Source organism: Anaerorhabdus sp., from assembly GCF_036657415.1.
GTDB lineage: Bacteria > Bacillota_I > Bacilli_A > Erysipelotrichales > Erysipelotrichaceae > Anaerorhabdus.
This window is the reverse complement of sequence record NZ_JAVXGL010000007.1, coordinates 1-45399: the sequence shown is the minus strand read 5'-3', so window position 1 is coordinate 45399 and position 45399 is coordinate 1. Positions and strand designations below refer to the sequence as shown.

The 45399-nt window shown below is 32.4% G+C and carries 44 protein-coding genes, 1 tRNA gene and 1 other annotated feature; of the genes, 38 read left to right on the top strand and 7 right to left on the bottom strand.

Annotated features, from left to right (window positions below; translation table 11 throughout):
- Both RSB60_RS02080 and RSB60_RS02075 read right to left on the bottom strand, forming a co-directional pair.
- Positions 1–388, bottom strand: a 388-nt coding sequence (locus tag RSB60_RS02080) for an aromatic acid exporter family protein (RefSeq protein WP_332614249.1), incomplete at its 3' end; no start/stop codon positions are given.
- 17 nt (positions 389–405) lie between these two features.
- Positions 406–909: a YbhB/YbcL family Raf kinase inhibitor-like protein gene (locus tag RSB60_RS02075; protein WP_332614246.1), complete on the bottom strand. Its 504-nt coding sequence runs from the start codon at positions 907–909 to the stop codon at positions 406–408.
- 213 nt (positions 910–1122) lie between these two features.
- Between RSB60_RS02075 and RSB60_RS02070 the strand changes: the two genes are divergently transcribed.
- The 3 genes from RSB60_RS02070 to RSB60_RS02060 all read left to right on the top strand — a co-directional run bounded on the left by RSB60_RS02070 (position 1123) and on the right by RSB60_RS02060 (position 9296).
- On the top strand, positions 1123–7134 hold the full coding sequence (locus tag RSB60_RS02070) for an MBG domain-containing protein (protein WP_332614244.1): 6012 nt from the start codon (positions 1123–1125) through the stop codon (positions 7132–7134).
- Between the two features lie 182 nt (positions 7135–7316).
- Positions 7317–8822 (top strand): catalase, encoded by a 1506-nt coding sequence (locus RSB60_RS02065; RefSeq protein ID WP_323381101.1) that lies wholly within the window; start codon positions 7317–7319, stop codon positions 8820–8822.
- Between the two features lie 87 nt (positions 8823–8909).
- Positions 8910–9296 carry a Fur family transcriptional regulator gene (locus RSB60_RS02060; protein ID WP_332516408.1) on the top strand — a complete coding sequence of 129 codons (387 nt, stop codon included), beginning with the start codon at positions 8910–8912 and terminating at the stop codon, positions 9294–9296.
- A gap of 30 nt (positions 9297–9326) precedes the next feature.
- Here RSB60_RS02060 and RSB60_RS02055 read toward each other — a convergent pair whose 3' ends face one another.
- Positions 9327–10145: a MurR/RpiR family transcriptional regulator gene (locus RSB60_RS02055; RefSeq protein ID WP_323381103.1), complete on the bottom strand. Its 819-nt coding sequence runs from the start codon at positions 10143–10145 to the stop codon at positions 9327–9329.
- Between the two features lie 180 nt (positions 10146–10325).
- On the opposite strand from RSB60_RS02055, the gene RSB60_RS02050 reads away from it, so the two are divergent.
- From RSB60_RS02050 to RSB60_RS01960, 19 genes are all read left to right on the top strand, one after another.
- On the top strand, positions 10326–11795 hold the full coding sequence (locus tag RSB60_RS02050) for a glycoside hydrolase family 1 protein (RefSeq protein ID WP_332491842.1): 1470 nt from the start codon (positions 10326–10328) through the stop codon (positions 11793–11795).
- Positions 11796–11826: 31 nt separating this feature from the next.
- The gene (locus RSB60_RS02045) at positions 11827–13215 is read left to right on the top strand and encodes a PTS transporter subunit EIIC (protein ID WP_323381105.1); all 1389 of its coding nucleotides are present in this window, start codon (positions 11827–11829) and stop codon (positions 13213–13215) included.
- A 93-nt stretch (positions 13216–13308) separates the two neighbouring features.
- On the top strand, positions 13309–13806 hold the full coding sequence (locus RSB60_RS02040; protein WP_323381106.1) for a PTS sugar transporter subunit IIA: 498 nt from the start codon (positions 13309–13311) through the stop codon (positions 13804–13806).
- A gap of 138 nt (positions 13807–13944) precedes the next feature.
- Positions 13945–14604 carry a glucosaminidase domain-containing protein gene (locus RSB60_RS02035; protein ID WP_332614239.1) on the top strand — a complete coding sequence of 220 codons (660 nt, stop codon included), beginning with the start codon at positions 13945–13947 and terminating at the stop codon, positions 14602–14604.
- Positions 14605–14733: 129 nt separating this feature from the next.
- A tRNA-Gly gene (locus RSB60_RS02030) sits at positions 14734–14807 on the top strand.
- 269 nt (positions 14808–15076) lie between these two features.
- The gene (locus tag RSB60_RS02025; RefSeq protein ID WP_323381108.1) at positions 15077–15604 is read left to right on the top strand and encodes a hypothetical protein; all 528 of its coding nucleotides are present in this window, start codon (positions 15077–15079) and stop codon (positions 15602–15604) included.
- 44 nt (positions 15605–15648) lie between these two features.
- Positions 15649–16551, top strand: coding sequence for a transglutaminase-like domain-containing protein (locus RSB60_RS02020; RefSeq protein ID WP_332475831.1), 903 nt, complete (start codon positions 15649–15651; stop codon positions 16549–16551).
- Positions 16552–16564: 13 nt separating this feature from the next.
- Entirely contained in the window at positions 16565–17596 is a 1032-nt protein-coding gene (locus RSB60_RS02015) for a type II secretion system F family protein (protein ID WP_323381110.1), read from the top strand.
- 68 nt (positions 17597–17664) lie between these two features.
- Positions 17665–17898, top strand: coding sequence for a hypothetical protein (locus tag RSB60_RS02010; RefSeq protein ID WP_323381111.1), 234 nt, complete (start codon positions 17665–17667; stop codon positions 17896–17898).
- A 5-nt stretch (positions 17899–17903) separates the two neighbouring features.
- A complete protein-coding gene (locus RSB60_RS02005) occupies positions 17904–18347 on the top strand; it encodes a DUF4860 domain-containing protein (protein WP_323381112.1) in 444 nt (147 codons plus the stop codon).
- 3 nt (positions 18348–18350) lie between these two features.
- Positions 18351–18725, top strand: coding sequence for a hypothetical protein (locus RSB60_RS02000; RefSeq protein WP_332614236.1), 375 nt, complete (start codon positions 18351–18353; stop codon positions 18723–18725).
- 2 nt (positions 18726–18727) lie between these two features.
- On the top strand, positions 18728–19165 hold the full coding sequence (locus RSB60_RS01995) for a hypothetical protein (RefSeq protein ID WP_323381114.1): 438 nt from the start codon (positions 18728–18730) through the stop codon (positions 19163–19165).
- A gap of 10 nt (positions 19166–19175) precedes the next feature.
- A complete protein-coding gene (locus RSB60_RS01990; protein WP_323381115.1) occupies positions 19176–20240 on the top strand; it encodes a type IV pilus twitching motility protein PilT in 1065 nt (354 codons plus the stop codon).
- Positions 20240–21421 carry an AfsR/SARP family transcriptional regulator gene (locus tag RSB60_RS01985; RefSeq protein WP_323381116.1) on the top strand — a complete coding sequence of 394 codons (1182 nt, stop codon included), beginning with the start codon at positions 20240–20242 and terminating at the stop codon, positions 21419–21421. Before RSB60_RS01990 ends, RSB60_RS01985 begins: the two co-directional genes overlap by 1 nt.
- A 91-nt stretch (positions 21422–21512) precedes the next feature.
- Positions 21513–22799, top strand: a complete 1287-nt coding sequence (locus tag RSB60_RS01980) for a patatin-like phospholipase family protein (protein ID WP_323381117.1) — start codon at positions 21513–21515, stop codon at positions 22797–22799.
- Complete coding sequence (locus RSB60_RS01975) at positions 22796–23308, top strand: deoxyuridine 5'-triphosphate nucleotidohydrolase (protein WP_323381118.1); 513 nt, start codon at positions 22796–22798, stop codon at positions 23306–23308. The genes RSB60_RS01980 and RSB60_RS01975 overlap by 4 nt, the downstream gene beginning before the upstream one ends.
- Positions 23309–23313: 5 nt before the next feature.
- On the top strand, positions 23314–24624 hold the full coding sequence (locus RSB60_RS01970) for a M18 family aminopeptidase (RefSeq protein ID WP_332614232.1): 1311 nt from the start codon (positions 23314–23316) through the stop codon (positions 24622–24624).
- 2 nt (positions 24625–24626) lie between these two features.
- Positions 24627–25487 carry a methionyl aminopeptidase gene (locus tag RSB60_RS01965; protein ID WP_323381120.1) on the top strand — a complete coding sequence of 287 codons (861 nt, stop codon included), beginning with the start codon at positions 24627–24629 and terminating at the stop codon, positions 25485–25487.
- Between the two features lie 10 nt (positions 25488–25497).
- Positions 25498–26013: a nitroreductase family protein gene (locus RSB60_RS01960; protein ID WP_332614230.1), complete on the top strand. Its 516-nt coding sequence runs from the start codon at positions 25498–25500 to the stop codon at positions 26011–26013.
- On the opposite strand, the gene RSB60_RS01955 is transcribed toward RSB60_RS01960, so the two are convergent.
- Together RSB60_RS01955 and RSB60_RS01950 are read right to left on the bottom strand one after the other, a co-directional pair.
- Positions 26006–26308, bottom strand: a complete 303-nt coding sequence (locus RSB60_RS01955) for an AzlD domain-containing protein (protein WP_323381122.1) — start codon at positions 26306–26308, stop codon at positions 26006–26008. The genes RSB60_RS01960 and RSB60_RS01955 overlap by 8 nt on opposite strands.
- A complete protein-coding gene (locus tag RSB60_RS01950; protein ID WP_323381123.1) occupies positions 26301–27002 on the bottom strand; it encodes an AzlC family ABC transporter permease in 702 nt (233 codons plus the stop codon). Before RSB60_RS01950 ends, RSB60_RS01955 begins: the two co-directional genes overlap by 8 nt.
- A 119-nt stretch (positions 27003–27121) precedes the next feature.
- Between RSB60_RS01950 and RSB60_RS01945 the strand changes: the two genes are divergently transcribed.
- The 6 genes from RSB60_RS01945 to RSB60_RS01920 all read left to right on the top strand — a co-directional run bounded on the left by RSB60_RS01945 (position 27122) and on the right by RSB60_RS01920 (position 34604).
- The gene (locus tag RSB60_RS01945) at positions 27122–28753 is read left to right on the top strand and encodes a putative manganese-dependent inorganic diphosphatase (RefSeq protein ID WP_323381124.1); all 1632 of its coding nucleotides are present in this window, start codon (positions 27122–27124) and stop codon (positions 28751–28753) included.
- 172 nt (positions 28754–28925) lie between these two features.
- Complete coding sequence (locus tag RSB60_RS01940) at positions 28926–30560, top strand: peptide ABC transporter substrate-binding protein (protein WP_323381125.1); 1635 nt, start codon at positions 28926–28928, stop codon at positions 30558–30560.
- 60 nt (positions 30561–30620) lie between these two features.
- A complete protein-coding gene (locus RSB60_RS01935; RefSeq protein ID WP_323381126.1) occupies positions 30621–31556 on the top strand; it encodes an ABC transporter permease in 936 nt (311 codons plus the stop codon).
- 1 nt (position 31557) lies between these two features.
- Positions 31558–32574, top strand: a complete 1017-nt coding sequence (gene opp3C, locus RSB60_RS01930) for an oligopeptide ABC transporter permease (protein ID WP_323381127.1) — start codon at positions 31558–31560, stop codon at positions 32572–32574.
- 13 nt (positions 32575–32587) lie between these two features.
- On the top strand, positions 32588–33682 hold the full coding sequence (locus tag RSB60_RS01925; RefSeq protein WP_332475834.1) for an ABC transporter ATP-binding protein: 1095 nt from the start codon (positions 32588–32590) through the stop codon (positions 33680–33682).
- Entirely contained in the window at positions 33675–34604 is a 930-nt protein-coding gene (locus RSB60_RS01920) for an ABC transporter ATP-binding protein (RefSeq protein ID WP_323381129.1), read from the top strand. Before RSB60_RS01925 ends, RSB60_RS01920 begins: the two co-directional genes overlap by 8 nt.
- A 29-nt stretch (positions 34605–34633) precedes the next feature.
- On the opposite strand, the gene RSB60_RS01915 is transcribed toward RSB60_RS01920, so the two are convergent.
- Positions 34634–35053 (bottom strand): GNAT family N-acetyltransferase, encoded by a 420-nt coding sequence (locus RSB60_RS01915; protein WP_323381130.1) that lies wholly within the window; start codon positions 35051–35053, stop codon positions 34634–34636.
- A 64-nt stretch (positions 35054–35117) separates the two neighbouring features.
- On the opposite strand from RSB60_RS01915, the gene RSB60_RS01910 reads away from it, so the two are divergent.
- The 10 genes from RSB60_RS01910 (at position 35118) to RSB60_RS01865 (ending at position 44670) form a co-directional block, all read left to right on the top strand.
- The gene (locus RSB60_RS01910) at positions 35118–35549 is read left to right on the top strand and encodes a hypothetical protein (protein WP_323381131.1); all 432 of its coding nucleotides are present in this window, start codon (positions 35118–35120) and stop codon (positions 35547–35549) included.
- Between the two features lies 1 nt (position 35550).
- On the top strand, positions 35551–35988 hold the full coding sequence (locus tag RSB60_RS01905; RefSeq protein ID WP_323381132.1) for an ASCH domain-containing protein: 438 nt from the start codon (positions 35551–35553) through the stop codon (positions 35986–35988).
- 30 nt (positions 35989–36018) lie between these two features.
- Complete coding sequence (locus tag RSB60_RS01900; protein WP_332614225.1) at positions 36019–37290, top strand: EAL domain-containing protein; 1272 nt, start codon at positions 36019–36021, stop codon at positions 37288–37290.
- Positions 37291–37349: 59 nt separating this feature from the next.
- Positions 37350–37583 (top strand) — a binding site (T-box leader).
- 77 nt (positions 37584–37660) lie between these two features.
- Positions 37661–38416, top strand: a complete 756-nt coding sequence (locus RSB60_RS01895) for an amino acid ABC transporter substrate-binding protein (protein WP_332614223.1) — start codon at positions 37661–37663, stop codon at positions 38414–38416.
- Entirely contained in the window at positions 38413–39054 is a 642-nt protein-coding gene (locus RSB60_RS01890; protein WP_323381135.1) for an amino acid ABC transporter permease, read from the top strand. The genes RSB60_RS01895 and RSB60_RS01890 overlap by 4 nt, the downstream gene beginning before the upstream one ends.
- Positions 39055–39058: 4 nt before the next feature.
- The gene (locus RSB60_RS01885; RefSeq protein ID WP_332491826.1) at positions 39059–39664 is read left to right on the top strand and encodes an amino acid ABC transporter ATP-binding protein; all 606 of its coding nucleotides are present in this window, start codon (positions 39059–39061) and stop codon (positions 39662–39664) included.
- 196 nt (positions 39665–39860) lie between these two features.
- On the top strand, positions 39861–41441 hold the full coding sequence (locus RSB60_RS01880) for a PTS transporter subunit EIIC (RefSeq protein ID WP_323381137.1): 1581 nt from the start codon (positions 39861–39863) through the stop codon (positions 41439–41441).
- Positions 41434–41898, top strand: coding sequence for a PTS sugar transporter subunit IIA (locus tag RSB60_RS01875; protein ID WP_323381138.1), 465 nt, complete (start codon positions 41434–41436; stop codon positions 41896–41898). Before RSB60_RS01880 ends, RSB60_RS01875 begins: the two co-directional genes overlap by 8 nt.
- A 103-nt stretch (positions 41899–42001) precedes the next feature.
- On the top strand, positions 42002–43264 hold the full coding sequence (locus RSB60_RS01870; protein WP_332614220.1) for a M20 family metallo-hydrolase: 1263 nt from the start codon (positions 42002–42004) through the stop codon (positions 43262–43264).
- A gap of 17 nt (positions 43265–43281) precedes the next feature.
- The gene (locus tag RSB60_RS01865; RefSeq protein WP_332614218.1) at positions 43282–44670 is read left to right on the top strand and encodes a M24 family metallopeptidase; all 1389 of its coding nucleotides are present in this window, start codon (positions 43282–43284) and stop codon (positions 44668–44670) included.
- A gap of 34 nt (positions 44671–44704) precedes the next feature.
- Here RSB60_RS01865 and RSB60_RS01860 read toward each other — a convergent pair.
- The coding region (locus RSB60_RS01860) for a MurR/RpiR family transcriptional regulator (protein ID WP_332614216.1) at positions 44705–45399 on the bottom strand (695 nt) is incomplete at its 5' end.

The window sequence follows — 45399 nt, the reverse complement described above, 5'->3', positions numbered from 1 at the left end:
CAATTGCGAAGTTGATAGGTTTTGAATCTAAATTATGATTAACAGTTACGCTTAAAAAGACAACGCACATAAGAAAAGTACCATCTTCTTGTTTTATCATTCTTGAGAGTTGAATAATAGGTATCAATAGTAAGGATAATAATGAATAGCGCAAGAAGTTATATTGAATAGATGGAATTAATCGTTCGATATATAAATAAATAACGCCAATAATTGCACCAATAATTGTAGCGATTTCTCTTTTCTTACCTTCTTTATAACTATCACTCGTTGTTTTTTGGATGCATAAGATAGCAGCAATAGCACTATAAAATGGTATTCCATCAATTCGTAATTCGCCAATCATAAAACATATAAATACTGATATAACAGTTTTCCATGTTCGCAAACCTATTTTCATGATGATTAATTTTTATAGATACCTTTCAATGTTGCGGTATCTAGGATATGGCCATTCATGGCATGATGTAATTCATTTAAATAGAAACCATTTTGTAAATCTAGTTCAATGTCTAATGCATAGACATGAAGTTCATATAAGTGTGGTTGATCGGGTGGCATCATTCCACCATAATAACTAGCAGCCTCTTTTGATATTTGACCACCTTGAATACTCGTCCAACTGTTAGTTCCTTGGATAAATTCTTTTGTTGAAATACTTTCATTTGATTGTACTTCATCTTTTTTTATGTTTGCGGCTAACCAATGAATCCATACAAATCCACCCGATACGGGATAAGCATCTTTGTCTTCTAATACAATGGCATAAGATTTTGTATTCTTAGGAGCTCCTTCGATTTTGAAAGGTAATGAATAAGACGGGATGCCATATTCATTTACTTGAGTGCCTCTAACTCCATATTCATCATTTATTATGCCTTCAATAATTCCTGTGCTTGTTATTTTCATTTTAAATACCTCCTTGTATGCATCAACTATAGCTATGATGAAGCAATAAGTAAATTACCCACTTTTTTGTATGTATAGACAAAAGGAGTATTTTTATGGAAGCAACATGTGTATTAAAAGTCATGATTACTTTAATTGAATAATACAAGATGCATAGTAATAATGAAATTAGTAGAAATACAAAATCTAGAATAACTCCAGAGGAAACATACCATGAAAAAAATCTACGCTATTATCATAGCAATTGCAATGACGATGTCATCATCAGCAGTTTATGCAGATGATACACTTGTTTCACGACAAGTAAAAAATCAAGATACAATTGAAATTAATCCTTCTGCTCTACCAACAGAGACTCCAAATCAAGCACAAGCAGAATCAATTAATGAAACTGTATCGCCAACAGAAACACCCATATCGACAATAACTACTGATAAATCAAAAACTGATCTTATTTTTGATAATATTCTTAGTTTGAAAGAAAACTATGATATAAAAAGTAAAATAGAAAATGCCTTTGATACCAATGGTGTATTGTTAGATGAGGAATCACGTAGAGACTTTATTGAACAATTTAGTGATATTCAGGAAAAAATTGATGAAATAATAATAGAAGATCAAACATTCGTAGATGTATGCAATCAAAATACAGATTATCAATTGTTACATGATTTATATGTAAAGATGCTTGATTACCAAACCCAACTTGATACCAATGTACCAATGCTATTTTCAGAAATTCCTAATCCAAAAGTTACTTATGATGCGAATGGTGGAACTGGAAGTGTTCCTGAGGTACAAGATTACACAATTAATACAAGGGTGAATGTGCGTTTTAGTCCGCTTCCTAAGAAGGATTATTATGTGTTTTCAGGTTGGTCAAAAACAAAAAAAGCGGTTAATGATTTACCTGATTATGCAACAGGAGGTACAACTAGTTTTACAATTACGGGCGATATAACTTTATATGCAACATGGAAGAGTGGAACGGTTCAAGTCATTAACCAATCAATTAATGGCTTAACTGCAACAACAAAATTTCAAGTTAATTTTGTTGGAGTACCTACGGGAACAATTCAGTATGGTATTGTCATTAATGGTATGACTTATCCAGCGGATACCGGATCCTTGATAAACAATAGTGGAGTTGGAAGTTATACAGTAACTACAACAACTTTAATACCTGGCTCAACAATAACCGCTAATGCAAAGATTGGAAATCAAGTTCTTTCAGATTATCTTTGTACAGTAACGGTAGTATCATATGATCCTTCATCGATTAATTTTAATGGCAGCAATTATGCCCTTTCGCCAGTATTAGTAGGAACAAAAATGAGTACAGATGAAGGTCAAACTTGGCATTTATTTGTAATTAATGAAGTTTCTAGTGGCGTGTATACAATGCCAAATAATTTTTCTGGAAGCTCTATTTGGATTGCCTACTTTGCATCTGATGGAACATTACTTAGTTCAATTAGAAAGATAACAATTACTAAAGCGGCTGTTCCAACAGCAACAACAGTTCAACCTATAACTGTAAATGGAACAGGATCGATTAAAAATATTTCTAGCAATGCTGAATACAGCACAAATAATGGTACCAGTTGGCAAACAGTAACAGGAGATTTGAATAATCTTGCTCAAGGGACAACGATTTTATTAAGAACTAAAGGAAGTATAAATACACTACCAAGTGATAATGTTAGTATTACAATTAATCGTATATCACAAATGAATAGTTCAACATATTCAGTTGTTGGATATGTGGGGAATTATGATGGAAGTAACCATAATTCAGTGAGTATAACAAGTACAATACAAGGGGCTACTATTTTATATGGAACTAATGCTGGGTCTTTATCAGCAGTGATTCCACAAATTAAGGATGTAGGGTCAACTACAATTTATTACAGCATTAGTGCTAGTGGATATGAGACGGTGACAGGCTCAGTTGTAGCACGGGTTAATCCAAAAACATTAATGGCAACCTATAATGGAGAAAGCATTTTCTATGGTGCTTCACCAACACTTCAAGTCAATGTTTCAGGATTTGTAACTGGTGAAACAAGTGCAAGTGATCCAACATTTCAATTGCCACGTATTCAAAATACAAATCTAATTCCAGGTAGTTATACACTAACTCCAAGTGGTGGAAATCCTGGGAAAAACTATGTGTTCAATTATGTATCTGGAACACTAGTAATTAACAAAGGAAATTTAGGAATTACGGTAACAGGATATCAAGGTACTTATGATGGTGGATCACATGGTGTTACAATAGCAAACAATGATGCAACACAAATTCTTTATTCCGTAAATAATGGAACAGCTACATCTATAGCACCACAATTCAAAAATGCCGGTGTGTATTCAGTTAAAGTACAAGCCATTAAAACAAATTATGAGATTAAGGAATTCCAAGTAGAGGTTAATATTAAACAAAAAGATATTACTGTTGAAGTAGCATCTATAAATAATAAAACATATGATGGAAACACGATAGCAAGTGGAAATTTAATTGTAAAAGGGGTTGTTGGAAATGATTCAGTCAATGCGTTAGGAACTTATAATTTTATTGACAAAAATGCTGGAGAATTAAAAAAAGTATTTGTTAATCATATTAGTCTAAATGGCAGTGATGCAGGAAATTATAATTTGACAACAAGTGAACTAGAAAGTAGTGGAACCATTTATCCAGTTGTGGCATTACTTACATGGTCAGGAACAGATACAAGGACGTATGATGGAATAGCAAGTCAAGTTAATGCAACAATTACAAATGCGATAGGTCAAGAAAGTGTAACTGTTACTTTAGAAGGAAATAGTGAAATTGATGCGGGTAGTTATACGGCTACAGCAACACAGCTTTCAGACACTAACTATACGTTAGAAGGTGCTAATAGTACGGCAGCTTATATCATATCACCACGTCAAGTAACTTATTCATGGAGTAATATCAACACAAGAGTTTATGATGGAATGCCAAGTCAAGTTAGTGCAGCAATTACAAATCTTGTTCAAAATGATACAGCTTCATTAAGTATTTCTAATGGGAATCAAGTGAATGCAGGAATCTATGTAGCAAGCATTTCTGGCATACAAGGTGTAGATGCAGGAAATTATAGTTTGCCAACAGAAGGATTACTAGTTCCATATACAATTACAAGAGCTGTTTTAACGGCAACTGTAAGTGATGAATCAATTATGTATGGATATACACCGCTATCACAAATAGAAGTTACTGGATTTGTAAATCAAGAAGATGCTTCAACAGCGAGTGGCTACCAACAACCAATCACAACGATTACAACAATTTCATCAGTTTATCCAAATGTTGGAACATACCATGTTGTATTAAGTGGTGGAAGTGCCACGAATTATCGATTTTTATATGATGATGGTATGTTAACAATTAATAAAGCTAATTTAACAGTTACATCATCAGGATATGCAGAAATATATGATGGCAATGATCATACAATTTCTGTACAAGTTCAAGAAGATGATTCTACCATTATGTATGGATTATCAGTTGGGCAATATGATTTAACGAATGCACCGACGTTTTCTAATGTAGGGTCTACAACGATTTACTATAAAGTAGAAAATCCAAATTATAACGATGTTTTTGGAAGTGAAATTGTAACAATTCAAAAGAAAACAGTGACACCAACAGTACTAACAGTAAGTGATAAAATTTATGATGGAAACCAATCTACAATGGGAACACTCGGTTTAATTGGTGTTCTACCAAAAGATGAAGGAACTGTCACAGTCAGTGGAGTTTTCGCATTTACAAACAAAAATGTTGAAGCTATTAAATACGTTAATGTATCGAAAATTATTTTTGATACTACTGTTCAAAACTATACTTTGGATTCAAATCAACTTACAAATATACAAACTGATGCTCAAATTAAACCAGTAGAACTTCTCGCAACCTATCACGAAAGTGTAAATTATGATGATACAATTCCTACGAGTGTAACAGTTACTGGATTTGTGAACAATGAGAATGAATCAAATGCAGATGGATACAGTGCACCAAGTATAGAAATACCAGGATATGATGTGGGCACTTATTCTGTTCTACCAAAAGATGGGCAAGCAACAAATTATACATTTATCTATCAAGCAGGTTATCTAACGATAGTTCCAATTAATATGGTATTTACAACTACAGATTATCAAGGTATTTATGATGCTCAAGAGCACAATGGACATGTCGCAGTAACTATGCCTGATTCAAATATAGAAATAACTTATAGCACATCAAAAGATGGTAATTATACTGTAGATGAACCAGTTTACCGTAATGTAGGAAACTATACTTATTGGTATCGAATTCATGATACTGGTGCAGTGGATGATTATAACGATGTTCAAGGTGTTTTAGCTGTGATGATATCACCACGTATTGTGAAAGCTCAAATTGATTCAGTTAGTGACAAAGTATATGATGGCACGACAGATGCCAGTGGTATGCTTACGTTAGATTACATTGCATCTGGTGATGATCTAGGTGTTCAAGGAGTTATCCGATTCGATGATAAAAATGTTGGGGATTCAAAGATAGTTGATGTTACAAATTTAAATTTAACAGGTGATTCAGCTATAAATTATCGATTAGAGGATTCAAGAATTCTTGATGCACTAACAACTAGTAAAATTACTAAAAAACAAATCACTATTATTTGGTCAAGTCAAAATCAATTTGTTTATCAAGGAATCAATCAAGGTGTTATCGCAATGACAAATGATTTCTTACCATCAGATGATGTTACGTTAGTTTTAGAGAATAATATGAATACGGATGTAGGAACATATACAGCTAAAATAATAGAACTTCAAGGTGTTGATAATATCAACTATCAATTACCAACAAATCTAGAACAAGAATATTCGATTACACCTAAATTATTAACAGTTCGTTATGTTGGTGAGTCAATTGTTTATACGGGAAGTCCTCATTTTAGAGTAGTTGTCGATGGTTTTGTAGCAAACCAAAATATTAATAATATTAATGGGTTTAGCCTTCCAATAGCATTTTTGGCACAATGGGTAGCGGGAAGAACATATACTGTAACCCCGACTGGAGGAAATCCGGGTTCAAATTATGCATTTAATTATGTAGGTGACAATTTGGCGGTTCTTCCAGCAAATATGGAAGATGAGGTTAAAGGTGAAGATAATAAAGTAATGTATGATGGACAGCCTCATTCAGTTTCAGTAATAGCTCCAGAGGATGCGACAGTGACAAAACAGTCATATACAGCTCCAGGAACTTATACAATACAATGGAAAGTTGAAAAGGAGAATTATGAGTCAGTAAGTGGAAGTAATATTTTAATAATTCAACCTAAAGAAATTGTTCCAACACCAACACCAACGCCAATCCCTACTCCAAGTCCAACACCGGTAGCGACGAATCAGCCAAAAACGGATGAAATTGAAGTTCTGTATATTGAGGAAGTAGAAAGAGTAAAACAACCATTTAAAAACTATGATAAGAATGATGCAGAAGAAGTCCTAGAAGATGAAAATCCAGCTTATCAAGGAAAATTTGAGAATGGTAGATTTATGATTATAGGTGAAGACAAAGCAGTAGAATTTACCAAAGATATGACAATTCAAATTGGTAATGGATATCTGGTTCTTATGTATAGTGATGATTCACTTCGCAATGGTACTGTTTTGAATGTTGAACAGTTTATAAACGCCGTTTTAACACCGACGGAACTTGACGGTGTCATGCAAGGGGACGAAATAGAAGTTGCAGTTGAAATTCGACAAGGATTAATAAGTTCTTTGGAAAGTGGAGATAAACTAGAAAATCAAGTTAAGAATTTAGGATTTAGTAGTGGAGGATTCATTTCATTTAAGATTAAAACACGTATAAATGATGGTGAATGGAAAGATCGATTAACGTTTTTGAATAATACTTCATTTGATGTACTTTTACATCTACCAAAAGAATGGATAGATAATGATGATTTGTATTTGTGGAGAGTTGAAAATGATACATTAATTAATCAACAAAAAGTTGAAGTTCACAATAATGAATTGAAATTAAGTGTTGATGCGTTGGGTGAATATGTAATTACTTATCCACAACAAAATGAAATATTTGAAGAGAGCAATGAAGGACAAAGTATTGTGATTGTTCTCGTACTTGCGTTGATAGGAGTAGCTGGTTTTATACTTTTGCGAAGAAGAAAAAAATAACATAAACGATAAAATCAATTAGTTTTTAAAAACTATTCTCTACTTTGTACTTACGAGATTTTGAGATTTAGAGCATATTCCTATAAGTTATTAAAAATTAATGAGACAATGTATTGACATAAAGAGATACAGGATGTATTATAATGATACAGCGTATCAATAATATGCGAAAAGGAGAAATTATGACAGATGATAACAAAAAACTAACGAATGAAGTTGGTGCTCCAGTGAGTGATAATAATCATTCATTAACAGCAGGAGATAGAGGGCCTGTTTTATTACAGGATAATTGGCTTATTGAAAAATTAGCACATTTTGATAGAGAGGTTATTCCTGAAAGAAGAATGCATGCTAAAGGAAGTGGTGCATTTGGTACTTTTAAAGCAACACATAATGTTGAAAAGTTAACACGTGCGAAAGTCTTTGCGAAGGATCATGAAACTCCAGTATTTGTAAGATTTTCAACAGTTGCTGGTGAACGTGGAGCAGCGGATGCTGAAAGAGATATTCGTGGATTTGCAATTAAGTTCTATACTGAGGAAGGTAACTGGGATTTAGTAGGAAATAATACACCTGTATTCTTCTTGCGTGATGCATTAAACTTTCCTGATTTAAATCGCGCGGTAAAACGTGATCCTCGTACAAACATGCGTTCAGCACAAAATAACTGGGACTTCTGGACATTATTACCAGAAGCATTCCATCAAATTACAATTACGATGTCTGATCGTGGAATTCCTTATAGTTACCGTCATATGCATGGTTTTGGAAGTCATACATATAGTTTAATCAATGCTGACAATGAACGTGTATGGGTAAAATTCCATCTTAAGACTCAACAAGGTATTAAAAACTTGACTGATGAAGAAGCAGCTCAAATTATTGCGAATGATCGTGAAAGTCATCAACGTGATTTATATGAAAGTATTGAAAAAGGTGAATTTCCACGTTGGACAATGTACTTCCAAATCATGACTGAAGAACAAGCTAATAATCACAAAGAAAATCCATTTGATATTACTAAAGTATGGAGTCAAAAAGAATATCCATTAATGGAAGTGGGTGTGCTTGAGTTAAATAAGAATCCAGAGAACTATTTTGCTGAAGTTGAGCAAGCTGCTTTCAATCCATCTCATTTAGTTCCAGGTATTGGATTATCACCAGATAAATTATTACAAGGACGTCTATTCTCTTATGGTGATACACAACGTTACCGTTTAGGTGTAAACCATGATCAAATTCCAGTAAATAAAGCCCATGTTGAAGTTCATAGTTCACATCGTGATGGAGCAATGAGAGTGGATGGTAACTATGGTTCAACTGTTGCTTATCACCCAAATAGTATGGGTATGTGGGAAGAACAAGCATCTGTTCGCGAACCAGGTTTAAGTGTTGGACAAGAGGCTTATCATTATGATCCTAAGAACGATTTAACAGATAATTGTTTCTATCAAGGTGGAGATTTATATCGTTTAATGAGTGAAGAACAAAAACAAGTATTAATTGAAAATACTAAAAATAACATCATGCCTGTAACAGAAAATATCAAGTATCGTCATGCAGTACATTGTTACTTAGCTGATGAAGATTATGGTAAACGTTTTATTAAAGCATGTAATTTAGATTTGGATAAAGTAATTGAATATTCTAAGTTATCAAATGCAGAATTAATACAAGCAACACGTTAAATTGGAGGGAAGAATAATCTTCCCTCCTTCTTGCATAGTATTGTATACTAATAGAGTAATAATTTTTGATAATTGATGGAGGAACTTATGAAAAGAGAAAGAAATACCAATCAAAAAGAAATGATAAAAGCAGAAGTCCAACTTCATCAAGGACATCTTACTGGTGACCAAATCTATGCTCTTGTAAAAGAGAAAATGCCAGGCATTGGACGCGCAACAGTATTTAGAAATCTTAAAGACTTAACGGAAAAAGGGGAAATTGGATATATTCCAACAGTCGATGGTGCTGGTTTCTTTGATTATCGTAAACATAATCACTATCATTTTAAATGTACAAAATGTAATCGTTTGTTTGATACTAATGTTCCTTACAATGATAGTTTAGATAAAGTGGATTCTAGATTTAAGATTCAAAATCATGTGACATTGTTTTATGGGATTTGCCCAGAATGTGAGAAAATGAAAAATAATTAATAAAAAAGGCGAATAGCCTTTTTTTATTAATTATTTTGTTTGATATTTCTCAACATAGAAATTATAGAGTAAATCGAAGAAATAACCTGCGCCATAGCGGGTATAAACATTGTTTAAGCCATGATTGATATGATCGCTTGAACGAGGTTTTTTGCTTAAATAGAAAATGTAATTGTAGTAATCTTCAAACTGCATTGAATGATTTAATGTGATTAGACATTTATATGCATTAACTTTCCTAACATCATCTCCAATTGCAATTGCGTAATTTCCAGTAACAGATATTGTAATGAGTAAATCATCTTTAGTAAGGCTATCGAGTATTTCCAAATTAGGAGTTGAGTTTGTGACAATGCGTACAAGCTTTCCAATTGCAATCATACCTTGTTGAAATTCAAGTGCGGATGAGCTTGATGTATTTGAAATTACGATGACTACGCAATTACTATCATGAATCATTTTAGCAAGTTTTAATAAATCTTGTAGCTCAGCCATTTCATTAATACTTTTCATCATGTCATTCATAGATTCATAAACATATTTTTTGAAGTTTGTATGTGTAGCGTAGGAAATATAAGCATTATAATGTATTTTTGTTTCTTTAAAAGTATGTTTCATAGCAGTGAAATTATCAAAACCGATGTACTTAATGAATCGATGGATACTACTTCTAGAGACAAAACAATCATCAGCCATGTCATAAATACTAAGTTCATCTAAATCATCGAAATGTTTTAATAGATACTTTGCAAGAATAAAATAAGTATCGTTTTCATCATGATTATTTAGAATAACAAGCAAAGAATTTATTAGACTGAAATTTCGTATACTCAAGTTTTGTTCATCCATAGATTTCCTCCCTAGTAAGGCATGATGTATACCTTATTATTGTTTTTTTAATTAATATTGTGCAATGTAAGTGGTTTCAAAAGTTGAAACCACTGAGATTTTTTTCTTTGTTATAATTCCCTTAAAGTTACAAACAAACATAAAAAACGTGTTTGTAATATCAGAAAGGGTGAGTGGTTTATGAAGTACAAAGAGTTACCAACATTCCCAAAGGATTTCTTTTGGGGAGCATCTAGCGCCGCATGGCAAGTAGAAGGAGCAACGAAAGAGGATGGTCGTTCCCCAGCGATTATCGACTTGAATTCTCAAACGAAAAAGCCATATGCTGATAATTCAGTGGCGGCCGATCATTATCATCATTATAAAGAAGATGTAGCATTAATGAAAGAGTGTGGATTTACAAGTTATCGTTTCTCACTTTCATGGTCTCGCTTAATTCCAGCAGAAGATCGTAAGATTAATCCAAAAGGGTTAGAATTCTACAATAACCTAATAAACGAGCTTATTGCAGCAGGAATTACACCTATTATAACACTATATCATTATGATATGCCTTGTTGGGTGGATGAAAAATGTGGTGGATGGCGTAATCGATCTATTATTGAAGAATTTGATTATTATTGTCGAGTATGTTTTGAAAATTTCGGTGATCGTGTTAAATACTGGTTATCAATTAATGAACAAAATATGCAAATTGTTTATGGTGATTGGTTAGGTGTTTCTAAAGGTTGTACTGATTGGTTTAAAGACAAATGGAAAATTAATCACATTATGAATCTATGCCATGCAAAAGCAGTAATTGCATGCCATGAATTAGTAGAAGGTGGAAAGATTGGTCCAGTTCCTGGATATGTTCCTATTTATCCTGAAACATGTAAACCGGAAGATCAAATTGCTGCAATGAATGCAGAAGAACTTACACAAAAAATATGGGATGACTTATATGTATTTAGAGAATATAATTCATTCACAAAGAATTATTGGAAAGAACATGACATTGATCCAGATATTCGCCCAGGGGATATGGAACTCATTGAACAAGCGAAGATTGATTTCATTGCCGTGAACTGTTACCGTTCTGATGTTGGTAAAGCGCCAGATAATAGTTATAAACAAGAAATTGGATTAAATAAAACGGGTAAAAAAGGAGAATTTGTATATCCTAATTTACCAGGTGAGTATGCTTTAGCAAGAAATCCATTTGTTGAAGTAACTGATTGGGATTGGCATATTGATGCAACATGTATGCGTTATTCATTACGTTATTTATGGGATCATTATCACTTACCTATGGTTATCACAGAAGCAGGATTTGGTGGTCATGAAGATCTTGGTGAAGATGGAAAAATTCATGATGAAGAAAGAATTAATTACTTAAGAGAATATGCATTTAACATTGGATTGGCTATTCAAGACGGTGTTGAAGTATTTGGATTTAATCCTTGGTCATTCACAGATTTGTTAAGCACAGGTAATGGTATGGCTAAACGTTATGGACTTGTGTTTGTGAATACAACAGATGATGATGCTAGAGATTTAACAAGACATAAGAAAGATTCATTTACTTGGTATTCAAAATTAATTAAGTCAAACGGTAAAGACTGGGGAACAGATATGACCGCTTGGCAAGATTTTCAAAAAAATAAATAGGACAGATTTGTCCAATAAGAAAGGGTAGAAAATGGCAAATAAAGATTATAAAGCAATTTGTAATGCAATAATCCAAGTTAGCGGAGGGGAATCCAATATTACCAATGTAAGTCATTGTATGACACGCTTACGCTTACAACTTGCGAATGGAAGCAAACTTAACCAAGAAGAAGCAAAGAAAATTCCAGGTGTATTAAATTTAATTATTCAAAATGGTGAATATCAATTTGTAATAGGGCAAGATGTACCAAGTTTATATGAAGAATTTACAAAGTGTGATGGAATTAAAGCAAGTGGAGAAATTGCGGATGCAGAGGCTTTGAAACAAGATTCTGAAGCAAAACGAGGAAACTTCTTTAATGCAATTATGTCATTTATTGGCGGAACATTCTCACCAGTAATTCCAGTATTGATTGCAGGTGGGTTAACTGGAGCAGTATTAACACTACTTACAACATTCTTTGGAGTAGCAACTGATTCTGGCACATACACGATTATTTATGCAATCAATCAAGCAACATTTTATTTCTTACCAATTTTCATTGGTTTCTCAGCAGCAACACGTTTAAAATCAAATGGATATTTAGGAGCATTTTTAGGGGCAATCCTTTTATATTCAACAATAAACAATGCAGAGGGATTGAATTTCTTAGGTGTTCAAGTTGCACAAGTGGCATATAATTCTACAGTGTTCCCAATTATCTTGGGTGTGTTGTTTATGTCCGTGATTTATAAGTTTTTACAAAAATATGTACCAGTTTATTTTAGAACGATTTTTGTACCATTGATTACAATTCTAATAACGGTTCCTGTAACACTAATCGTGTTAGGTCCAATTGGTAATTTAGCAGGTACATGGTTAGCGAGTGGAGTTCTTAGCCTTTATCGTGCGGTACCAGCAGTTGCGGTTATGGTTATTGGTATTACTACACCATTAATGGTTTTCTTTGGTATGAATAATGCAGCTTATCCAGTTGTATTCGCACTTCTTGCGGAAGTTGGATCAGATCCACTTATTTGTACTGGTATGGCACCTGCCAATGTAGCTGTAGGTGGTGCATGTTTAGCAGTTGCATTAATAGCAAAAGAAATTAATGATAAGAGCATCGCAACAGGAGCAGGAATTACAGCATTATGTGGAATTACTGAACCAGGAGTATATGGTGTTTTATTCACAAAGAAATATCCTCTTGTTGGTGCGATGATTGGTGGCGGAATAGGTGGTTTAATTGCAGGTTTAGTGGGTATGACTCAATATGTAATTTCAACACCAGGATTTATTTCAATTCCTGCTTATATTAATCCAGATGGTTCTTCAGGAAACTTAATATGGTCAATTGTAGTTATGATTATTGCCGTTATAGTTTCATTTGGAGTAACTTACTTCTTAGGTAAACGTGCTCAAGCAAAATCAGCATAAATTATCCAAGACAAAAGGGGCAAGAAAATTTTGCCTCTTTTATATTATTTAGTTTAGAATAGGGTATAATATTTAAAAAAGATGGAGAATGATATGGGATTATTTGATAAATTATTTAGTAAAGATAACGTAACGAAATATAAGGATACAGATATCGTATCCATTGCGAATGCCGAAATGGTACCTGCAAGTAAAGTAAATGATGTCATGTTTGCACAAGAGATGATGGGACAAACAATTGCATTTGAATTAAAAGATGGTGTGATTGTTGCGCCAGCGAATGGCAAATTAGAAGTAATGTATCCCACTGGACATGCTTTTGCGATTCGTACAAAAGATGGGACGGGATTACTTGTTCATGTTGGAATAAACACAGTAGAACTAGGTGGGAAAGGATTCGAAATTCTTGTGAAACAGGGTGATACTGTCAAAGCTGGTCAACAACTTTTGCATGTTGATTTAGATGTCATTAAAGAAGCGGGTTATGATACAATCACAATGTTAATAGTGACAGAGACGCCAAATGAAGGTGAAAAAGTTGCATTTGTTGATTTTGGCGATGTAAGTCAAGGACAAAAAATTAACAAGTAAAATGATTAAAAAGGCTTATTTATAAGCTTTTTTTGTGCTTTTAGGGTTAATGAAATCGGTGTATTGGGATGAAAAATTTGCTATTTTTGACGAAATCTTATAGAATAAAGCCGTTGTTTCAAAAATGAGGTGAATTAAATGTTTAGACAAATTAGTCGAATAGTTGCTGTACTTGGCATTCTAGGATGTATGTGTGTCCTTACAACTTCAGCGCTTGCATATGAGACAGAAATAGTTAGTGACAATAAAGCGGAAATTCAAGCAATTATTGAAGAGATGGTAATTGAAGAGCCTAAAGTTATTAGAGATGAATTAGTAAACGTTGAAGTACTTGGTTTATTAGATGAACAAGCTATCGCTTTAGTAAATGCTGAGCGTCAAGCTATCGCAAAAAATTTAGGTGGTGGTATGGCTGGTCAAGAAGCATTCTTTTATGACAAGGCAATAGAACTTGGAATTGATCCAGTTTTTGCAGTAGCACTAGCGGCACATGAAACAGGAAATGGTTCGAGTTATCTTTGTATTAATAATCATAATTTTGGCGGTATGCGTGGTCAAGGTGGTTGGATGCAATTCAAAGATAAAGAAACTGGAATTATGGCATATCTTAATTTGCTTGCTTCATATCATTCACGTGGACTCGATACTCCTGAGAAAATGGTATCTCGCTATGCACCAAATAGCCCAACATGGGTAGGTGTTGTGCGTGGGTCTATGGCAAAAATAAATAAGGATATTGAAAAAAGTCGTGCTGAAGTAAATGCATATTATGCAATACTAGCGAGTCAATTAGATTAAAAGTAATGTCATCAAGGTATAAACTTGATGACATTTTTACTTTAGCAATATTGATTGAACATTTTGTTAAAAAATTGCACTTTTCTAGTTGAATGAGTAAATTATTTATGTTAGAATACAAAGGCAGTTGCAGATGTAGTTCAATGGTAGAACGCGACCTTGCCAAGGTCGACACGGGGGTTCGATTCCCCTCATCTGCTCCATTAAATAATAAATAGAAGCTAATTTAGCTTTTTTTTATTGTTTTTAAAAAAGTGCCATATAGTTGAAATAAATATATCTTATTTAAGTAAGTGATTATTAATTATCTATTTAATCGTCTAGGTAAATGTTAAAATCTTTATTTATTAGTAATAGAAACTCTTTAAATGAATATTTAAAGAAATTAAGTACAAATAATAGAAATTTTATTTGTTTATAACCAGCATATAACCAAAATAGTTCATACTGTAACCATGATGAGGTGACAATGATGAAAAAATTATTACTAAGTTTATTATTGGTTCTAGGGCTAACACTTGTAACAGTATCTGTTTCTGCTCAAGATGATATAAATAATGATACAACTGAAATTAAAGAAGAAACTACTCCTGAAGCAAATCGTAAACCTTCAGGAAATAATACGATTATCCAATTTGGTGCATTTGCATTATTTGTTGTAATCGTTGGTGTAGGAGTAACAATGTACAATCGCCGTGGTGTATTTCATATTAGTGATACACAAATGAATGGTGATGGAAGTTATACACTTACAGTTCGCAGTAATAGCATTAAAAAAATGATGAATAATCCAGATGATGTTCATGTAATTATTCGAAAAGGTACGTGCATATTTTTGAAGAAACCTGATTTTTCCAAACGCCTAACAAGAAAAGATGATTTATTTATCGTAGTTGTTAATGAAAATAGTCAAATTGAGTTTATGTATAAAGATGATACATTCATGATTGATGGTGGCAATTTAGGTAAATCTCTGAAATTAAAAAATAGCACTATTTAGTGCTTTTTCTTTTAGAAAATCATATAATGAATATAGGTGATACCATGAAGTTTTTATTGAGTTTATTATGCATTACATTGTTACTTGTTGGCTGTAGTGCTACAGGTAGTAACTCTAAATATCCAGTGATAGAACAAGTTGGGAATGAAATTACACCGACTTTTGATATGATTAAAATACCGGATGCATCTGGTGTTTTAATTGCAAGCGATAATCTTGTTGAAATAGATTATTCAAATACGAATTTAGGATATATCATGGTTAAGACAAAAAGTTCTGATCATGAGAAACTGAAAATACAAATAATAAAAGGTGAAGAAAAATATACATATGATATTGCAGTGGACGATAAGTTTATTAGCTACCCGTTAAATATGAGTGATGGTGATTATACCATCAAAGTATTAGAAAATGTAGGTGGCGATAATTACGCATTAAAGTTAAGTAAAAGTATAAATGTGACTTTAGATAATGAAAACTATCCCTTTCTATATCCTAGCTATATTGTGAATTATGATATTGAAACAAAGGCCATAGCTAAATCTTTTGAAATTTGTGAAGGAGCTACATCAGACCTTGAAAGAGTTTATCTAATTTACGAATGGATAACAAATAATATTGAATATGATTGGAAAAAAGTTGAAGAAGTACAAGACAAGTTTGTTGTTCCAATTGTTGACGAAACATTATCGCTAAAGTCAGGTATTTGTTTCGATTATGCAGCACTCATGAGTTGTATGTTAAGAGTTCAACAAATACCAACGAAATTACGAACAGGTTATGTTGAATTAGGCTACCATGCATGGGTAGAAGTCTATATAGAAGATGTAGGATGGGTTGATCCGAATGTTTACTTTAAATCTGATGAGTGGACAAGAATGGATCCAACTTTCGAAGCATCAGGCGAAAATTATAATGGCAATTATGAAAATAAATACCAATACTAAAGGGGGCTTAACAATGATTAAGATTACTGAAACTGTATTGCTTTGTGATCAACTTCATATGATTCTTGAATCTGGTTTGACATTGGAAACAGGAATTGATGCGATTCTTGAAGAACTAAGTGACAAAGAAACAAAAGAAGCTTTAACTTCAATACAAGACTCATTACAAGAAAATATGAGTTTTGCTAAGGCTTGTGAGAAAACAGGTGCTTTTGATGCTTATTTTATACAAATGGTAAAAATTGGAGAAGAAACAGGTTATTTGGATAATGTGCTAAAACAGTTATCAATTTACTATAACCGATTGGACTCAATGAATAAAAAAATTAAGGATGCAATTTTCTATCCAAGTCTTTTGTTTGTGATGATGCTTGTGCTTATGGGGATTCTTGTTGTGAAAGTACTCCCAATATTTAGAAATGTATTGAATAGTATGGGTACTGATATTTCTTCGCTAGCCTTAGTGCTTATGAATATTGGTCAGAAGATTTCTGAATTTGGATTTGCAATATTAGTTGTTATAGCACTTGCAGTGGTAATTGTACTTCTTACCTATCGAATTAAGTACAAAGAAAGAGCGACTTCAATGTTGTTATCAAATTTTATCTTCACTAAATCATTGATGCGTGATATCGAAGTAAGCAAAGTTGCGTATGCATTAAGTTTGTTTATGAATAGTGGGTTAGATTTAGCTAATGCATTTGAACTTCTTCCAGGACTTGTTGATAATAGAAAAATTAGAGAACGAATTGAATTATGTAATAAAGAGATTGAAGATGGCAAATCAGCATTAGATGCTTTAATTGATGCGAAGATATTTAAATCGGTTTATACACGAATTTTAAAGATTGCTCAAAAGTCAGGTAAACTAGATGATACCATGTCAAAAGTTGCAAAAGATTATGAGAATGAAATGAGTAGTTCAATTAATCGTTTCTTAAATATTATAGAACCCACAATTATGATTAGCTGCGTTATTATTGTAGGAATAATTCTATTATCAGTAATGCTTCCATTGATGAGCATTATGACGAGTCTAGGATGATTAAGTTCATAAAAAAACATAGTCGACTGTTCACAATACTCTTATTACTTTTGTTGGTGGGAGGGCTTGTGATATCACTCGATTCTATCCAAGAGCGTTTGGATAAAGAAGGTGAAAAACGACTATACAATGCTATTCAAAAGGCAGCTATTACTTGTTATAGCGTTGAAGGAAGATATCCAGCTTCATTAGAATATCTTGTTGAAAATTATGGTGTTATTGTAGATAGCAATAAATATCACGTGTATTACGAAACATTCGGATCAAATGTACAACCAGAAATTAAGATATATCAAAGGTAGAGAAAATGAAAAATTCTAAAATCGCAGAAGTATTATGGACACTGGTTCTACTTACAGCATTTGTTGTAGGTTCTTTTGCACTTTTACTTTTGGGAGCGAATTACTATCAAACAATGACAAATAAAACATCTCAAGCAAGAGAACTTCAGTTACCTATATCTTATATTGCAACAACAATAAGACAAGCAAATAAGGATCAAGTTACACTTGAAGAAAAAGAAGGTATTGAATGTTTAGTGATTACATATGATAATCATAAACGCATTATTTATTTATATGATGGTGAATTGAGAGAGTTGTTTGTATCTGATAATGCGACATATACATTGAATGATGGTACAAAAATTGCAGAAATCGATAGTTTAGAAATGGATTTAAAACAAAATGAATTAATTTACAAAGTGAATGTTGATGACACAGACTTTGAAATGAAAGTTGTAATGAGGTAGTGAATGAAAGTAGAACGTAAATCAAAATTCTATGTTTTCTTAATGGAATACTTATGGTCCATTCTTTTCTTCGTACTTGCATGTATTGTTTGTGTGCAATTATTTGTGGAAAGTTACAGAATATCTAATTTAGCAAGTGATAAGAATGAAGCCTTACTCATAGGACAAGTCATTGCAGAAGATTTAAGAATGAATGCTATTGACGAGGAAGATGGTTTCATATTGATAGAAGAAAATCATTACCAAAAAAATACGGATAAATTTGTGATTGATATTTATCAAACTCCTAAAACACTAGACTATGTTGAAAGTACAATTGAGGTTTCAAAGGGTCATACCGTGCTTATCAACTTTGCTGTGATGTCAGGAGGTCAATAAAGATGGAAAAAATTAAAAATATTGGATTTTCTATTGGATACACTTCTTTGATTATGATTTTTGTGATTTTGGTATTTGTCTCATTCTCAGCGCTTAGTTATACTCAGGCAAATAATGATTTGAGTCGTATCAACAAAGCCATTGATGTAATTGATGAAAATTATCAAGCAGATACAACTGCAATGCAGGTGAAAATGGCAATCGATGAGATGGTAGTAAATGGTTTTACACCAGAAGAAATCGAAAATACCCTCAAAAGCGAAGTAAATGGTATAATTGTTAACCAAAATAGTGCGAATTATATTATAATAATCAGTAGTAAAGCATATTTAAATGTAGAACTAGGCTTAGATTTTGAACAAAAAACAATTACTGTTAAATCTTGGGTAGTTGAGAATACTAGCACTGATGAATATAACCTAAAGGGTTTTGACTTATAGTGGAGGCACAATGACGATCTTAGAAATCTTAACAAAGGCAGTTGAGCTTGAATCTTCAGATATATTTCTAATTACAGGTAGCCCTGTAACTTTTAAATGTAATGGGAGTTTGGATAAATTAGATGAAAGTCCTCTTCTTCCTCATGATACAGAAACACTAGTTAATGAAATTTATGAGTTGAAGAAGGGTAAAACAAAAGAACAATTAGAAAAAAATGGGGATGATGATTTTTCATTTTCCATTTCTGGATTAGGAAGATTTCGTGTGAATATCTATTATCAACGGGGTTCATTATCAGCAGTATTGCGTGTTGTGAAACCTGAACTTCCAGATTATAAAGAATTGATGTTACCAGAAGCAGTAATCAACTTGTCTAAACAACTAAAGGGTCTTGTTTTAGTGACGGGTAGTGCAGGTAATGGTAAATCGACAACACTTGCTTGTATTATTGATCGTATAAATACTTCAAGAAAATCCCATATCATTACAATTGAAGATCCAATTGAGTTTCTACATCGGCATAAAAAGTCAATTGTGACACAACGAGAAATTGAGAATGATGTAATTGATTATACCCATGCCTTGAAAGCAACACTTCGCCAAGCACCGGATGTTATTTTTGTTGGTGAAATGCGTGATTATGAGACAATTAAGACAGTATTGTCTGCAGCTGAAACAGGACATTTAGTATTTTCCACATTACATACATTAGGAGCTGCTGAAACGATTGATCGTATCATCGATGTATTTCCTTCAGCTCAACAACATCAAATTAAAGTTCAATTATCAATGGTTCTACAAGCTGTAGTGTCACAACTATTAATTCCAACCATAGATAATAAACTTGTACCAGCTTTTGAAATTTTAATTGTGAATAACGCAATTCGTACTCAAATTAGAGATGGTAAAACATATCAAATTGATAATTATATTGCATCTGGAAAACAAGATGGCATGATTACCATGGATGATTCTATATTTAGTTTGTATAAAGAAGGGAAAATTTCCAAAGAGAATGCTTTACTCTATGCAGTAAATTCTGAATTGATGGAGAAAAAGATAGGAAAAGCATGATGAAAGAAATAAACTTCAAGATGTTTGGACGATTCTACTTAAATTATGATAATCGTCAATATGATGTATCTGAAATGTTGGGAAGACAGCTATCTAGTTTGGTAGCGTATTTTGTGTATTACAGAAATCGTATAGTTTCAAAAGACATGTTGATAAGTGCGTTTTGGCCAGAAAGTGAAAACCCTAATAGCGCTATTAAATATGCCATATTTCGACTTCGAAATGAATTAGCGAAAACATTTGATTTTGATTGGATTATTACTTCAAAAATGGGATATATGTTAAACCCTGAACTTGATGTAGTTGTTGATTTAGATAAATTTGAAGATAATTATTCAAAACTTCTAGCAGATAAAAATTTCAGCGATTTGAAGTTTTTGGATGAAATGACAGGTGAATTCCTTGAAGAATTTGATGATGAATGGATACTGTCAATTCGTGAATATTTCAGTGAATCCAAAAATAAAGCTATTGTGACAATTTGTGATGAAGAATTTAGAAAAGGTTCACCAAATTATGCAGAGATTATACAAGTGTGTAAAGCGGCTTTAGAAATAAATCAATATTCAGAGTCATTAATTTATTTTTATTGTAGATCGCTTATCGAAACACGCGATTATAATAAAGCTTTAACTTATTTTGAAAAAACCAAAAGAAAATTTCAGGATGAACTTGGAATTCCTTTATCCGATAATATTCGTGAGTTATTTACAGGTGCTGAATCGGAAGTTGGAAAAACTGTAAGAATTGATGAGATATCAAAAGATTTTGAAGAAGATTCATTAGCGAATGGTCCATTATTTTGTTCACAATTAACATTTAAAAAGTTATATCAAATCTATGTGCGTAAGGCACGTCGTGATAACTCGAATTATCATATTCTGTTATTTGAGATTAAAAGTTTGAAAGCAAATAAACAAGATTATTTACACGAAGCTCTTGAAAACATTCTTGTTGAAAGTCTTCGACGTACAGATATCTATACAAGTTTTACAACTAATAATTTTGGTATTTTGGTTGAGGTAAAGCAATCAGAAGATATCTTTGTTGTTATTGAGCGCATTCAAAAGAAGTTCTATGCGAAAGTTAATAGTAAGGTTGCTCGTTTGCTATATCATGAACGTTCTCTAAATAAAGTTGAAGATGCAAATCACTTTCCTACAATTGATCAAAAACAGTAATCTAAAGCTAATAATAAAATATTAGCTTTTTTAATTGTCTAGACAAAAAGAAGGCAAAGAATGTTGTATAATAGATGCTAGGAGAAGGATTATGAAAAGAGCTATTGTTTTGTCAGGTGGAGGAACAAAAGGAGCTTATGAAGCTGGTTTTGTTCGCGCACTTAAAGAATTGAATTTATCGTTTGATATTGTTACTGGAACCTCAATAGGTGCTTTAAACGGTGCATTACTAGTTCAACATGATGAAGATAGATTAATTGATTTATGGGATAACATGACGATGACAAGAATTCTAAAAGATGAATTGCCTGCGAATTTTAATATTGATGAATTTTTGAAAGAATCAAATCGTGTTAAATCATTTTTTAAGAAATATGTAAAAGAAAAAGGGGCCGATATAACACCGCTTAAGGAACTAATTCATGAATATTACAATGAACAAAAATTTATGGACTCTAAAATTGATTTCGGGTTAGTTACAGTTGAATTTCCAAACTTGAAATATCATTACGTTACTAAAGAAACCATGCAAGATGGTTGTGGTGAAACGTACTTACTTGCAAGTGCTTCTTGTTTTCCTGCTTTTCCTAAATGTGAGTTTAAAGATTTAAACTTTATTGATGGTGGTTATTATGATAATTTACCGATTGAGCTTGCAATTCAATTAGGTGCTCAAGAAATTATTGCAGTAGATTTAAATGATACGCCAAACCATCCACAATTTGTGAATAAACCAAACATTCATTATATTTTGCCAAGTTTTTCACTTGGTAGTTTTTTGAACTTTGATAAAAATCAAATTGATAATAATATTACTTTAGGATATTATGATACGATGAAATCATTTGGTAAGTTAGATGGTTTAAGATATACATTTAAGAAAGTTGATAAATATCCTGATTTCTTTAATTTATTTTATTATCAATTGTTGATTTATGATCATAAACTTGGAAAACAGTTATTAATAAGTGCTGATAATGCCGTTACTTCTAAACTATATAGAATGACTTATAAAGGATATTTGACCTTAGAAGAAATTAATTTTGCAATCATGGATTATATTATGATGATGTTTAATATGAATGCATATCAGCTATATGATTTAGATGAAACAGTGTTATCAATCCAAGATTTCTTTGCGGATGCTTTCAAAGAAGATTATGAATTACTTCCTGACTTACATGTGAAGGAAATTATGAAAGCAATTCAAACATTAGATAAAAAAGAAATGATTATGAAGTTTGTGCATTATCTTTGCTACCCTAGAAAAGGTAAGTTACCATGGAGCTTAATACTGAATGTATTTAGTTTTGAGGTTGCGATGGCATTATGGATTGTTGCTAGTAAAGGTATACATTGTCGATGGGAGGAACTATGAACAAAGTAGCGAAGTTTGAAAAAGTAAGTTTTGAACAGTTTAAAGAAGATTGGTTAAAATTATTTCAAGATTCAGAAGAAAAAGTAAGAGAGATTTATGATGGTATAATTCTTCCTAAACGTGCAACATTAGGTTCTGCAGGTTATGATTTCTATATACCCATTGATATGAAATTCGAGCCATTAGAAAAGAAAAGAATACCGACAGGAATACGTGTTAAAATAGATGAAGGTTGGGTGCTACAGTTATACCCAAGAAGTAGTCTAGGATTCAAATATGGCTTTCGTTTAGCGAATACCGTCGGAATTATTGACGCTGATTATTATCATTCAGATAATGAAGGACATATTCAATTATCACTTGTGAATGAAAATCATGAGAATCTAATGGTGGAGTTAAAAAAAGGTGAAGCTGTGATACAAGGAATATTTGTGTCATTTGGAATCACAGAAGATGACAATGCAACGAATACACGTAATGGTGGATTTGGAAGTACAAATAAGAGGTGAGGAAAATGTTAAATAGAGTTGAAAAAATGTTAGAATTTGTCTTTAATTCGCCAACGAGTTATCAGGCAGTTGATTCAATTAAGAAAGAATTGAAAGAAGAAGGATTTAAAGAATTAATTGAAAGTGATTCATGGCAGATTGAAAAAGGTGGAAAATATTATGTAGTAAGAAATCATTCAAGTATCATTGCCTTTAAAATTGGGAATAAACTTGAACATCCAAGTTTTCATGTAATGGCTTCACATAGTGACGTACCAAGTTTTAAAATTAAACCACGTAGTAAAAATGATAATGCGGGGTATGAAATAATAAATACTGAAGTTTATGGGGGTCCAATTTACAATACTTGGATGGATCGTTTGTTAAGTATTGCAGGAAGACTGATTATAAGAGACAAGGATGAAATTATTATAAAACCAATATGTCTGAATTATCCGGTTTGTCTTATTCCTAACTTAGCAATCCATATGAATCGCATGGTCAATGATGGTGTAAAACTAAATCCGCAAGTTGACTTAATGCCAATGTGCTCAAAAGATAAAGATTTTGATATGATGAAACTTATCGCAAAGGAATATGAAATTAATGTAGAAGATATAATTGATACTGATTTATTCTTGTACCCTTATGAAAAAGGAAGAGTATGGGGTAGTGACAATGAATTTGTATCAGCATATCATTTAGATGATTTACAATGTGCTTATACAACACTTCAAGGATTTAAACAAGGTGAGAATAGCGATACAATTAGTATGTATTGTTGTTTCGATAATGAAGAAGTAGGTAGTGGTACTAAACAAGGAGCAGATTCTACATTTTTAATGGATATTTTAACAAGAATTCAATCGGGATTGAAAATGAGTGATGATGAACTTAAGCAAGCTTTAGCAAGTAGTATGATTGTTTCGGCTGATAATGCACACGCTGTTCATCCAAATCATCCAGAAAAGTCTGATCCTACAAATAAGGTAGAGATGAATGAAGGTATTGTGATTAAATACAATGCAAATCAAAGCTATACAACAGATGGTATTTCAGCATCATTATTTAAAGAGATTTGTCGACAAAGTGGACTATCATGGCAAACATATACAAATCGTTCTGATGAACGTGGTGGTGGAACGCTGGGTGCAATTAGTATTGCCCATGTAAGTATTCTATCGGTTGATATTGGCTGTGCGCAATTAGCGATGCACTCAGCACTAGAAACAGCAGGTTCAAAAGATGTGGACACAATGATAGAAGCGAGTAAATCATTCTATGATTCACATATAGTAAGAACAGGCCAAAATAGCTATAGAGTATGGAAGGTGTAAATATGGAAGAAATAAAATGTTGGTGTGGTAGTGGAAAATCCTATGAAGAATGTCATAAAGCAATTGATGACAAAATTAAACAATATGAAGCAAAAGGAGTAGAAGTACCCCCTCGTTCATTAATTAAAACACCAGAACAAATTGAAAAGATTAGAAAAAGTGCAAAAATAAATACACAAGTACTTGATCTTGTTGAAAAAAATATTCATGAAGGTATGTCAACAGAAGAGATAGATGTATTAGTTAAAGAATTTACTGCAAGCCAAGGTGCGATTTGTGCTCCTTATCAATATCAAGGATTTCCTAAAAGTGTATGTACTTCAATTAATGAAGAAGTATGTCATGGAATTCCAAGTCGTATTAGAAAACTAAAAAATGGCGATATTGTGAATGTCGATGTATCAACAATTTTAGATGGTTACTATAGCGATGCTTCAAGAATGTTTTGCATTGGTGAAGTAGATGAAGAAAAAAAGAAACTTGTTGAAGTTACAAAAGAATGTTTGCGTCGTGGAATTGAGGCTGCTCAACCATGGGGATTTGTCGGTGATATTGGTGCCGTTATTTCAGAATATGCACGTGAAATGGGATATTCTGTTGTCCGTGAATTAGGTGGACATGGTGTGGGTATTGAATTCCATGAAGATCCATTTATTTCACATGTTGGTAAAAAAGGAACTGGAATGTTATTGGTACCAGGAATGATATTTACAATTGAGCCAATGATTAATGTTGGAAAAGCCAATGTTGTGATTGATCGCTACAATGGATGGACTATTTATACAGGTGATGGGAAGCCCTCTGCTCAAGTTGAACACATGATTTTGATTACCGAAGACGGACCTGAAATTTTAACATATTAGAGGTGATATAATGAATGACTTAAAGAAAGCTATTTTTGAAACAAGAAGAAGTGTGAGACTTTACAAAGCTGAACAAATAACAAATGATGATCTTCATACAATACTTGCGGCAGGTACAATGGCAGCAAGTGCGATGAATGAACAAGCATGGTTTTTTACAGTTATTCAAAAAAAAGATGTAATTGAAGAAATAGGAAGACTTGCGACAGGAAATGAAGATTCGCTTTATTATAACGCGCCAACATTGATTGTATGTTTTGCAAAAAAAGATGCAATAGCACCTGTAGAAGATTGTACTTTAGCCATGGCAAATATGATGTATGCTGCAGTGGCATGTGATTTATCTACATGTTGGATTCATTGTACAAAACAAGTATTTAATGATCCTCAATATGCAGGATTAAAAAAAGCATGTGGCGTTCCTGAAGGATACACATGCATTGGATCACTGGTGGTGGGTTATCAAGAAGGTGAACATATTCCTGCTAAACCACGGCATCAAAATGTTTTTTCAGTAATTAGATAAATCGTTCTACAATAAATACCGCAAGGCAAGCACAAAGGGCAACAGTAAGTAGCCCTTTTTCTTTATACGCAAGGACTAAAGCAGTAGCTAGACCAGCGAGAGCTGAGACAAGTGAAGTAGTACAAGTAAGAATTGCAGGGAATGTCATAGCGCTTAATACCGCATAAGGCATATAAAATAGAAAGCTAGATATCCAACGATTTTTAATCTTGCCTTTAATAAAAATTAATGGTATTGCTCGAAGTAAGTAAGTAGTAATAGCGGTTGCAAGTAAGTAGAAAATAAAATTATTCATTGTCACTTACCTCCACTGGAAATAATGTGGCACTTATTGCAGCACCAATACATGTACAAAAGATGATTGAGAAACCATCAGATATAAAATTTAAAAAAGGAACATACTTAAATAGTGTACTTAATATAACAGATATAGCAATTGTAAAAGTAACAGATTTCATTTTCTTTGCAACGGGTAAAATAATTGCGATGAACATACCATAGAGTGCAATTGAAAAAGCGGACTGTAGTGAACTAGGAAGTAACGAATTGAATGTACCTCCTAAGAAAGTTCCAAGTGTCCATCCGACTATCGGCATTGTCATCAAACCGAGCATATATGTAAAATGATTAGGTTCACTTTGTGATTGTGCCACTGCATAAATTTCATCTGTGTTCGCAAAAGCAATAATCATCTTTTCTTTTAAACGAATCGATTTATCTAATTTTTGTGATAATGAAATCGACATTAATACGTAACGAAAATTAATAATAATTGTAGCTAGAAAAACTTCAAAGATAGGAGCTGATGCACCCATAAGTTGGATTGCGGCAAACTGCCCTGCTGAAGTTAAATTAAATAAAGACAATGTAGTTGCTTGTAACGTAGTTAGACCAGATGCAGTAGCAATCATCCCAAAGGTAAATGATACAGATAAATATCCTAAACCAATGGGTAATCCATCATGAATTCCCTTTTTAAAACGCTGCATTTCTATCACCTTGATTTAGTTTACCCCTCGAGGAAATAAAGTGCAAGGAAAAATAGCGGAATATTTGAAATATATGGTTTAATCTAGTAAAATGATAATGCAAAGAAAAAGGTGAAATTATGGGAGATAAAATTTATGTAGTTGGGCATAAGAATCCGGATTCTGATTCTATTTGCTCAGCTTTAGCATATGCAAACTTAAAGAGAATTTTAGGTGAAGATGCAATTGCTTGCCGATTAGGACCATTAAATGATGAAACTAAGTTTGTGCTGAAACGTTTTAATTTGGAGAATCCACTTTTATTAAAAGACGCACGCAGTCAATTACTGGATATTGAAATTGACCATGCAAATAAAATAAAAGAAGATAGTACTCTTAAAGAAGCTTGGAGTGAAATGCTTGGTGCTAGTAATCGAAGCTTATGTGTCATGAATGATAAGGATGATTTGATTGGAATTATATCTACATCAAACTTAGCAATGACTCGTTTAATGCTTCCAGAAGAAATTGAATATTTAATGAAGTCAGCAACGCTAGACTCAATTTCTAGAACAGTGAATGGGAAAATAATATTAGAACCAGCACAGATGGAATTAAGTGGAAAAGTATTTATTATTACTTTGATAAATATTGAATGTTTTGAGAACGATTTACATGGTAGTATCTGCATTATGTCAGATGGTATTCTAAAACAACGTCAATTGATTGAATGCGGAGCACGTTGTTTGATTATTACATGTGGCCAAGATGTGGATGAAAGTGTATTACGTTTAGCTAAAGAGAGTGGCTGTGCTATTCTTCAAACAGATTGGGATACAATGAAGGTTGCGAAGGTTATTAATGAAGCTTTTCCAATTAAACCTATCATGACAACCCACGCAATGACATTTAATGAAAATGAATTTGTGGATGATGTTGCTAAAAAGATGATGAATACACGTTTTAGAAGTTATCCTGTTTTAAATGATGAAGGTAAGATTGTCGGTGCGGTATCTCGTTATCACTTGCAAAACTATCGTCGTAAGAAATTTATCTTAGTCGATCATAGTGCACGCAATCAAGCTATAAACAATATAGAAGATGCGGATATTCAAGAAATAATTGACCATCATCATATTGGTAACATTGAAACAGATCATCCAATCTACTATCGCAATCAACGATGTGGATGTACAGCAACGATTGTTTCACAACTTTATCAAGAAAATGGTGTAAAACCAGATGAACAAATGAGTGGTATCTTATTGAGTGCTATTATATCAGATACATTACACTTCAAATCAGCAACAACTACTGAATTAGACAAGAAATCAGCTGAGTGGTTAGCAGAACTTGCACATATTGATATTGAAACCTATGCTGTGGAAATGTTAAGTGCATCAGTGGCACTTAAAGATGCGACAGCATCACAAATACTTAACCGTGACTTAAAGAGTTACGATATTGGAAAATATCATTTAGGAATTGGACAAACCAATTATCATAATATTGAAGATCTTCAAGCGATACTTCCAGAATTCAGGAAAAATCTAGAGAAAGAACTTCAAGATAAGAAGCTTGATTTGCTAGTAATGATGTTTACACATGTTATGGCAGAAGGGACAATGTTCGTATATGCCGGACCTTTGTCTTATATAATGAGCAGCTTAATTAGTACGCAATTTGATGAAACTTCAGGGTATGATCATGACATAATATCAAGAAAGCAGCAATTAATGCCGAAATTATCATCTATACTCAAAAATATGTAGTAAAAAATGCCTCATCTTTAACAGGATGAGGTTTTATTAAAAACGAAAATGTAACAATTTTCAGTGTTATATGAAAATAATTATCAATTTATGATGAAAAATATTACAAAACGCTTGACACCCCCTATATATAAAACATATACTTTAAACATATTTTGAGGGGGGACTAAAAATGAAAAAACTCAAATATTTCACAGTTTTAGCCTTGGTAATTGCCCTCGTTGCTGGTTGTAGTTCAAAACCAGCTGATGGAGGCGCTACTGGAGGAACAAGTACTGAAGGTAAGTCAAAAGTTGTAGTAGCGACTGATACTGATTTATCAACGATGGATCATAATATCGCAACTGATGGAACATCGTTTATTGCACAAACTTTGGTTTTTTCTGGGTTAACAGAACTAGATGAAAACAATATGCCAATTCCTGAAATGGCAGAAAGTTGGGATATAAATGAAGATGGAACAGTTTATACTTTCCATTTAGCAGATGCGAAATGGTCAAATGGTACACCAGTTACCGCAAATGATTTCGTTTATGGATGGCATCGTTTAATTGACCAAGCAACAGCAAGTGAATATGCATTCATCTTATCAACAATCACTTTGAAAAATGCTGATGCAGTTGCAGCTGGTGAATTACCACTTGATGAATTAGGGGTTAAAGCACTTGATGATAAGACATTGGAAGTGACATTGGACGCTCCATGTGATTTCTTATTAGGATTATTAGCATTCCCAAGTTTCTTTCCACTAAACCAAGAATTCTATGAAGCACAAGGTGATCAATATTCTTTATCACCAGCAAACATGATTTACAATGGTCCATATGTAATGACATCTTGGACACCTGGAAACAGTTATAGTTTTGCCAAGAATCCTGAATATTTCAAAGCTGATACAATTGATGTTGAAGAAATTGATTTCAAATTTATTCAAGATACTCAATCAGCAATGCTTGAATACCAATCTGGAAATCTAGATGTTGTTAAATTAAGCGGTGAAATGGTAGATGCTTATAAAGATCAAGAAGGTTTCACAAATCGTTTACAAGGATACTTATGGTACCTATCACTTAATTTTGATGTACCTCAACTAGCAAATGATGATTTGCGTCAAGCAATCATGTATGCAGTAGATCGTGAAACAATTGCGACAAATGTATTAAAAGATGGATCTGTAGCAGCTGATGGAATTATTCCAATTGAACTTTCTACTGGACCTGATGGTAAAGAATACCGTGAAACAGCAGGCAAGATTACAAATTATGATCCTGCAAAAGCAAAAGAATATTATGACAAAGCAAAAGCAGCTTTAGGTAAAGATGTATCAATCGAATTATTATTTGAAGATACTGAAGCAAGTAAAGCAGTTGCAGAATATGTTCAAAATAACCTAGAAACAAACTGTCCTGGTATGACGGTAACATTAAATAGTAAGCCTAAAAAGACACGTTTACAAATGATGCAAAATGGCGAATATCAAATGGCATTACATCGTTGGGGACCAGACTATGCTGATCCACAAACCTATTTAGATTTATTCTTGGTGGGTGCTTCTAATAACTATGGTAAATATGAAAATCAAAAATACCAAGATTTAATGCTAGAAGCTACACAAGGTGAATCTGCAAGAGATTCTCAAGCACGTTGGAATTTATTAGTTGAAGCTGAAAAAGTACTAGTACAAGAAGACGCAGGAGTAATCCCAGTTTACCAAAATGGTGGAGCAATGATGATTAAACCAAATGTTAGTGGTGTAGAATTCCACAGTGCTGGTGTTGATAGCTATCGTCATATGAAAACGAATTAAACTTGTAAGTAGGGCGAGTAAAACTCGCTCTATTTCTTTAAGAAGAAAGGGATAGGGATAATGAGCAAGTATATATTAAAAAGAATACTGATAAGTTTAGCTACATTACTTGTCATATTATTTGTATTATTCTTAATGCTTGAATTTATGCCAGGGTCACCTTTTAATGATGAAAAACTGACAGAGGCACAACGTGTTCTTTTATATGCAAAATATGGTTTAGATCAGCCATTCTTTGTGCGGTTTTTCAATTATGCAGCAAATATGTTAAAAGGGGATTTTGGTGTTTCATACGTTATTAATAAAAACTTTTCAGTAACTACAATGATTGTTGCTCGTCTTGGTGTAACAATTCGTATTGGACTTCAAGCGATGATTTTGGGAACTGTCATTGGTTTGATTTTAGGAATTATTGCAGCTATTAAACACAATACATGGATTGATACCTTGTGTTCAGCGATATCAATTGTTGGAGTGAGTGTTCCATCGTATGTATTTGCCTTGGCACTTGCATATTTTGTGGGATTTAAAATGGGATTGTTTCCTATTTTATACAATCCTGCTATGCCAGAAAAATCCACGGTCTTACCAACGATTGCATTATCACTATTTACAATCGCAAATATAGCTCGATTTACGCGTTCTGAAATGATAGAAGTATTAAATTCAGAATATGTGCAATTAGCACAATCAAAAGGTATAAAAGAATGGAAATTAATAATTAGACATGCATTACGTAATACATTAATTCCAATTATTACAGTTATGGGTCCATTGCTTGTTGGATTATTAACAGGTTCAATGGTAGTCGAAAAAATATTTAGTATACCTGGTTTAGGTTCGCTTATGGTTTTGGCAATTCAAAACAATGATTACAATGTTGTAATTGCTTGTGCCTTTGTATATTCTGCATTGTATGTTTTTACGATGTTAATTGTAGATGTGCTTTACGGTGTAATTGATCCACGTATTCGTATTGCAAAGGAGGGCGTATAATATGACACAAATTACTGATGTTGAATTCAATGAAGATGATTTTCAGTTTGCCCATGAATCAAATCAAAAATTAGTTGATAAAGCATATAAAACCTCTTCTTATGCTAAAGATGTTTGGAGCCATTTCAAGAAGAATAAAGGTGCAGTATTTGGTGCAATTGTTATTGTAATCATCATATTACTAGCGATATTTGGTCCATATTTTAATGATCATACGTATAAATCAATTATTATTGAACATGCATCATTAACACCAAGAGTTCCATTTTTAGAAAATTTTGGATTATTTGATGGGATGTATCATGGTAATAATCAATATATAACTAAAGGAATTGAAAATATATATTATTGGTTTGGTACAGATACACAAGGACGTGACTTGTTCACAAGAGTTTGGGAAGGTACCCGAATTTCATTGATTATCGCATTTACAGCAGTAATCATTGATATCTTTATTGGTATGGTATACGGATTAATTTCTGGGTATTTTGGTGGTAAGGTAGATATGGTTATGCAACGTGTAGCAGAAATTTTAAATGGTATTCCAACGCTAGTCATTGTAACTTTATTAGGGTTAGTATTGCCAGCTGGTATTTCATCAATTATTTTTGCATTAATGATTACTGGTTGGATAGGGATGAGTAGAATTGCTCGTGCCCAAGTTTTAAAATTAAAAGAACAAGAATTCATACTTGCATCAAAGACATTAGGTGCAAAGAATTTTGCAATTATTTTTAAAGATATTTTACCAAATATTTTTGGTCAAATTATCATTATGAGTATGTTTTCAATTCCTAATGCAATCTTTACTGAAGCTTTCTTATCCTTCATTGGTTTAGGTGTACCTGCACCAATGGCATCTTTAGGATCATTAATTTCCGAAGGATATAAGTCAATGACAATTTATCCACATATGATGATGAGTGCAATTGTTGTACTAGCATTACTCATGTTGTGTTTTAACTTATTTGCTGATGGATTAAGAGATGCATTTGATCCAAAGATGAAACAGATGTAGGGGAGGGATAAACATGACTGAAAAGAAAAATAAAAAAGATCGTGTTCTCTCTATCCGCGATTTAAATATTTCATTTGAAACAGGCTCAGGAGTTGTGAATGCAATTCGTGGCGTGCGTTTAGATTTATTTAGAGGGGAAACAATTGCCATTGTAGGTGAATCTGGTTCAGGGAAATCAGTTACAGTGAAAGCGATAATGGGTATTTTAAGTAATAATGGAAAGATTGACCATGGTTCTATTATCTTTAACTATAAAGAAAAAGATGGAACTGAAAAAGTGGTAGATCTTGTAAAGATGACATCAAAACAAATTCGTTATCAAATTTGTGGTAAGAAGATTGCGATGGTGTTCCAAGACCCAATGACTTCTTTAGATCCAACCATGACAATTGAAAAACAAATCATGGAAGGTATGATTGAGCATGAAAAAATATCTAAGCATGAAGCAAAAGAAAGAACGCTTCAATTACTTCAATATGTAGGCATTGAAAATGCTGAAAAAAGAATGAAACAATATCCTCATCAGTTATCAGGAGGAATGCGTCAACGTGTTGTTATTGCGATTGCTTTATCATGTAATCCAGATATTTTAATTTGTGATGAGCCAACAACGGCACTTGATGTTACTATTCAAGCAAAGATTCTGGAACTAATAAAAGCAATTCAAGCAGAGAAAAATATTTCAGTAATTTACATTACCCATGACTTAGGTGTTGTTGCGAAGGTAGCGGATTATGTAGCTGTTATGTATGCTGGTAAGATTGTTGAGAAAGGGAACATCAATGAAGTTTTCTATGATCCACGTCATCCATATACATGGGGCTTATTAAGCAGTATGCCGGATGTAGATACAAATAGTCATCGTTTATTTGCGATTCCTGGTTCTCCACCCAACCTTCTAGAAAGAATTGAAGGAGATGCTTTTGCACCTCGTAATCCTTTCGCACTAAAAATTGATTTTAGAGAAGAACCTCCTATTTTTGATGTTGGTGGACAACATCGTGTGTGCAGTTGGCTATGTCATCCCAAAGCACCAAAGGTGGAGATGCCAGAGGATTTAAAACGAAGAATCGAAAAGATGAAAAAGGAGGTAAATATCAATGGATGAAAGAACTCCTTTACTCGAAGTAAAAGATTTACGACAACATTTTAAAATTAGTAGAAAATATACAACAAAAGCTGTTGATGGAATTAGCTTTAAAATCTACGAAGGTGAAACATTTGGATTAGTTGGAGAATCAGGTTCTGGTAAATCAACAACAGGACGTTCAATTATTCGTCTATATAATCCTACTTCAGGTGAAGTCATTTTCGATGGTAAAAAAATAAGTGGTAAATTATCTGCTCAAGATGAAAAAGAATTACGGACAAATATGCAAATGATATTCCAAGATCCTATGGCTTGTCTAAATCCGCGTAAAAAAGTTTATGATATTATTGCACAAGGATTAGAAATTAATCATCTATATAAAAACAAAGAAGAATTAGATGAAAAGATAAACAAAATATTGGAAAGAGTTGGATTATCAAAAGAACATGCGACACGTTTCCCTCATCAATTTTCTGGTGGACAACGTCAACGTATAGGAATAGCACGTGCCCTTGTGATGAATCCTAAATTAGTTATTGCCGATGAAGCAATTTCCGCTTTGGATGTTTCGATTCAAGCCCAAGTGGTTAACTTAATGAAAGATATTCAAGAAGAATTAGGGACAACATATTTGTTTATTGCACATGATTTATCAATGGTTAAATATATTAGTAATCGTATCGGTGTAATGCATTTAGGACATATTGTTGAAATGGGAACTACAGATGAGATATTCCAAAATCCTATTCACCCATATACAAAATCACTGTTATCTGCAATTCCTCATCCTAATCCTGTTGTAGAAAAGAAAAGAATTGCTTTAGTTTATGATAAGGATAAAGAAGGTATTGATTACACAAAAGGTGTCTATCATCAATTGACAGAAACACATACTGTTCTTGCGACAAATGATGAATTTACCCGTTGGTATACACAATAAAAAAAGCTCGTAATTAAGTTTACGAGCTTTTATAATACATGCTTCATATGGATATGTGGGCAATACTCATCATAATAGATTTCCCCATATTCTGTATAACCAAGTTTTTCATAAAATTCTTTCGCTTGTACTTGAGCACCCAAATGAGTAGAAGATGCACCCATTTCTTTTGCTTTAGCTTCAAGTTGTCGAATGATTTGAACACCATATCCTTTACCACGATAATCTTCTAAAACACAAACACGTCCAATAACAGTGTTTCCATCTTCAATAAATATACGACCTGTTGCAAAGGGCTTATTATCATCATAGAAAAGGACATGTATACAATGATTATCAATTTCATCTTCATCAGTTGAAAACCCTTGTTCACGAATAAATACATCTTCTCTAACGAACATTACTTCTTTATAGTGGTCTTTGTTTTCGTAAAATTTAATTTCTATCATAATTACCTCAATCTATTGTTTGAATTATACCAAAGTAAACGGTAAAATAATAGTAGGTGATATTATGACAGATGGTTTATTTTATTTATTAGATATAGTAGTTTTAGGTATAGTTATTAAATTAATTCTTAATTCGATGAAAATTAAAGTTCATTCTGATGTGGGATCAAACAAAATAGCTACTATTTTATTTGTTGCATTTTCAGCGTTTCTTTATTTCACAGGAAATAGTATTTTTAATACTATTCAATGTTTTGTTGTATTAATGATTGGTTTAGCCTATTTGAATATACGCAGTGGATTTGTAGACGATGGAATTGTTTTAATGGGTAAGCTATATAAAGGTCAATTTATTAGAAATTTAGAATTAGAAAAAGATGGCGATGCGTATCGTGTTTCTTTTAAATATAAGAAAAAACAACATTTTCTTTATCTAACAGAAAGCAATGCAAAACAAGCAAAAGAGATTATGCAAAATCTGCAAAAAAGAGGATAAAATGAACGCAAAAGAAATGTGGCAAGTATATTGTCAAGAAAGAGATTTAGGAAGAGTTGATTTTTGGCAATATGGTGTAGCAGCAGATAAACTTGCGAAATTAACATTGGATGGAGTAAAAACTGCAACTGCAAGTGCATATGATTTATATCTTCTTGATAATACAGAAGATTTACCAGAAATTAATCAATACAGTGTTATCAGTGATTCAAAAGATGAAGCAATTTGTATTATCAAAACAAATAAAGTTACACTTGTTCCTTTTAATGAAGTTACAGCTGAACATGCATATAAGGAGGGCGAAGGAGATCGTTCCTTAACATATTGGCGAAAAGTTCATCAAGAATTTTTTACGGATTGTTTGAAAGAAGTTGGATTACTTTTCACAGAGCAGATGATAGTTGTCTGTGAAGAGTTTGAGGTTGTTTATCCTAGATAAAGTTTAACCATAGATTGTAGAGGGCAGAATATGGAAATGATGTGTGAACAATGGATAAAAGAAAAGTATGATGAGTTATTACCTGAACAAAGACAGGAATATGCTTTTATTAGTTTAAAGATTAAACAATTAAGGCGCTTAAATATTTTGTATGGCAGAGATTTTGTGGATGAGCTAATACTTGAATTTCATAATGCGCTTTTAGAGGCAGTTGAAAATAAAGGATATGCCGCGTATCTACAACATGGCTATTATAATTTATTGTTACAGCTACCAGAAAAACGTGATGATTATTCACTGGTGATGTGGTTTTCTGAAATACTACATAAAACATATTATTTAACGGATAAGCGATTTGAAAAGATTGTTTATTGTGGGTTAGGTGTATATAGGCTGGAAGAGAATATCGTTGATTTTTATACTGCACAATACTATGCAGATATTTGTAGAACAGAATCTAAAGAAAGAGACTTTCTTATTTCTCATGTTGAATTTTACGGTTCCAGTTATCAAGATATAAAACTAAATGCACAAGAATATCGAAGAAGATTTGATGATGCTTTGCATAACAAACATATTCACTTATATTTACAACCTAAAGTCAATTTAAAGACAAAAGAAGTTGAAAGTGCAGAAGCACTGATGCGATGGATAGATCCTGAACTAGGTCTTTTACCAATTAATGAATATTTACCAGTTCTTGAGGAAAGTGGTCAAATGAATTTGGTAGATTGTTATATATTTGAAGAGACTTGTAAGGTCATCGAACATTGGAGTAAAGTTTATAAAAAGGAAATTAGTATTTCTGTCAATGTATCAAAGAGTACATTTGTTTATCCTTTCTTTCTAAATGAATTTGAAGACATACATAAAAAATATGACTGTAAGAAGGAATGCATAGAATTAGAGTTAATTGAAAATATTATTCTTAATCAATCAGAAAGAGTTAAAGAAGTTGTAGATGAAATTAAAAAGTATGGATATCGTGTTTCATTAGATGATTTCGGTAGTGGCTATTCGTCATATAGTGTACTATGCAATACACCTTTTAATGCAGTGAAAATTGATCGTTCATTGTTTTTAGACCATACTAATCCAAAAGAAAAAATTCTAGCGAAACATATTATTCAAATTGCTCATGAATTAGGTATGGAAGTTGTAGCAGAGGGAATAGAAACAAAAGAATATGTTGATAATCTTACTCAAATAGGGTGTGATTATATTCAAGGGTTTTATTTCTACAAACCCATGCCGGTAGAAGAATTTGAAGAAACATTTATCAAAAATAAAGTATTAAAATAAATTTCTCTTTTAAGTTATTGACAGTTGAATTTTTTTACAGTAAACTATCGATAATTGATATACAAGCTATGAATAGAAATAGTAACTTTGTTAGAGATTAATAGAGACTTCTTGGTTGGTGGAAAAGAAGATGATCAATAAAGTGAACACATCTAGGAGCTGTTTACCGAATAAAGTAGGCTAAGCCGGGTGTACCCGTTATTGTACTAGAGTATGATTGTACTCAATGAGGAAATGCCAGTGATGGTATTTTAAATTTAGGTGGAACCGCGAAGATAACTCTCGTCCTATATAGGATGGGAGTTTTTTGTTTATTACATTCGCTGAATATTCAAAGATGCATATCAAGAAAGAAGAAGGAGAAAATAGAATGAAAAAGTTTTTATGTCTTGTAGCAGTAATAGCACTTCTTACGGGGTGTGCTTCAAAGAAGGAGGAAGTGAAACGTGAGGAAACCATAGTTATCGGTTTAGATGACACATTTGCACCGATGGGTTTTCGCGATGAATCAGGAAAGTTAGTAGGATTTGATGTAGATTTAGCAAAAGCTATTGGTGAAAAATTAGGAATGAATGTTGAGTTTCAACCAATTGATTGGGCAATGAAAGAAACAGAATTGAATGGAAATAATATTGACTGTATTTGGAATGGATACTCTATTACAGAAGCAAGAAAAGAAATGGTAGAATTTTCAAATCCATATCTACAAAATAAACAAATAATTATTACATTGAATGAAAGTTCGATTAATTCAAAAGAAGATTTAGCAAATAAAAAAGTGGCTGTTCAAAAAGAATCGAGTGCTCTAGATGCTGTTCAACAAGATAGCATTGTCACTCAATTGAATAATTTGATTGAGTTTGATACAAATATAGATTGCTTTCTTGATTTAGAAGCAGGTAGAAGTGATGCGATTGTTTGTGATGAAGTATTAGCACGTTATGTAATGAAACAACGTGGTGAAGAAAAATACAAAGTTCTGAGTGATAATTTTGGTGAAGAAGAATATGGAATTGGATTTAGAAAAGCAGATACAGAACTTGTAGAGAAAGTGAATCGTGCACTACAAGAATGTATTGACGATGGAACAGTTGAACAAATTAGGATGAAATGGTTTGCACAATGAGTATGTTGATTAAACTACTTCCATCTTTGTTAGAAGGTGCAAGTATGTCTTTATTCATATTTTTTGGAACACTTCTAGTTTCGTATCCATTATCACTACTATTTTCTTATTTGTATACGTTACAAATAAAAGGATTAAATCAGTTGTTTCGATTCTACATCATGATTGAAAGAGGGACACCTTTACTATTACAACTTATGTTTATCTATTTTGGATTACCACTATTGAATATTGCAATAGATCGAATGAGTAGTGTTTTTATTGCCTTTATTCTAAATTATGTTGCGTATTTCATGGAAATTAACAGAGGTGGTATAGAATCAGTAGATAAGGGTCAAGAAGAGGCTGCAAAGGTTTTAGGTTATTCAAAAACACAATGCTTTCGATATATTATTCTACCCCAAGCTTTCAAAATAACATTACCTAGTTTAGGTAATGAAGCACTAACGTTGATTAAGGATACATCTTTAGTAACGGTATTAGGAGTAACAGAACTTTTGAAAGTAGGAAGAAATGCAGTTAATGTATATGCAACAGCACTACCTTTTGTCTATGTAGGTGTGATATATCTAATCATGACATCAACGTGTTCATTGATAATAAAGAAAATAGAAAGTAGATTAAGTTTTTATAGGTAAGAAAATGTTGAAAATATTGAATTGTTCTAAGGCATTTGGTGGACTGAGTGTTTTAGATAATGTAACACTCGAAGTAGAAAAACATGAAATTGTATCAATCATGGGACCAAGCGGAATTGGGAAATCAACACTACTTCGCTGTATATGTGGATTAGAAGAAATGGATGAAGGCGTAATTGAGATTGATGGATTAGTTGAAAATAGAAATCATAAGATTGGTTATGTATTTCAAAATTATAATCTGTTCCCTCATCGTACAGTATTTGAAAATTGTGTAGATTCTTTATATTTAAAAAAAGAAAACAAAGAAGATGCAAATGCAAGAGTAACAACACTTTTACAAAACTTGAATATATGGGATAAGAAGGACTGTTACCCCTATCAATTATCTGGTGGACAAAAGCAACGTGTAGCAATAGCCAGGGCATGTGCATTAACACCGGCATATATTTGTTTTGATGAACCAACATCGGCACTTGATGCAAAGAGCTGTACAGATGTTATTGAATTAATTAAGCTACTTGCGAAAGATAATTTAGGTATTTTGGTTGTGACACATGATCGTGAATTTGCGAAAAAAATCAGTACACGAATTATATCACTAGAATGAAAGTAGGTATTATTTCATACCTGCTTTTTATATTCGATGAAATGTCATAAATTTCATAAAATGTAAAAAGTTTAAAGAGGATAATATAGTTTCTAAACATTTGTAAAGCGTTTACATAAAAAAGTGGAATGCTAAAATAGAGTCGTGATTAAATCACAATGTGCACATTTGAAAATTAAATATAAGGAGAGAAAAGATGAAAACGTTTATACAAAAACTGGGTAAGTCTTTGATGGGTCCATTATCTATCATTGTTGCTGCAGGTTTATTACTAGGGTTAGCATCAACATTACAAAATCCAAATGTATTTGGAAATATACTTGCCAATGTTGAAATCGTTAATAATTTTGTAAGTTTAATTAATACGCTAGCAGGAAGTTTATTTGGATTATTACCAATATTATTCTGTATGTCTGTAGCGCAGGGGATGTCAAAAGAAGATAAAGAGGTTGCAACATTTGCATCTATTATCGGCTTTGTATTGTTTCACGCTACGATTCGTTTTTTACTTCAAATGAATGGTATTACTGCTGAGACAACAAGTATTGAATATTTAGTATCACAAGGGATGAATGTGTTAGAGGCTACACAACAAAATGCAGCCTACGATGTTGTTATGGGAATCTTTACATATCGCATGAGTATCTTTGGTGGAATTATTGTTGGTTTATGGACTGCAATGATTCACAACAAATTCCACACAACACAATTACCAACAGCTTTTAGCTTCTTTAGTGGAAAACGTTTTGTACCAATTATGATGGTAGTTACAATTCCATTTTTAGCACTTGGTATGTATTTTATTTGGCCATTATTTAATATGGTTATTAATGGATTTGGTGATTTACTAGCTTCGGTAGGAGCGTTTGGTACTTTTATTTATGGATTTTTGGAACGATTACTTATTCCAACAGGATTACATCATATTTTAAATCAGTTGATACGTTTTACACCAATTGGTGGAACTGCAATGATCGATGGTGTTCAAGTTTCAGGAGCACTTAATATTTTCAACCAATTATTAATGCAAGCGAATCCAAACATGGATGTGATGCGTGAAGCAACTCGTTTCTTAACACAAGGAACTCACCCATTCATGGTATTTGGATTACCAGCTGCATGTTATGCAATGTATAAAACAGCTCTTCCTAAAAATAGAGGAAAAATTAAAGGGATGTTACTTGCGGCAGCACTAACAAGTTTCTTTACAGGAATTACTGAACCGATTGAATTTGCTTTCTTCTTTATTTCTCCACTACTATGGTTATTCCATGCAGTAATGGCAGGATTATCATTCCTTATCAATACATTACTTGGTGTATGTATTGGTAATGCAGGTGGCGGTTTGATTGACTTAGTTTTATTTGGAGTTTTACGTGGACCAGAAACAAAATGGATTATTAACGTAGCTATTGGTATTGCCTATGCTGCAATTTATTTCTTTGTATTCAAGTGGGCTATTCTAAAATTCAACATTAAGACTCCAGGTAGAGAAGATGAAAATGATGAAGTTGATAATACGGAAGAAGTTACAGAATTAGGTGCATCAATTATGAAGGCTTTAGGTGGAAAAGAAAATATTGTTGAAATCGATAACTGTATTTCAAGACTTCGTTTGATTTTAAAGGATACATCACTTGTAGATGAAAATTTATTAAAGAAAACAGGTTCCTTAGGAATCATAAAAATTAATGAAACGAATATTCAAGTTGTTTATGGTGCTAAGGTAGAAAAGGCAGCAGCTGAATTAAAACGTGCTGTAAAATCGAATGCTTAATCTTTTTAAGAAAAAAGAGAAATTTATATTGCCAGTATCAGGTGATTGTATCCCTATGGAAAAAGTTAATGATACAGTTTTCTCACAAAAAATGATGGGAGATGGATTTGCAATAATCCCATCTGATAAAACAATATATTCACCATTTAGTGGAGAAGTGAGTGTTTTATTTCCAACAAAACATGCGATTGGAATAAAAAGTGATGCAGGGGTTGAGGTTTTAATTCATGTTGGCATTGATACAGTCAGTTTAAAAGGTGAAGGATTTGAGTCTTTTGTTCAACAAGGTGACAAGATTGCACAAGGTGATAAACTGATTGATGTTGATTTTGATTTGATAAAACAAAAAGGATTTGATCCAGTTGTAGTAATTATCTTTACAAACAATTCAATAAAGATAGAAGAAAAATTGCATCATGGTGAACATCACGAAAAACTATCTATTTCAATTAAATAGAGGAATTTAAAAGCCCTATATGGGCTTTTTCCTATAATGGCTTTAAAGCATATTCTTAGAGCCAATATAGGAAAAATATTAAATTTATAAGAAGGAGCTAATTATGGAAACAAGAGCAGAAAGAATTCAAGCAAATATAGAAAAATTAAGTACATTTACATCAACACCTGGAAAAGGAGTAACACGTTCATCTTACTCAAAAGAAGATAGACAGGCAAAAGACTATTTAATTGAAGAGATGAAAAAAATAGACTTAGAAATATATGAAGATAGTTTTGGAACACTCTTTGGAAGAAGAGAAGGTAAGAACAAAAACGCTCCTGTAGTGATGTTAGGTTCACATTATGACTCTGTTGTACATGGTGGGGGATTTGACGGTGTAGCTGGCTCTGTAGCGGCATTAGAAGTTATGCGAGTACTACATGAAACTAATTTTGAAAACGATTATCCATTGGAACTAATTTTAATGAATGCAGAAGAAGGTGAAACATTTGGACCAAGTACTGGTGTAACAAATTCAAGAGCCATGGTTGGGACAATGACAGAGCTAGAATTAAAGACTGTAAAAAATCGTTTTGGTCAAACTAAACTTGAAGCTATGATGGAATATGGATTAAATCCTGATTTACAAGAAGCTAAGAAAAAGCCAGGGTCAATTAAGAATTTTCTAGAACTACATATTGAACAAGGACCAGTATTAGAAAGAGAAAACATTGATATAGGATTAATAAAATATCTTGCAGGGATTGGTCGTTATACAATTCGTTTCCATGGTAAAACAGCGGATTCAACAGTTTCAATGATTGCGAGAAAAGATGCACTTGTCGCAGCTTCTGCATTTATTAATGAGTTTGATAAACAAATTAAGGAACTTGGAGATAGCGTAACAGGTATGGTGGGTAAACTGGATATCCAACCAAATTCAAATCAATTCGTTCCAGAATATGTAGAAGGTAAAATAGAGATAAGAACTTTCAATAAAGAAATAACAGAAGAAATAAATTTTACTAAATTAATACAAGATATCTTAGATGCAATTAGTACAAAATATGAAATAGAAACAGAATTAGAAGAAATAACTAGAATAAACTATCCAAATCCCACAAAACCAAGTATTATGAATGCAGATAATGTACAGAAGATGATCACGATTTGTAAGGACTTGGGATATAGTTACTCAGTAATTAATAATGGTACTGGGCATGACTCAATGATCATGACAGATTTCACAGATGTGAATATGATTTATGTTCCAAGTAAAAATGGTGTATCACATTGTCCAGAAGAGTGGACAGACTATGACAAAATTAAAAAGGGAGCAGATGTTTTGCTTCATCTAGTTATGGATTTAAGCTGTGATGAATAGAATGAAAGGAATTCACAATGAACAAATTAAATAGAGTGAATTATAAAATTATTAAGGAACCAAAATTGGATTGTACAAATAAACCAGTAATGTTAAGTGATGAAACAATGAAACAAAGATTTCAAAATGTTATTCACAAAATGAAAGAAAAAGACATAGATACTTTAGTAGTCTATGCCGATTTAGAACATGGAAGTAATTTCGAATATCTAACAGGTTTTCTTCCACGTTTTGAAGAAGCTTTATTAGTAGTTCATCAATCTGGTAAAAGCTTTATGTTGATGGGAAATGAAAACTTAAATAAAGTCAGCAAAGCTAGACTAAATGCTGAAGCGATTCATGTACCACATTTTTCTTTGCCGAATCAACCAATGGGAAAAAACAAGAGTATTAAAGAATTATTAAGTCATGCTGGAATTATGAAAGATTCTAAAGTTGGAATTGCAGGATGGAAGAAATTTACAAGTGTTAGTGAAAATAATGAACAATTGTATGATGTGCCTTATTTCATTATTAAGGCAATTATTGATCTTGTAGGTGATGAAAAGAAAATATCAAATGCAATCAATATCTTCATTGGTGATGGCGGAGTACGATGTAAAAATAATGTAAATGAAATTGAACATTATGAATTTGGAGCATCGCTTGCATCAGATTGTATGCTTAAAACAATGAATAAAATTGATCTTGGAATATCTGAATTAGTGCTTGGAGATACCCTCAATGCTTTTGGTCAAAGAAATAGTGTAGTTACTATTGCAGCTTCAGGACCAAGATTCCTTAACGCAAATATATATCCAACCGATAAATGTATTGCTGAAGGTGAAACGATAAGCATGACCGTAGGATACAAAGGTGGTTTATCTTCAAGAGCAGGTTATATTGTAAATGATGAACAAAGCTTGCCAGATAATTGTAAAGATTATTTAGATGTGCTTGTAAAACCATATTATAATGCTATAGCAGTTTGGTTAGAGAATATTCATTGTGGTATGGTAGGCAAAGACTTATATCAATTAATAGAAGATGTACTTCCTAAAAGTAAATACAATTGGACACTATGCCCAGGTCATTTAGGTGCGGATGAAGAATGGCTATCATCACCTATCTATGAAAAGAGTGAGGAACAAATAGTGAGTGGCATGATTTTTCAAACGGATATTATCCCTTCACTTTCAGGCTATGCTGGTACAAGTGTTGAAAGCACAATTTTAGTGGCTGATCAAAAGCTTCAAGATGAAATTAAAAATGCTTGTCCTGAAATGTGGGCAAGAATGATGCAAAGAAAAGAGTATATTGAGAATGAATTGAATATTCAATTAAATAAAGATGTTCTTCCAATGTGTTCAACTGTAGCATATCTTAGACCCTTTCTATTAAATAAAGAAAAAGCAATGAGCTTATAAGTAAAAAGTGTATGCATTTGAAATGTATACACTTTTATTTTAGAGTGAAATAATTTGTATAACCGTCATAAAGTAAATGTAAAATTAAATGCAATGTTAAATAAGAAGAATCATTGATATTCATATCTTTATCAATACTTGTACTTTGAAAATAGAGATTATATTTTGTTATTCGAGATAGTTCATTATTATTAAGATTTGTAATTGAAATCATGGGAATACCTAAGACATCTAAATTTACAAGTGTCTCTTGATATTTTTCTATTTTTCCAGACCATGAAGCAATGAAGAGTAAATCTTTATCACTCATATACTTTTTCATAATTTTAAGTTCTGTTGATGTTGGTACCATGATAATATTTTTATTTACATTCAAGAAACATCGTGCAAATTCTTGGAGCATTAAACGTTGCCCTTGTCCTGTTCCATAAGCATAAATGTTTTTGGCATTATGAATCATTTCGTATATTTCATTTATGTGTTTATTTTGTTGAAATACTTTTATCGTTTGAGAAATATCTTTATTAATAATTTCAACGATATCAACAGACTCTTTATTTTTTTCATGGATATCACTTTTCAAAAAATATTTGAATTCACTATATCCACTAAAACCTAATTTCTTCGTTGTTCTTAGAACTGTAGCGGTAGAAGCATTACATTTTGAAGCAAGTTCTGAGATACTAATTGTTAAACAAAGATTTAAATTATTTTGAATAAAATTTAAAA

Coding starts and splice junctions, on each gene's coding strand:
- RSB60_RS02075 (WP_332614246.1), bottom strand. CDS start 909: ATGAAAATAACAAGCACAGGAATTATTGAAGGCATAATAAATGATGAA.
- RSB60_RS02070 (WP_332614244.1), top strand. CDS start 1,123: ATGAAAAAAATCTACGCTATTATCATAGCAATTGCAATGACGATGTCA.
- RSB60_RS02065 (WP_323381101.1), top strand. CDS start 7,317: ATGACAGATGATAACAAAAAACTAACGAATGAAGTTGGTGCTCCAGTG.
- RSB60_RS02060 (WP_332516408.1), top strand. CDS start 8,910: ATGAAAAGAGAAAGAAATACCAATCAAAAAGAAATGATAAAAGCAGAA.
- RSB60_RS02055 (WP_323381103.1), bottom strand. CDS start 10,145: ATGGATGAACAAAACTTGAGTATACGAAATTTCAGTCTAATAAATTCT.
- RSB60_RS02050 (WP_332491842.1), top strand. CDS start 10,326: ATGAAGTACAAAGAGTTACCAACATTCCCAAAGGATTTCTTTTGGGGA.
- RSB60_RS02045 (WP_323381105.1), top strand. CDS start 11,827: ATGGCAAATAAAGATTATAAAGCAATTTGTAATGCAATAATCCAAGTT.
- RSB60_RS02040 (WP_323381106.1), top strand. CDS start 13,309: ATGGGATTATTTGATAAATTATTTAGTAAAGATAACGTAACGAAATAT.
- RSB60_RS02035 (WP_332614239.1), top strand. CDS start 13,945: ATGTTTAGACAAATTAGTCGAATAGTTGCTGTACTTGGCATTCTAGGA.
- RSB60_RS02025 (WP_323381108.1), top strand. CDS start 15,077: ATGAAAAAATTATTACTAAGTTTATTATTGGTTCTAGGGCTAACACTT.
- RSB60_RS02020 (WP_332475831.1), top strand. CDS start 15,649: ATGAAGTTTTTATTGAGTTTATTATGCATTACATTGTTACTTGTTGGC.
- RSB60_RS02015 (WP_323381110.1), top strand. CDS start 16,565: ATGATTAAGATTACTGAAACTGTATTGCTTTGTGATCAACTTCATATG.
- RSB60_RS02005 (WP_323381112.1), top strand. CDS start 17,904: ATGAAAAATTCTAAAATCGCAGAAGTATTATGGACACTGGTTCTACTT.
- RSB60_RS02000 (WP_332614236.1), top strand. CDS start 18,351: ATGAAAGTAGAACGTAAATCAAAATTCTATGTTTTCTTAATGGAATAC.
- RSB60_RS01995 (WP_323381114.1), top strand. CDS start 18,728: ATGGAAAAAATTAAAAATATTGGATTTTCTATTGGATACACTTCTTTG.
- RSB60_RS01990 (WP_323381115.1), top strand. CDS start 19,176: ATGACGATCTTAGAAATCTTAACAAAGGCAGTTGAGCTTGAATCTTCA.
- RSB60_RS01985 (WP_323381116.1), top strand. CDS start 20,240: ATGAAAGAAATAAACTTCAAGATGTTTGGACGATTCTACTTAAATTAT.
- RSB60_RS01980 (WP_323381117.1), top strand. CDS start 21,513: ATGAAAAGAGCTATTGTTTTGTCAGGTGGAGGAACAAAAGGAGCTTAT.
- RSB60_RS01975 (WP_323381118.1), top strand. CDS start 22,796: ATGAACAAAGTAGCGAAGTTTGAAAAAGTAAGTTTTGAACAGTTTAAA.
- RSB60_RS01970 (WP_332614232.1), top strand. CDS start 23,314: ATGTTAAATAGAGTTGAAAAAATGTTAGAATTTGTCTTTAATTCGCCA.
- RSB60_RS01965 (WP_323381120.1), top strand. CDS start 24,627: ATGGAAGAAATAAAATGTTGGTGTGGTAGTGGAAAATCCTATGAAGAA.
- RSB60_RS01960 (WP_332614230.1), top strand. CDS start 25,498: ATGAATGACTTAAAGAAAGCTATTTTTGAAACAAGAAGAAGTGTGAGA.
- RSB60_RS01955 (WP_323381122.1), bottom strand. CDS start 26,308: ATGAATAATTTTATTTTCTACTTACTTGCAACCGCTATTACTACTTAC.
- RSB60_RS01950 (WP_323381123.1), bottom strand. CDS start 27,002: ATGCAGCGTTTTAAAAAGGGAATTCATGATGGATTACCCATTGGTTTA.
- RSB60_RS01945 (WP_323381124.1), top strand. CDS start 27,122: ATGGGAGATAAAATTTATGTAGTTGGGCATAAGAATCCGGATTCTGAT.
- RSB60_RS01940 (WP_323381125.1), top strand. CDS start 28,926: ATGAAAAAACTCAAATATTTCACAGTTTTAGCCTTGGTAATTGCCCTC.
- RSB60_RS01935 (WP_323381126.1), top strand. CDS start 30,621: ATGAGCAAGTATATATTAAAAAGAATACTGATAAGTTTAGCTACATTA.
- opp3C (WP_323381127.1), top strand. CDS start 31,558: ATGACACAAATTACTGATGTTGAATTCAATGAAGATGATTTTCAGTTT.
- RSB60_RS01925 (WP_332475834.1), top strand. CDS start 32,588: ATGACTGAAAAGAAAAATAAAAAAGATCGTGTTCTCTCTATCCGCGAT.
- RSB60_RS01920 (WP_323381129.1), top strand. CDS start 33,675: ATGGATGAAAGAACTCCTTTACTCGAAGTAAAAGATTTACGACAACAT.
- RSB60_RS01915 (WP_323381130.1), bottom strand. CDS start 35,053: ATGATAGAAATTAAATTTTACGAAAACAAAGACCACTATAAAGAAGTA.
- RSB60_RS01910 (WP_323381131.1), top strand. CDS start 35,118: ATGACAGATGGTTTATTTTATTTATTAGATATAGTAGTTTTAGGTATA.
- RSB60_RS01905 (WP_323381132.1), top strand. CDS start 35,551: ATGAACGCAAAAGAAATGTGGCAAGTATATTGTCAAGAAAGAGATTTA.
- RSB60_RS01900 (WP_332614225.1), top strand. CDS start 36,019: ATGGAAATGATGTGTGAACAATGGATAAAAGAAAAGTATGATGAGTTA.
- RSB60_RS01895 (WP_332614223.1), top strand. CDS start 37,661: ATGAAAAAGTTTTTATGTCTTGTAGCAGTAATAGCACTTCTTACGGGG.
- RSB60_RS01890 (WP_323381135.1), top strand. CDS start 38,413: ATGAGTATGTTGATTAAACTACTTCCATCTTTGTTAGAAGGTGCAAGT.
- RSB60_RS01885 (WP_332491826.1), top strand. CDS start 39,059: ATGTTGAAAATATTGAATTGTTCTAAGGCATTTGGTGGACTGAGTGTT.
- RSB60_RS01880 (WP_323381137.1), top strand. CDS start 39,861: ATGAAAACGTTTATACAAAAACTGGGTAAGTCTTTGATGGGTCCATTA.
- RSB60_RS01875 (WP_323381138.1), top strand. CDS start 41,434: ATGCTTAATCTTTTTAAGAAAAAAGAGAAATTTATATTGCCAGTATCA.
- RSB60_RS01870 (WP_332614220.1), top strand. CDS start 42,002: ATGGAAACAAGAGCAGAAAGAATTCAAGCAAATATAGAAAAATTAAGT.
- RSB60_RS01865 (WP_332614218.1), top strand. CDS start 43,282: ATGAACAAATTAAATAGAGTGAATTATAAAATTATTAAGGAACCAAAA.